This is a genomic window from Nostoc sp. DedQUE02, assembly GCF_034531035.1.
In the GTDB taxonomy this organism is placed as follows: domain Bacteria; phylum Cyanobacteriota; class Cyanobacteriia; order Cyanobacteriales; family Nostocaceae; genus Nostoc.
On sequence record NZ_JAVRBY020000047.1, the window covers coordinates 1 to 57,671 of the forward strand.

Below are 57,671 nucleotides of genomic sequence, written 5' to 3' on the forward strand. Positions count from 1 at the left end.
TATGGGTCAGCCACTTTATATAGTACATAAATACTATAAAATAGCGATCACGCTGTGCCAGTTGCGTAAGTCCTGTTGTTGTCTCAAGGTTTTGAGCGATCGCTGCTACTCCTTGACTCATTAATCGCATAAATGTCTGTAATAATTTACAAAAAAATCTCAATTACCTATTTATCTACCCTAGTTCTCCCCGATTAATTTCTAATCTTAAAAACATCAAATCAACGCCGCCAAAGGCGGCAAAGCAGGAGGCAGGAGGCTCATTTGGCAGAAGGGAAATCTCTGCCATAAAGGGAAGAAGTTTGGACAAGGATGCATCTTTTCTTGTGCGACGCATCTTGCAAAGAATGTTTTTAATTTTTTGCTCACATGGGGCAAGGTTTGTACCTTTTTCTTCCTTTTACCCTCTGCCTCCTGCCTTTCTTGTATCAAATTTGTAGATAACACCTACCAAATTACACAATACGGAATAACTTGTATGCAAATTTCAACCATGCGTAGACCAATAATTCTTGCACCAGGAGAAGGTAATCAATTCTCAATTATGGGTGGACAATTTACAACCAAAGCAACTGGTGAAGATACAAATCAAGCTTGGAAAATTTATGAAATTACAGATACACAAGAAAATGGCCCACCACTGCACACTCACCCTTGGGAAGAGGCATTTTATATTCTAGAAGGGGAATTAGACATCCAAATTTGTACAGAAACAATTTTGGCATCATCTGGCTTTTTTGTTAATATTCCTCATAATGCACCACACGCCTTCAAGATTCGTTCTGCTACTGCTAAATTTCTGGTTTTAATTGCACCTCAAGGCGCGAAAAACTTTTATGAAGAAATGGGTCAAGTCGCAGATAACCCATCGCCAAACATGGACAAAATACAGCCTCTTTTGAACAAATATGGATTGCAATTTCTGGTGTGAATCTTTCGTTTGGATGTAAGGCGTACCTAGCTAGTATGCCTTACGGAGAAAAGCTATACATAAACACGCAGAATTTGCATTTGTTGATAAATAAATCTATTTCTAGAAAGCAATATGTACTCAATAACAAAACCAAAAGCTGCTCACCTTTTAACTACTAGTGCGCTGAGTTTGGGACTCATCGCTAGCCTTGTTTTTTACCCAAGCGCGAGTCAAGCAGGTAAAAATGATGCTGGTGGAGTACCAGCCGAACTTCAGGGCGAGTGGCGGTACGGTCGAATCTCGTCTATCCAATACCAAGATAGTTACACAGGTCGACCAGCAGCCCCAAATGGTTCAAGCGATCAATTTCAACTCGCATCTAACGGTAACTACCAGCGAAATCGTCTGCTTCAAATCACCACTTATAACTGTGAATCTAATCTCTTCATACAGGAAAAAGGCAAAGTTAAGATTGAAGGTCAACGCCTGACTTTCCAACCTAGCGACAGCACATCCAAAGGGCAAATCTGCAATAGCGGGCGTACTTACTCCAGTCGCAATTCGGCAAAGGCTGAGACTTACGAGTGGTCGATTGAGACGAATGAATCCGGGCAGCAAGTTCTACTGCTTGCGACCCCCGATGGCAAGGGTCTAGCTCACTATGGGCGACCTCAATAGATGTGCGTTCATAGCTAAAATAAACATAGCAACCTCAGAACGTCTCAGAGTTAAGGCTGGAGAATATTATCAGGCGATGGCACCGAAACTAATCGCACGCTCTATACCTTCTAGGCGATCACACCACCTCCCCATCTGTCCATCGCCCACCAGTCTAATGCTGATATTTTCTAATCAACTTCAAAGCTTGTTGATACCACTCTGTATTTCCAAGTCGCCGAAATAGTTCACCTACTTTTTGTCAGTCTACAATCGTTCCTTGGTTGTTTTCTAAAACGGAGCGGGCTAATCCTCGGTTGATGCTCGATGACTGATGACCTCGCCGTATGCCTGTCAGCGCTTGCCGAATTCTTTCATGCCGTACCCTGTTAACCCAAGACATCCGTGTACGGTTTTGACAGTTGTAAAAAGGTAAAAGGAAGAAAGCGGCAGACTCTAGTTAATAGTTTAGGACTATTGTTGAAAGTTGTTGTTAGTGAAGCAAATGCCCCAGAACGAATACTTGCTGCCTACGCATTAATGGAACTGTTAGAAGAGCGCCCGGAATTACTGGAAAAAGTTCAAGTCATGTGGGTTGATTCCGGTTACGACGGAGATAAATTTGCTCTTTCAGTTTGGCTGATGATTCAAGCTCACGTTGAAGTCATACGGCGTACCGAGCAAAAATTTCAAGTGCTTCCCAAACGTTGGGTAGTAGAAAGAACATTTGGGTGGTTTAATCAGTACCATCGTCTTAGTAAAGATTATGAACGTCTGCCTGAAATGAGCGAAGCCGCTATATATGCTGTTATGACTAGAATTATGCTACGTCGTCTTGTCTCCTAAAGATTTACTTTATAAATAGTCTCTGAGGATTTTTACTCTTAATGTCACAGTAGTCTTTATCGTGTTTGCTTGCTCGTTTCAAAGAAAGTATTCCATGAACGAGTAAGCTTTTTCTACCGACAAAATTTTTGGGCAACCCTACATCATCTCTCCTTTAGCGATCGCAGTCTTCTATGCCATTACTCTACTCTCTGGCATTAAAACCTGTAATCTTTATCCCGCACACCTTAGAGTTTATCTTAGTGCCATTCGGCACAGGTGCAATGTCGCTCACATTGTCATGCCTCAAAGATTGGAGGAATTGAATTATGAACAAGATTGTTTTAAATGACAATAACGCCAGCAGTCCATTTGACCAAATCAAACAGGTTGATACTGATGGGTTTGAGTACTGGTTAGCCCGTGAGTTAATGCCAATATTGGGATATCAGCAGTGGCGACAGTTTGAAGATGCTGTAAATAGAGCGATCGCAGCTTGCGAAAACATGGGGCATGACCAAGAAAAACACTTTTTGCAAATTTATCGTCCTTCGCCATATAGAGCAAGGTATGGAGTTTCAGCCCCCGTGAGGGGATTTGGTTAGTGGAAACTGCTCCATCTGAAATTGTTACAGAGCAGACTTCCTGCGAGGGTTTTTGACAGATCGAAAATTTTGGTCATTTTCAGCCGCTCTTATTGCAAGTATTTGCAACTTCCCTTAGCACTGAAACTGTGAAACTATTATATCGCTAAAAGCGAACGCCCCGCTACCCTAACGCAATTCGCAGTTAAAACAATTGCGAATTGGGAACTGCGAATTGTTTGGTGTCAGTCACGAATAATATAGTGTTACCTACACCCGTCATTGACACGATATTCCTTCACATTCCCCAAACATTAAATTAGGCAGAAAGTGCTGCTGTCCTTGCCTGGAAGGGGCTAACCTTGAAACTGCGCTAAGGTAGTCCAAAATTAGCATAGACACCCCCACCTCTAAAAAGGTGGGGTGAGCTTCATCTATATTTATACAAGAGAGCATGTTGGTCAACTTTAGTATCCTTAAGGGAAATTATCTCAACTGTGCGGAATCCAAGCACCGCCAAGAGATTATTTTCGCTTAACTTGATAGGAGCAGGTTGATCACCGTGACCTGGAGCGGGGAGAGGATAGGCAGTCGCCGCAGCAGTGTGGAAGCGAATATTGCCTTCGCTGTGTTCAATCACTTGATGGATATGTCCAGTTAACACTGTTACCGATGCAAAGCGAGATAGCAGAGAAAGCAACTTAGCCGAATCAGCAGTTGCCCATCCCCATTTAGGATAAAGGTCATATAGGGGAATATGGCTAAAAACAACTATAGGCGTATCCTGTTTCTGCGCTGCTAAATCTTTGGAGAGTAAATCCAATTGCGCCTGACCCAGTTTGCCCGTACCAGTTGCCCCAAAGTCCAGCACATTGGTCAAAGAGACAAAGTGGATTCCCGCCTGATCCCAAACTTGTAAGCCTTCTTTAACATCTTTGCGGTTAAAGGCTTCCTCATAAGCTTTGCCGCGATCGCCAATCGTATCGTGTTCCCCTGGTAGAGTAAACAGTGGGACTTTCAATTGAGAAAGCAGTTGTTTGGCTTGATCAAATTCTTCTGGTTTAGACAAATGGGAGATGTCTCCGGTGTGAATGACAAAGGCGGGTGGAGTGGGTAAAGCATTGATCGCATCGATCGCTTTCTGAAGTGTATCAGTCACATGTTCATTTGCAGGTTTTTTGAAACCGATGTGCGTATCGCTAATTTGAACAAAGGAAAACGGTAAAGCCGTGGATGATTTTTGAGCATTTGGTTCTCCCACCTGACAGGCAGTTAATAAGCCATTTCCACCAACAGCCCAGACAATGCCGAGTCCTGTCCAGCCTACGTGTTCAATAAATTTTCTGCGTTCCATTGGTATTCCTCTGGTTAGTTTTTCTTATTTGTTACCGTCAGCGTCCCTTTCATAAAGGGATGAATTGAGCAAATATAGGGATAAGTACCCGGTTTAGTGGCGGTGTAGTTCCAGGTTTCATTGGTATCCAGTGCTTTAGAGTTGAAAGTACCATCCGTAGCCGTAGCCGTGTGGGGTTCTTCATCGACATTGAGAAATTGAACAGTTTTACCAACAGCAAGTGCTAAATTCGCTGGCTCAAATTTGAAATTACGAATTTTGACAGTAACATCGGCAGGTTGTTGGTTAGTTTTGGGTTGCTCCTTGAGTTGTTTCATCACCATTGGTTGCATAGTCGTTGTCTTAGGGTTCGGACTACAGGATGACAACGACAACAGGATGACCAGAAAGGCACTGGCGATCGCGATCAAAAAATAAGAAATGTATTTCATGAGCGTTCTTTTATCCGCTTTGGTTGATGGCGTTTAGCAAATAGTCCGGTCATGCTCACCCCGGTAGCCACTAAGCCAATCAGGCCTAGCCCATTCAAAACTGGCAGAATGGCATCGAGTTTGAAGATTTGCAAGGTGTGAACAGTGATTAAAAATGCAGCAAGCTCTTCTTGATGCAACCATGTGTCGGCGATGGCAATGCTAATACCAGTAACAGCAGTAAAGAGTAATGGCAAACAAAAGAGTGTAGCAATTAGCCGATGATACTTGCGAAATGTGTTTTTCATCATCTTAATTTTTAGCCTTGTGTAAATCCTTGCAGTTGATCTTCAAGGTTATGGCGATAGCCTTGATCTAAGAGTGTTTGCTCAGGTAGTCGATTTGCTTTAACAGCAGCTTGAATAATGTTTTGAGCCGTGATTGTTCCAGAAGCGATCGCTGACATCAATGCACCATTGCTGGGAATGCCTTGGTTTTTTAAGTAGCCTTGATACGCAAGAGTTGCCAGATTAAACGAGTTAAGCTGGTTTGTAGAAGGTTGCTTTGCCACGTAGGGATTGAAGCTGGTTGGTGCAGTTTGGGTCTGCGCCGCAGCAGGCAAAATGGCGGCAAACAGCAACAGTGTTGTTAACAGCACAGAAATAGAGCGTCGCATAGAATTACCTCTTTGATTGATTGTTTGGCTAAAGCGGTTTTACTGACCTTCAATGCTGGAAGACAGCACAAATTTTCAGACAAATTGGTCGAATCCAAATTGCCAAAGAAGGGCGCTGCTCCGTTGACGATATAAATTTCGTCGGGACATTGCAGTGCAATGGCCAGTGTTAAAAGCTGTAGGAGTAAGTAGGTAAGCAATTAGCATGATTTCAGGAATTTAGTTGCAACTTCTACCTGGAAAGAATGCTAACTGGGTTACTTACTTGTCTCTACCTTTAAGACGACTGAGAAGTAATTTTGGATTTAAACTTTTCAAAGTTTTTACTAAACTGCTGTTGGCGGTTCGTTCGGTTTGACGTGCGAGTTAATTAGAACGAAATAACCGACTTCTAAAAAATTTTGACGGTAGTAGTTCGCCAAGTTTCCTTGGCGGGGTAAAGGGTAAGGGGTAAAGGGACTCATGTTTTAATTCCTTCCCCTTTCCCCTTTCCCCTTTTCCCAGTCCAAACATAGCAATTTTGGGTTGGCAGACTACTAGACTCATCTAATTAGCTTCATCAATCGTTTTAGAGATGAGAGTTAATTTGCTCTATACTCAAAAGTTATGAAATCAGGATTGGCACTTACACTGCAAGATGCATTGGGCATTTTTGCAGAGAAATTAGCCCCAGTCTATTCACCTGAATCTATGGATCTAAGTTCTCCCGGCCGCCATCCATCAGAACCCTTATCGAAGAGTGATGCGGTACTCTTGGATGATCTGGAGGCACATCTTCCAGCAGCGCTAGGGTATCTCTACGATCGCTATGGCAGTGTGGTGTATGGAGTCGCGCTGAAAGTTTTGCAAAGCCAGCCGGAAGCCGAAGACCTGACCCAAGAAATTTTTCTGTCGCTATGGCAGCGTCCGGTTGACTCTGCTAAACATGGCCATTTGATGCGCTACCTGATTACCATGACTCGATCGCGGGCGATCGACAAATTGCGATCGCGCAGTCGCACCCTTAATTTAGTGCAACGTTGGGGGCAGAGCGTCACTGCTGCACCATCCGCGTATACTCCGGTTGAGCAGGCTATTTTGAATGAGCGATCGCAGCAAGTACGGCAGGCATTAACCCAGCTTAGTGATCAGCAACGACAGGTGATCGAACTTGCGTATGATGCTGGACTGAGCCAATCAGAAATTGCTCAACAACTGCATAAACCCTTGGGAAGCGTGAAAAGCTGGACTCGCCAGGGACTTTTGAAACTAAAACAACTTTTACAACACTCCATTGACTAAGGTTATGACTGAACCTCTTACTCCTCAAGCAATCGAAACCTTGGCAGCAGGCTATGTCGTGGGCGACCTTGATCGCGCCGAAGCAGAAGTTTTCGAGCAACTGTTGGCAGAAAATCCAGCATTAGTAGCAGAAGTGAAGCGGCTTCAGGCAACCTTAGACCAGGTTGTTTACAGCCTAAATAGTGTGGAACCGCCTCCCCATCTCCAAGGAGCCATCCTAGCTGCCGCTACCACGACTTTTCAACCTTCCCAGCACAAACCGTCTCGGCTTCTCTGGCGCACCGTCATGGGTAGTGTGGCAGCACTCCTGATTCTGTATTTAGGAGTAGATAACTATCGCTTGCGACAGGATTTGGGCATAGCTAGTGACATCAATACTTTACTGCAACAGTCCCAGACGCAACTTTTCTCTCTCAAGGCTGTGAAGGCATCGGATACTGCTACGGGTAGCTTTGTTGTGAATCTAGGACAACGGCAAGGAATTCTAGCCGTGCAAAATCTGGTGGCTCCACCCACAGGTAAGGTTTATCGACTTTGGGCGATCGCTGATGGCGAAAAAATTCCCTGTGGCACTGTGAAAATTAATCCCCAGGGAAAGGTGTTAGATAAATTCTGGATGCCTGCCGACTTTTATGACACAGGTATCTCTGGATTATTCGTAACGTTGGAATCATCTGAAACTAGCCGTTATCCTACTGGAACTATAGTGATACAGAGTAACTCATCTATCAATATCTAACCTTAGCTCGACTTTATCCATTTTTACAAAACCCAAAACCTGCCCCTGAAACCCTTGTAGAAATCTAGTTTTAGTTTTTGGACTTGAGCGATAATCTGTGATATTAAAAAAATATTTGCCATAAAAACCAGGGTTTTTGCCGGATAATTACTTAGTACGCTAACGAGTGATGAGCGTTGTGGCGTAATGCTGGAGTTTGAGGATCTTGAGCTGACAAGTTTGCTCAATTGGTGACAGATGTGCCCTAGTGGACTGAATGGATGGCGTGAGAAAGTTGGGTTTATTTCACATTATCCAGGTTAGACAACAAAATCCCTAACAATTTGATACTACGATTCTCCAAGTCAATCGACTCAAATAGGTTTTGTCTTGCGGTAACTTTATCCTTTAAGCTACATATATTGAGGCTGTGGCAAGATTACCCTTGTGGAGGTCTAGATGACGATAGTCAAGCGTCGTATCGGTCTGGAGCAAGAATTTTTTCTGGTAGACGAAGCTGGTAACTTGAGCGATCGCGCCGATGAGTTTTTAAAGAGTTGTCAATTCATTGCTCAAGCACAAGGTTTAAACCCAAATTACTTTGTGGCAGAGTTCGTCAAAAGTATGGTAGAAATAAACACACCTCCTGCCGACACTGCCAAGGAACTAGCGAGAGTTTACCTCAAGAATCTCAAATTGGCGATCTCTGTAGCGCAACAGATAGGTTTACGCCTTTACCCTCTGTCTAGCTATCCTTTGCCTACTATGCCAGTTATGCGAGATCACCCTAATTACCATATCCAGGCGCGGACTGTCGGCATTTCAAAATTTTTGCACGCTGGAAAATGTACAGGTACACACCTGCATTTGGAAGTCCCGCCTGGAGTAATTGACCCTCGTGTTGCAGTATCTTACAACTCAACATCAATTGAGCGAGAAGAATTATTAAATATCTATAATTTAGCTACAGCTTGCGACTCGGCACTTATTTCTCTGACGCGGGCGTGTCCCTTTTATGAAGGACAGGCGTTAGGACTAGCCGCACACACAATTCGTTATCGAGGTAGCGAAACCTTCGGTTGGGAGGGAGTTTATACTAATTTACAACCTGTCGGTGGACTCATGCCTTATGCCGAAAGTGTTGAGGGTTTAGTTGAGCAGCAGTTCGCTCGTTATTATGCTTGGCTGCAAGCGATGGAAAAAGCCGAAATTCAACCGAACCTGTTATTAGAAGGGGGAGTTAGCTTACTCAAGTCAGCTTGGAATCCAGTTCGACTCAACAAACTCGGCACAGTAGAAATCAGATGTATAGATAGCAACTTTCCTTCTGTAATTTTACTTGTAATTACATTGCTGGAAAAATTGGCTGATCGAGTTAGGCACGAGAAGTTAACAGTAAGACCATCTAAAGGAATGCAGATATTTGAACTAGTTGGCAATCGCTTGTATGTACCAGATTTTGAATATCTATTAGGGGAATTGCTCTATGCCTCAGCTACAGAAGGAATTAAAAACCCCAAAGTTAGAGCTTACGTCGATTCCATTTTGCAGTTTGCCAGTGCTGTTGATGGTGAAGGAACAAATTTTTTGGCAAAACTCAGCAGAAACCTCGATCGGTATCAGACGACAGAAGCCAGCATCTTGCAAGAGTTTACCCCAACAACTACTCAACTTTCATTAGATGCCGGTTTGCGTTTAGTGCGCTCAAGTTGTGACAAGCTAGAAGCTATTGTTTCATCGATAGATATAGAAAATCCCCTCGCAGCTTTGGATGCTGATGAAGGATTGTTGCTACAGCAGCATTAAAGAAGTCGCAAGTACACTTTTATAACGGGGATTAAATAGTCAAATAGCAACTGTTGGATGGGCATCTCTTGCCAGATGTTTCAGGATTTGTAATTCTACATCCATTGCCCTACTTACCTGAGAGGATTTTTTCTTCTAATACTTTTATTCAGAATACCCGGAAAGTGACAGAAGAGGGGTAATAGTTCTCGTAATGCCTGGGTGATTGAATAGACCGCAGCTTTTGAGGCACAGTAAGTCGCAGAGTCAGGGAAACCCTTGAGCGAAGCAACAGAATTGATTTGGACAAAGACACCACCTCCATTGGCTTTGAGTACCGGGGCAAACGCCTGATATCGTGTCCGGTTAAAGACTTCTCATTTAGATCGCAGGGGGCAGGTGGTCACTGAATCTCGACTTCGCTCGATTTCCGCGTAGCCGAAGTGGGGCAGGGAGCAGGGGGAAAGAGGCTTTTGCGCTTTTTGCACAGATGCGGGAATTATAACTAATTAGGCGGACATGATATGAGCCATGTGAATCAATCCATATACATTGATCTTCATCTGAAATTCGAGAGTGGCGATCGCATTCTCAGCTAGGGGAGTTCCAGCTTGAAAGACTCCTGCATTATTGACAACTATTTGCACATCTGGGGCAGTTTGAATAGCAGCAACAATAGATTGGGGATCACTTAAATCAAGCTCAATTGGTACTACCCGTAAGCCGTATTGTTCAACCAATGAGGAGACACTGTTGAGCTAACGAACAGCCGCATAGACTTTGGTGGCTCCGTGTTCAACTTCTGCTTTCTCTAGTTATGCCACAATAGTTTAAAACCTATTGCTGCTTATGTTTCATTCAATCTTGCATTATCCTGTCTTACCCTGTTCAAAATTCTAAGCTGTTGAGTTGGATCTTTGTCAGTCCCTCCCATTTTGCCATGATGCCAACCCATGTTACGGGTGTAACTACCCAGCAAGTTTTGGGTAATTAACTGTTCTGTATCAACCTGATCATCCAGTTCGGCATAAGGCGACACATAAAGCGCATCAACAGGGCAATACAACTCGCACAAAAAACAAGTCTGACAATCTGATTTACGAGCAATTACAGCTATTCCATCGTCTCCAGAATCAAAGACATCGCGCGGACAAACTTTTACGCAGATATCACAGCCGATACAGCGATCGCTATCAACAATTTCAATCATTACGCTACCTCTTGCAACTGATTTTCTGCGGCGACAACCACAACATCATCGATACCACTGGTAAATATTCTTCTTGTTTGTTGCACGTCAGTTTTTGTAAAATCTGTGCGTCGGTGCATTCCTCTACTTTCTTTACGTGCATCCGCACTCGCCCAGATCCAGCGAGCTGTGGCTGCCATCGCCGCAGCTTCCCGTGCGCGTAGAGCATTGCGACCTTCACCTACTAGATAATCACGAATATCTGCCCATACTGCATCCAAACGTTGACGTGATAGCGCTATCCTGGCTCCAGAACGAAAGAAATTAACATCAAGCGGCAAGGTTTCAGCCTGAACAGCACTAATCGCTTCCGATATTAGCTCATCCTCTAGCGGCTGTTTTCGGGGACGCAAACCTGCTTGACCTAAACCACGAACCAAGCGTGTCCCGGCTTTGTCGCCTAAAGAGGCAGCAAAAAGTGCTGCGGCGCGGCCACTCCAAGTCCCACTAGCAATTGCCCAGGATGCATTAGGGCTTCCCCCTCCTGAAACTGCCCCTGTCAGATTTTCCCGCGAGGCTGCATCACCCGCGGCATAAAGTCCCGGCACTTTTGTAGCGCAATCATTGTTGATGATTTCCAGTCCACCTACGCCGCGAACAGTTCCTTCGGAGCGTAGCGTCACTGGGAAGGGTTGCTGGAATGGATCTAAACCAATCCTCTCAAATGGTAGAAAGCAGTTAGGTTGACCCTGGCGTAACCATTCATGTTCGATAGGGTTGCCGCGATTCATCAGGGCATACACTTTTTCACCTGCAATCAACTGGCGTGCAATACGTACAGCTCGGTCTTCCCCAGTTTCCGGTAAGGGAGAGCCATCCTCCAGATAAAAACTGGCGAAAGTAAAGGTCAATCCCTTGGTTACAGAAGTATGAGCAGGTGACAAACCATATTGCGAGGAAAATTCCATTCCAGATAGCCTGACTCCTGCCTCTGCTGCCATGAGATAACCATCACCTGTATTACCATCGCAACCTAGTGCATGAGACAGAAAAGCGCATCCGCCAGTCGCCAGCACAACGGCAGCAGCCCTGACTTCCCAACGATTTCCAGTGCGTGGATGAATACCTGCTGCACCTGCGATCGCACCATCGGCCGAAAGTAGTTCGAGTGCGGGATGATGGTCAAGAATGCGTACACCAGCTGCTCCCGCTCTTTGGCGCATGAAGCGCATATAATCTGGCCCGCGCAAGTTAGCACGGTAGGGATTGCCCTGCTGATCAAAAGGAAAAGGATAACCGTTATCCCCTAAATCATCTAAACCTATTTGTGCCTGCTCAATCACACGCTGCAACCAACGGCGATCGGCAAGTCCTGATGAGCGAGACAGCCGACGCTCAATTTCTGCATCACGTTCTGCGCCTTTGGGAAGATACCATGCGCCAGTATTGGATGGAGCTGTTGCCCCTGATGTACCGCAATACCCCTTATCCGCCAGGACGACACGCGCACCTTGCTTTGCTGCTGAAAGTGCTGCCCAAGTACCAGCCGGCCCGCCACCCAAAACTAAGACATCAGTGGTAATTACACTCTGTGTTGCCGAGACTTGAAAAGTTTTTGTACCCATATTATCGCTGTATAAATTTGTTTAGGAACTTCCAAGAAATAAATTATCCAATTTCACCGCATCAAAAAAAACGATTTTTTCTCCCCCTGCTCCCTGCTCCCTGCTCCCTGCTCCCTGCTCCCTGCCTTCAAAGCGATGGGATATTTTTTTATTTGGAAGTCCCTTAGTATCCTGCTTTCTTATTGACTACATTTCGTAAAGGCTTATTGCCTCGGTAACGCTCTAAGTTATCAAGGAACAAGTCTGTAATGCGTCCTTTCAATGCTGGAGAAATTGCGGAAGTATGGGGTGTAATAAAGAGGTTAGGCAACGACCAGAGAGGACTTTCTGGCGGTAAGGGTTCAATAGAAACTGTGTCTAATCCTGCACCTGCAATCCAGCCTTCAGTGAGAGCCTTAGTTAATGCTGATTCATCTACAACTGCACCGCGACCGACATTAATTAAATAAGCATGACTGGGTAACAATCGCAGTACAGTTTCATCAATTAAAGCTTTGGTTTCTGGTGTTAGAGGTGTCGCCACAATTATATAGTCAACTTCTGGCAACAATGCGTGCCATTCATTTGTGCCGACGATTTTATCAAAATTTGGTAGAGGTTCAGGACGACGACGACCACCCCAAACTCTCGCCCCAAATGGTTTAATACGAGCTGCTATCGCTTGACCTATATTCCCAGTCCCAAGAATTAGTACAGTTGAATTTGCTAACTCTGGTAGTACTAACCAGCTTTTTTCCCATTTGCGTTGATCGTGATCTGCTTGCAGTTCCCGTAACTGTTTGGCGTGATACAGGATCAAACTTAAGACAAATTCCGAAATCGGAATCGCATGAACTCCCGCGCCATTAGTCAGAATAATATCGTGTTCGAGAAAAATCGGTGTCAAAATGTGATTCACACCAGCACTAGGAGTCTGTTGCCAACGTATTCCAGGAGCAGCCGCCAGCACCTTATGTAGAGTGGTTGGCTTCAATTCAAACCCATTGAGATAAACTTCAGCATCACTGGGATCGCTATCAAAATTACCATCACTATCTACCCGCACAAATTTTGTATCCGATGGTAGATGTGGCTCAATCTCGGCAGTAAGTTCTATGGGTAAAATTAGTTTGACCACGGGTTAATCCTTGACGCTAAATAGTCAATGGGTATGGAGAAGTGCAAGCAATATATCAAAGGAAGCGATCGCCACTGAAAGTATAATACTATAAAACGATAGATTTACCGTATTATATAATTAATCAACAAAGTTGTTTCTCTCCTACAATGCTGGATTGCTCATGCTGGCTCACTATTTACATCTAAAAATCAATGAAAGCCTAGATTGTTAGCTTTGCTAAGTTTTTAAAAAAAGGCTAAAAATTTGTGTTTCTTAATCCTAGTTATCTTCATTTGGCAACTTACTGAGTATCGATAAGGAAATTTATTAAAATGACGCAGAAACTTGCCCAAACGCAATATCCTGTTCTTGACTTGATCCAGAGTCGTTGGAGTCCTAGAGCTTTTGGCGATCGCTCAGTTGAGCAGGATAAACTACTCTCATTGCTAGAAGCGGCTCGTTGGGCACCTTCTTCTTACAATCATCAGCCTTGGAGCTTTATTGTTGCCACCAAAGATGACTCAACGGAATACAATCGTCTACTTAGTACCTTGGTTGAGTTTAATCAAGGATGGGCGAAAAATGCTCCGGTACTGATACTTGCAGTTGCTAAAATCCTTACTGACGACGGGAAAACAAACAGACACGCATTTCATGATGTCGGACTGGCTTTAGAAAACCTGATCCTTCAGGCGACTTCTCTAGGCTTATTTGCCCATCAAATAGCGGGATTTAATGCAGATACCGCGAGAGAAATATACCAAATTCCAGAAGACTATGAGCCTGCAACTGTAGTAACAGTTGGTTATCCTGGCGATCCCCAAAGCCTTGCTGATGGACTACGCGATCGCGAACTGGCTCCCCGTGTCCGCAAGCCGTTGAAAGAATTTGTCTTTACTGGACAGTGGGGACATACCTCAGCCTTATTGAAAGACTAAAGATCGATGCTGAAGTATGTAGATAGGTTCGACATACTCCAAAGCAGAACGCGAAGGAAATTTACAAAAAAGAATTACTATATGACCCAAGAAAATTGGGCTGCGGTTGATCGCTATATCACCGACTTGTTTGTTCAGCCAGACCTCGCCCTGGATACAGCGCTGCAAACTGCTGCTGATGCAGGGCTACCACCGCACAATGTGTCACCCAATCAGGGCAAACTGCTGTTGCTATTAGCGCAAATCCAGAAGGCGGACACCATTTTAGAGATTGGTACATTGGGTGGTTACAGCACGATTTGGCTAGCGCGATCGCTACCTGCTGACGGTCGCTTGATCTCGCTGGAGGCTAACCCAAAGCACGCCGAAATCGCCCGTAGTAACATTGCACACGCTGGTCTGTCGAACCTCGTAGATATACGCCTCGGGCGGGCGCTGGATACATTGCCACAGATCGCCACCGAAGGACACGATCCATTTGACCTAATTTTTATTGATGCTGACAAGCCAAGCAATCCCGATTACTTGGCTTGGGCGCTGAAGCTTTCCCGTCGTGGTAGTTTGATTATTGCCGATAATGTTGTCCGTAATGGGGCGGTGGTCGATGCTGCTAGTAGTGATAGTAGTGTGCAGGGGATACGCCGCTTCAACGAGCTACTTGCAGCAGAACCGCGTGTGAGTGCTACAGAGATCCAAACCGTGGGTAGTAAAGGTTACGACGGCTTTGCGATCGCGATCGTGACTAGCGACTCTTGAGTAGCAGAAGCGATCGCCCGTTACATCGGCTGTTTTTCCCATACCTAAAGACTTGTATTCACTAATAACCCATTTAAGATGAGCAAATCGAAGCAATTAAAACTGGGTGCATTCATGCGCCCGGTAAGCATACATACAGGCGCTTGGCGCTATCCTGGGGCTTTGCCTGACGCTAATTTTAACTTCCCAGCGTTGAAAAGATTCATCCAGAAACTAGAGCAAGGTAAGTTTGATGCATTCTTCATGGCTGACCACTTAGCGGTGCTGAATATGCCAATCAACGCATTGAAGCGCAGCCATACTGTCACATCCTTTGAACCTTTCACCCTACTTTCTGCCCTTGCCAGCGTCACCGAACACATCGGACTAGTAGCTACCGCTTCCACAACCTACGACCAGCCTTACCACATCGCTCGCCGCTTCGCGTCTCTCGACCATATCAGTGGCGGTCGTGCTGGCTGGAACATCGTCACCACAGCCAATCCAGACGCAGCGCTCAACTTTGGTTTAGAAGAAGAGGTAGAGCATGATGAACGCTATCGGCGGGCTAGAGAATTTTATGATGTTGTCACGGGTCTTTGGGATTCCTTTGCTGACGATGCATTTATTCGGGACGTGGAAGCAGGGATTTATTTTGACCCCGAAAAGCTTCACGTTCTGAATCATCAGGGAAAATATCTCTCGGTGCGAGGGCCATTGAACATCGCCAGACCTGTCCAAGGCTGGCCGGTAATCGTTCAGGCAGGCGCATCGGAAGCCGGACGGCAGTTAGCTGCCGAAACCGCCGAGGCTGTGTTTGCACCTGCTAGCAATCTGGAAGCTGGCAAAGCTTTATTTGCAGACATTAAGGGACGGGCGCGAGCGATCGGACGCGACCCAGACAGCATAAAAATCCTTCCAGGTGCTTTAGTCATCGTGGGAGAAACCGTCGCCGAGGCACATGCCAAGCGTCTTTATTTAGATAGCCTAGTACATTATGACAGTGGAATTGCTAGCCTAAATAGTGCGCTTGGCTACGACGTTTCGGGTTTTGATCCCGATGGCCCCTTGCCAGAAATCCCACCGAATAACGCTGGTCACTCTTCACGAGAAAGAGTAATAACCTTAGCGCAACGTGAGAACTTGACTATTCGACAACTGGCGCAACGCATTGGCAGTTACGGCGGACTGGCCTTTGTCGGCACACCCCAAAGCATCGCCGATGAGATGGAGCAATGGCTGATCGAGGAAGGGTCTGACGGTTTCAACATCATGTTCCCTTTTCTTCCTGAAGGGCTGAATGATTTCGTAGACAAGGTTGTGCCAGAACTCCAACGACGTGGGATTTTCCGCCAGGAGTACGAAGGCAAGACGCTGCGCGAAAATCTGGGACTTGCTCGCCCTACTAACCGCTTCTTCCAGCCCACAACCGCATCTGTCAGCAAAATGTAGCTATTCGCAAAAATATTCACAGAGAAAAACCATAACCCACATTGAAGAAAAAGCTTTAGATTCCACCTTTGAATTTTCTGCTCCTGCGACAGCCAACTCTCCCGAACTGCAAACCCTGTTGGATTTTATCGCGCTCGGTTGCCCCCAGCGCGATCGCATCCTACCTTTTAATGTCATCGACCTAATTAGGCGAAGGGACTTAAATTCTTAAAAGGGTTTAAGCTACTTATTAAGAGTGCAGGATAACAAAAACTTAGAAGAGTCCCCAAGTGCTCTACTGAAGCACTTGGAAGAGTTGAAGCGACCGTATTTGACGGCTGTTGAGGAGAAGTTGTTAGGTTTGATAGAGGAAGAATATGGAATTGATGATAGATTTAGCTTTGTGTTAAATAATGGTTATGACCGTTACTACCTATAAATGGACAATTAAACGTTATCACCAAGCAATAGAGGCAGGTATCTTTGATGACCAGTCCATTGAACTATTGCGTGGCGACCTGATTGTTATGCCCCCAGAACGGGAACCTCACGCCTACTACAACACAGAAGCAGCTGATTATCTTCGCACACTGCTTGGTGAACAGGTAAAAATCCGTGATGCCAAACCGATTACCTTACCCAACGATTCAGAACCTGCTCCCGATGTTGCGATTGTTAAACCTTTGGGTGAGGTCTACTTAGAACACCATCCTTACCCAGAAGATATCTTCTGGGTTATTGAATTTTCCAAAGCTACCCTGAGCAAAGATTTAGGTGACAAAAAAGACATTTATGCTGAGGCTGGTATTGTTGAATACTGGGTTGTGAACCTGAAGACTCCGCAGTTAAAAGTATTTCGTGACCTGAAAAATGGGAAATACAAAACCGAGTTGACATTAAGCACAGGTACTATTTCACCCCTAGCCTTTCCTGATGTATTTGTCCAAGTTAAGCGCCTTATAAGTAAGATGTAGTGCGGTGAATAATTAAAAGGACGAAAGTAGTACCAAACACCTACCAAATTGGCGAAGTCTGCTAAATCCTCCAAGGGCTTTTTTAGGCCGTTAGAGAGATAAAAATTAACAGCAAACATATTATTAATAAATAAACAGTAGCAAGACTGACATTTTACTATTTTGGTGAGTATGAATACAATAGTGGGACTGTGCAGCAGGCAGGGTTGGACAGCACAGCTGGTCATGGCTCAAAAATTTACAGCTTCAGAAGATGCTGCGCTTTTCTTCTCAGGTACTCAAGGTTTTTTAGTCTTGATAGCTGGACTGTTGCTGACCTTCGCCTTTCAACTGCTGCTAGCTAACTTCTTCATTGCCTTGGGAATTTCATACTCAACTCCAGAGCATGAATTAGATCCTAATAACGAAGGATCGATAGACGATAAGATTAATCAAGTTGGGATAATAGTTGGGTTGCGAACGTTAGTAACTGTTAGCATTACATTATTTCTTGCTTGTTTTCTAGCGGTGAAACTTTGCCCATTATATGACCCGCTATTGGCAGCAGTTATTGGTTTGGTGATTTGGGCAGCCTACTTCTTTTTACTGGTATGGGTCAGTGCTACTACGGTAGGCTCGGTACTTAGTTCCGTTTTGGACCGGGCAACTTCTGGCTTGCAAGGCATTATTGGCACAGCAACTATAGCCTTTAGTGCGAAGACGATCAGCGATCGCGTTGTTTCCACAGCAGATGCAGCAGCAGCCGCAGTTCGTAACGAACTGGGTTCAGCGGCGGATCGAATCAGTATCCGCAAGGCAATAGACAATTATTTAAACCAGCTACAACTATCTCAACAAGAGCGACTAGAAATTGAAGATGAGTTTGAAAAATTAGTCGCCCAACCAGAAATGCAATCTCTCACTAAGGAGAATTACTTACGCAATATTGGTCGTAAAACCTTTGTGGATATAGTCGATAGTCGCACAGATTTGTCAAAACAAGACATTAGTTGGTTTGTAGACTCTTTTGAAGGCTTTTGGCAGCAAATTTGGGGTCAGCAACCCCAGAGAGTTCAAACTAATGGATTCCCCATCGCTCTAAAGTCCGACGAACCAGAAGAGCTAAAGCCTGAACGACTGAGTGCCAAGCTAGAGCAATTCATTAACCAAATTAGCCGACAGCAAGCTAAACAGCAAGCGGAAGCTACCCAAAAGGTGGCAGAAACTGCTGCTTGGTGGCTGTTTGGCACAGCTTTTTTCTCTGCTGCTGCTGCTGCGAGTGCTGCTGCAATTAGTGTAAGTGTTTAATTTTCTTCAACCAAGCTAATTAAGAAGAATGTAACTACAATCTGCTGTATTAAGTAAGTCGGTGTGAATATTTATCGTTGGGCTGAGGTAAAAGACAGGAAGCCAAAAGCAGGAGGGAAGAGGGTTTGAGGATACCAACCGTCATCATCTTTCTCCACCAACTCAGGGGTCAATACGGTTCGGATAAGCATTTTTCATTTTTCTTGTGGTCTGGGGAAAGGGTAAGGGGTAAAGGGTAAAGGATGTATTCAAAACCTTTCCCCTTTAACCGAACCGTATTGACTCAGGGGTCACATCAATTTCGTAGCGACGGGATAATTTGGCTTTGCGCTGCTGGTGTCGTTCGGTTTTCGTTTTCGCCCTTGTGTCTTGCAGCTTCTTGAGTTCAGTCTGTGAGAGTTCAACAGAGTTAGGGATGCCGTTCGCGGAGCGTCTCGTAGAGAAGGCGGGCTACGCCTACGCTTCACACTCAGCAGCATACAATTCCTCACTTGCGGCGTTACATTAGCTTGTCTAATGTAATGGGCAGATCGCGAATCCGTTTGCCTGTAGCGTGATAGACCGCGTTGGCGATCGCAGCTGCGGCTCCAACTGTGCCAATTTCGCCAATACCCTTAGTGCCAATCGGGTTGAGATGCAAAGCTTCTTCCTCGACAAAAAAGGCATCAATGGGGGGAATATCAGCATTCACCGGAATTAAGTACTCAGCGAGATTCGAGTTCACAACTCGTCCCGAATGCGGATCGACAATGCTCTGCTCCATCAATGCCATGCCGATGCCCCAAATAATTCCGCCAATTAGTTGGCTGTGGGCAGTTTTGGGGTTAACGATCCTTCCGGCAGCAAATGCGCCGACATAACGAGTGATTCGCAGTTCGCTTAATCCTGGATGGAATTGTACCTCGGCAAAATGTGCGCCGAAGGAGTAGTGAGTAAATTTCTTGGTTTCTTCATCAGGCTGAACCTGTTCCTGTGCTGAAATTGATTCCATTTGGTGCTGCTGTAAACTCTCTACATAGGTCTGTGCCTGAGTCGGATTATCCTTGAGGTAGCAACGCCCATTATCCACCGTTACCTCAGCTGCGGTATGCCCGTAAAGAGGAGAGTTGGGATTGTTGAATGCCAGATTGAGCAGTTTGTGCTGTAGGGATGTGGTAGCAGCATATACCGCAGACCCAACGCTAGCAGTTGTCTTAGACCCGGCTGCAACAGGAGCTTCGGGCATCTGAGTATCGCCTAGCTCAAAGCGAATCGATGCCACCGATAGCCCTAAGGTATCTGCTGCAATTTGCTGCATGATTGTGTAAACGCCTGTGCCTGGGTCGCAGGTACTACTTTGCACGAGGACATTGCCATCAGCAAACAGTGTAGCCGAGGCAGTCGTAGGAGAAAAGCGGGCATCATAAGCCATCGTTGCCATTCCCCAACCTACGAGGCGATCGCCATTTCGCATGGAACCGGGTTGTGGGTTGCGCTGATGCCAGCCAAATCGCTCTGCGCCTTGCTGATAGCACTCCTTGAGCGACTTACTAGACCAAGGATCTCCCGTTTCGGGGTCAACGTCAGCGTAATTGCGTAAGCGGAGTTCGATTGGATCGATTTGTAAAGTGTATGCCAGTTCATCCATTGCCGACTCGATGGCAAACAACCCTGGTGTTTCTCCAGGGCCACGCATAGTATAGGGGCCGCTAAGATTGCTGGGAGCGAGACGGTAAGTAGTGGTAATGTTCGGGCAAGCGTATATTTTGCGACTGGTGCGCTCGACTGGTGCAACGACCCGATTATCAAAGGTTGAAGTCCGGGCGATCGCATGGTGCGTGAGTGCTGTCAGTTGCCCTGTGGCGGTTGCACCTAACTGAATGTGATGTTGAATGAGCGGACGGTAGCCAACACCTGCAAATTCCTGTCGGCGGGTGAGAACCAGCTTAACTGGACGATTAATCTGACGAGCGGCGATCGCGGCAAGTACTACGTGCGTCCAAGCAGGGCCTTTGTAGCCAAAGGAACCGCCAACAAACTGCTGAATCACGCGAATCTTTTCGCGCGGCATTAAAAGCCACTCAGCTACAGCATTCCGAATGCCGTAAACCCAGGTAGTCGGTTCGTATAACGTCAGGAAATCACCTGACCAAACTGCGATCGTGCCATGAGGTTCGATGGCGTTGTGGTGCTGCATAGCGGTGGTGTAAGTTTGGTCGATCCGAACAAAGGCATCTGCCAGTCCCTTTACTGCATCACCTTGGACGATATCTGGTGGTTTTCCCCAAACGTTATCCGGTGGAAAGGCACGCTCCCTCGCTTCTTGCATGGTTATCGTAGGTGGTTCTTCTTCATAACGAACCTTTACTAGTGATGCGGCATGATCAGCCTGCTCAAAGGTTTCTGCAACCACAACTCCAATGTGTTGCCCACTGTAATGAATTAGATCGTCTTGAAGCGGGATATACTGCTCTCCCGCACCTCCCCCTTGACTGGCACTATCTCCTTGACTGGCACTATCTAATGTAACTCTTGCAGGTGTAATTTGAGGCGCATTGCGGTGTGTAAGTATTGCTATTACACCGGGAGCGACTTCAGCTGCTTTTGTATCTATCGACACAATGCGTCCCTTGGCGATCGTGCTGTTAATTAAGACTGCGTGAACCAAGTTAGGAATCGGCATTTCGGCACAGTAATGTGCGCCTCCGGTCACTTTTAGCCGTCCGTCTACGCGATCAACTGCTTTTCCAATTACCGGATTCATTCTTCACCTCCTGTAACCTGAAAAAATGCTTGTACTAGCGTGCGCCGCAGCAGTTCTACTTTAAAGTGGTTGTATTGCTGCGGTTTAGCATCGTGGATTGTTGCAAGAGCGGCTGCTTCAAAAGTGGATGCATTCGCAGGTGAACCGATGAGAACTCGTTCTGCCTCGGTTGCTTTCCAGGGTTTTGTACCAACTCCACCCAAGGCAATCCGTGCATTGCTAATTTGACCATTTTGAACGTCCAAAGCCACAGCTACAGAAACCAGAGCGAAATCATAGGAGGCGCGATCGCGCACTTTCAAATAGTGCGATCTAGCCGCAAAGGGCAACGGCGGTAATTCAACGGCGGTAATCAGTTCTCCGGGTTGCAAGACGGTTTCGCAATCCGGAGTGTCTTCTGGTAACAGGTAAAAGTCAGCGATCGCAATCTGCCGAGTTCCCTTGGCGTTCTGCGTGTGAATAATGGCATCCAGAGCAACTAATGCCACAGCCATATCGGAAGGATGGGTGGCAATACAGCAGTCGCTGGTGCCGAAAATGGCGTGAATGCGATTGTAACCGGGAATGGCGGCACAGCCTGAACCGGGGATACGTTTGTTACAAGATGAAAATCCAGTATCGGTGAAGTAATAACAGCGAGTTCGTTGTAATAAGTTTCCCCCAACGGTTGCCATGTTTCGCAGTTGAGGAGATGCTCCAGATAAAAGTGCTTCAGACAACACTGGATACTGTCGCTGAATATTCTCGTCGTATGCAACATCACTATTTCGCGCCAGTGCGCCGATACGAATTCCGCCGTTGGGTAAGCGTTCAATTTGCGATCGCGGCAAATCATTAATGTCGATCAACTGTTGCGGAGTTTCCACACCCTCCTTCATCAGATCCAGCAGATTTGTGCCACCCGCAATAAACTTTGCCTGATGGTCTTGGTTCGCAGTTCTCACCGCGATCGCTGCGTCTGATGCACGTAGATAGTTAAATGGTTGCATTCCCTGCTCTCACGCTTGCTGCTACAGACTGAATTGCTGCCACAATATTGGGATATGCCCCACAGCGACAGAGATTGCCACTCATCAGTTCTTGAATGTCTGCATCCGAGTCTGCTTTGTCTTCACTCAACAACCCGATTGCCGAACAAATCTGCCCAGACGTACAATAGCCACACTGAAAAGCATCGTTTTGGATAAATGCTGCCTGCATTGGATGGAGTTCATCTCCTTGTGCCAATCCTTCGATCGTGGTGATGGTTTTCCCTACCTGCATCACCGCTAGCGTTAAACAGGAATTCACCCGTCGCCCATCAATCAGCACCGTACAAGCACCGCACTGACCATGATCGCAGCCTTTCTTACTTCCTGTCAGTTCTAACCGTTCTCGCAATAAATCGAGTAACGTCACACGCGGTTCAATTTCGACCGTGTAAGGGCGATCGTTAATTTGGAGAGTAACTCTCATCTCTTTCATGCTTGCACCCTCCTTGGATTTCTAGAATTATGTCAAGATTCATAGACTCCAACCAACCGCGCTTGCTCAATCACATGGTCAGCGATCGCATTAAGTAATTCCTCACGGTTGATATTTGGCTTCAAGTCAAGCTCTGCATCTAGGGCATACAACCAGAAATAATAATGGTGAGGCCCGTGCCCCGGTGGTGGAGCTGGTCCCGTATACCCTGGCTGATTGGTACTGTTTATACCTTCAGTAAATTTGCTACCACTTCCCTCGGCAATCTGGTTAACCGTTGGCGGAATCCCATAGATTAACCAGTGAGTAAATCCCTGTGGCAAGGGCGCATCTGGATCGTGGCAGATGAGTGCTAATTGCTGGGTTCCGGCTGGCAGTCCACTCCATTCCAAGGGAGGTGAGATGTTTTCACCGTCGCTGGTATACTGTTTCGGGATACGCTCAAGAGAAGTAAATGCAGGGCTGTGAATCCGTAAATCTTTGATATTCAACGCCATTATGTATTTCCTTTAGCAACAATCAGTTGCATTGATTGAAGAAGAATTCAGAAGTCAGTATTCAGGAGTCAGAATAAATCAATCGGGGATTCAGACCTGCGACTGATTGAAGACTGATTATTCATCCGCCAGTCATACAGAATTCATTCTGAATTCTGACTCCTGACTCCTGAATTCTGTTCGATAATTTATCGCAACAGCACAGGTTGAGCATTAATGCGAATGCGGAAGAGGCTATAAGGCTTCTGACGGAGATCGCGTCCCTTTTGGTAGTTTGGTTGACGATGCAATTGATTAGCAGTGACGTAAAGATAACCATCTGTTGCTACTGAAAGAGTATCAGGCCAAAGGAGGCGAGGATCGTGTACTACCGTTTCCCAGGCTCCATCAGGATGACGACGCAGAATTGCATTGTGTTCATAGTTCGTCGCGTAAATATATCCGGCTGCATCTGATTCGAGTCCATCTGCACCGCCGCCTTTATCTCCCTCATCAATTACTGTTGCGGCAACAGCACGATCCTCGATCGCTCGATCTACAAGAGCATCAATAGCAACACTGTAGAGACGACGACTAGCAAGGGGACAGTAATACAAACGCGATCCATCTGCATTAATCGCAATTCCGTCTGACCCCATTTTCACGGGTTTGGTCGATCCATCTGCTTGACGTTCCATGAATGGGCGACCCTCAACCACAGGTAGAAAGCTCGATAGTTCTTCAGCTTTTGTGGAAGGATGATCGTGCAGTCTGCGCCAGCTTTCCCCCGATGCCAAATCGACTACAATAATTCCGTTCGCGCCTTGATCTGATGAATCGGTAATGAACGCTGTACCCTCAGCACCGCGCCGCAAGTCAAACCGGACATCATTAAGATAGGTTGTTGGCAATGCTACATCTGGGGGAAAGAGAATCGTTTTGATGACTTGATCGCTTGTTAAATCAACGCAAACCAGCTTGGGGCCGCCGTACTGTGTCAGTTGGAACATCGGGCTACCAGTATCGAGAATCCACAGGCGATCGCGGGGATCAACCACAACACTTTGCACAGATACAAGGGTTTGTGCAAGATTATCTGAGTTTGTGCGATTAATTGCCTCATTGGGATAAGCCACCGGACGACCATCTCGGATTTCTGCCACGGTGAATGCAACTTCATCACCCCACTTCGGAAAATTGACAAAGATTCGTCCTTGATGAGATACTGTAACACCTGTAGGCATAGCACCATCAAATTGGACAACAGGTTCCAGTGTGCCTAATGTTTCATCTGTCGGTAACTTCTGCAATTGACTTACCATAGGATTTTTTCCTGATTACGATTAATTATTAGCCGCTCCTGGCTCAGTGAACTTGCCACCGACCCCAACTCCGGCATTAATGGCGATCGCTTCCACTGGTCTTCCTATGGCTTGAATTCGGCTCTGATTCATAATGTTCAAAACTCCTAAACTGCTTTACTTGCAATAGCTGACTGCAATGGGAGCAATGCGATTACAAGCAATCGACTTTTTCCATCCTACGGAAGCAGTTGTGCGATCGCGTCTTCCTAGTGAAAGATAACAACTGTATATTTAAGAGTCATTAATAGAATATTTATCTACCTCTAAAGCTCAAAGTTTATTCCTTCAATGGCTTTTGGACAGATGATGAGTTGATTGGCGATGCTATTAAGCTAAAGTTTGTATTGAAGTAATAACTTTAGATCACTCAAACAGCTTCACAGTAACGGTTTTGATGGAACAGTGAACTACTCATATCATGTCCGCCTAATTAGTTATAATTCCCGCATCTGTGCAAAAAGCGCAAAAGCCCCTTTCCCCCTGCTCCCTGCGGCCTAAATGATAAGTCTTTAACCGGACACGATATCATCTGGTAGGGGGTTGCACAAGTAAGTGTCAATAAAAAACCCCCTAGATGACCGTCGGGGGCTTTTATGTACGCTATCAGCCACAAGAGAAAGGTGTAAACTTCATTTGGTAATCATCCCTGAGCTTTTTCAGAGGAAACTGGACAAACTTCGCCTCGCCTGTTGCTTCCCAATTAAACTTTTGTAGCAAATGAGAGGCGAACACTTTTGTAATTGCGATCGCCATCTGCGCTCCCAGGCAAGCATGGACACCGCCACCAAAGGGAATAAATTGATACATCTTGTCTTCGCTACGTGACGGCAGAAAACGCTCTGGTGCAAATACTTCTGGTTCGGGAAAGTACTCTGGTGTAATGTGTGCGATTCGTGGTTCTGCAATAATTACACAGCCTTTCTTATAGAGTACGCCATCAAGTACCACAGACTTAGTGAGTAGACGACTGGCTGTAGAACTGGGTGGTAGAGTACGTAGTGTCTCCTTAATTGTTGCCTCTAAATATACCATTTGCTTTAACTGTTCGGGTGAGAACATAGTGACTTGACTGTTTCCACCTATAAGAGTGGCTTGCTCAAGTCGCAGTCGTGAAATAACTTGCGGATGGCGGGCAATTTGGTACATGAGCGAAGATATCAGCCCGGATACCTCATAATCCGATGCCCATAATTGCAGTAGACACTGATTCTCTATTAACTGCTCACTAAATACTCCATCGGGATGTTCTTGTTGGCTGTCTAGCATCATTGAGAGGAAATCAGCCGTGGGCTTGATGACTTTACCCTCACCTCGCCGCCTTTGCACCACAGCACGCATAAATTCTAAGAGTTTGGTACGTGCCAAAAATCCACGCCCGTATTTTGTCAAGGGAGACTTCCATTGAGACAAACCATAAAAACCATCAAAGTATGTCTTGTACAAAGCTTTTAACTCGGCTTTGGACGTAATTGGTAGTCTCTTGAAAGTTTCAGGATCAGAGTCATCTAAACTGATTCCCAATAGCACAGGGGTGAGTACATCAAAGCAAATCTTCTCCACTGCCGGGTATACTGCTATGGTACTGGGAGTAGTCCAGCTATTCATCCCACGCACAATTACGTCATTGATTAGCGGTGTATAGCCATCAAGTACACGGCCAGTCAGTCCGGGGGCGAGTGCATTTTTACGCTGACGATGCAAATCGGGTCTTTGAAACAGACTGTACTCACCGAACATATCCATTGTGGTTGCTGGCAGTGCAATCTCTGTATATTTCAAATCTCCGTTAAATGCCATTTGAATAGCTTTAGCAGAGCCTACAAAGATGGTAGTGCGACCAAAGACTCCTGTGTTAAAAATAGGGCCATACTCTTGCAAATTTTGGCGACAGAATCGATCCGGATTCGCAATGTAGCTAAATGTGTCATACCACTTTGGCTTTCTTGGTGGAGTGGTAGTGCCAGTAGGTGGCGCTTGTCCATTCTCAATTACTTTTACTTCTTCAGCATTGGCAATGTTGTGCATAGTATCCTCGGTGGAATAAATTGAACTTTCCCTTCGATACCCCACGACTAATAGTGTTGGTATTGCTCCACACTTTCATCCCTAGTAATTGTAGCGGTTGATATGGCTCAAGTACTGCATAAGCGACTATGAGACAATCCGCTCACGCTATTGCAAAGCGTCTGCTGGTGTCTAAGACATTCATTAAAGTAAGCTCTCTTAATAGCTAGTTCAATCAATTCTACATCAGCACTTTTGAGCATATAAGAATCAGCCCCATGACGAAAAGCCAAGTTAATAAAGTCTGAATGAGTCTGATTAGTAAAAATCACCACTTTTCAGTCCACTGCGGCGCATAAATTTTTTCTCCGACTTACTTCCCTGGATTTGAGATGCACTTGATATTAAACTAACCTCTTTGAAAACCTTTCATTGGTTGTTTTTGTCCTTTACCTTTGGGTTTAGATTTATTCACTTCTGTAAGTGCTTCTTGAAATAAATTATGTAGATGTAAAGGAACACTAGCAATTTCTGGTAATTCTGGCTCGATAGGTTTACCATACTCTTGCAAAATTTTGTCTAAATCATTGTTCAGGCTAAACTCAGCACGTTGCAAGAAATCTTGCAAGATTTTTTCTAGTTGAGTGGGATATTTTTGTGCTAATCGATGCCATGTATAAGCATTAATATTTTTACCTTCTAAATAGTGACGAATTAGTTTTACTGCACCTTCAATACTTTGCCAATCATCAGCTAATAATATAGTTGTGAATTTAGTATATGTAGATAAAAACATCAATCCCCAACGTGGGTGAGAAATGGCAGTGACTTGTTCTGCTCTGATGAGTTCAGTAGGTAAACCTACTTTAGGTGCAACCATTTTTTGCGTGCTGTTTTTCCCATCGAATATTTGAGAAACAACGTTAGTATCGATCCCAAATTCTTTAGCAGTGACGATAATTTCTTCTGCACTAATACCAGTTTTTGCTACTATTTCATTCAAATATTTGGAACTATCAAATCCGACAGCTTTGAGATATTTATCGGTGATAATTTCTCGAAATTCAGTTATCTTTTTATTGAGTTGGTATCCTGGTAATGTCACTTCATCAGCCCCAAAAAACTCAACAAACTGCTGATGATATTGCTCTACTGACTGCCATGCTTGTTCTAGCAAGTCTGGAGCATCGCTGTAAAGATGACTTTTATAATTATCTTTAAAATTTCCAATGGCGACGGCAAGTTTTGGCTTACCGAGTTTACCCATAAATGTGTGAGAGCCAGAAAATATCCACTCATTATCAGTAAGAGGAAAAATGCGTGTTAGTAAAATATCTCCTGGCTTGAAACGAGATGTGGCTGGTTGTTTTTCAGGACTGTTAGACTTGACAATGTAATTTTTAGCTGTCAGAACTATGTAACGTTTAGCTGTCAACCAGTTCATGAGTTCTAAGCCATCAGGTAAAATCTGGGTGATAGTAAATAAACCAATAAAACTACGATGCCAGCTATTGAGTAAATTGCGATCATTCTCTGACAAATCTGCATGACTGGCGATAAATAACTCTATAGGTGAACGATCGCCAATTTTTCCTTCTGTAATAAACCTGTCAATGATTACTTGTTGTTGGGTGCGATCGCCATTACCGCTAGGCATCTGTGCAGCTGCATAAATTTCGAGTGCTTGTGCTAGTTCGCCGTCAGCATAAGCGACAAAATCAACCAAGGCTTGTTTGAGTGTGTGCGATCTTTCTACTATGGCATCCACAAGCGAATCTTTATACTCAACAATTGTACCCTATAGCGTTTTTGAGGATTATCGCATCTAGCAATAGCTAGATTTTTTTAGCCATAGCATTTTCTATTCTTGTCAGTCCAGTATGCTAATTTAGCAGCTGCATCTGTGATAGCAGGAGTCGGTGAAATAGATTTTGCGATGCCTACGGTGGTCACTGAGCTTTGCCGTACCACTTCGTGGAAGCAAGCTACGCGCAGCGTCTCATAGAGAAGTGCGTGCTACGCCTACGCATTTGTTATTTTTGAAGCTTTTTGCGTCAATTTTCTCCAACCACAACCAAACCGACAAAAAGTAACAGTTTTGATCAAACAGTGAACTACTTTGACCTACACCGCCACCAACCCCCTGGTAATAGCTGCCATTTATAGGACTTACGCATCGTACATAAGTACTAAACACAATTTGGGTATTTTAGCCATGTTTTGCATCCAGCGATCGCAAATGTCGGAATAAATCAGGGTTATCTAAAACCTCTGAAAAGACTAAATAACGTAATACACGTTTTGGTTGATTTGTATAGTGCGTAAGTCCTAAATACATTCGAGGCGAGGGACGGGCATTGTTTTACCTGCGATCCTAATTTGATTCTGCTGCCACTCCAGTTTCAAGCAGTGTTGGTAGAGTTCATTGGCTTGTTCAAGACTTAAGAAATCGGGGTAATAAGAAGTGATGGGTAAAACTGGGGTTGATTCAGCGAAAAGTGTGAGTTGTTGCATAATATTGTTCTCAAAGTTTTTTGAGTTGTGTAACCGATAAATAGTATGCTTATAACAAGCAACTAACCTTGTATTGGGTTGATATAGTCAAGCGAATGCTCATTTTCCCAGCATTCGCTTTTAACTTTTGACTAACACCCGTGGCTTCTTGCTAGCAAAAGCCCCTGCAATTCTTAGTGCAGTAGTCGGGTTTGGATGAGCGAAAAACTCTTCAATAGACTTCTTGGCATAAGTCGGGAAAAGGGCAAGGGGGAAGGTGGGGTCCCCTCTGGGGATAAGGGGCGGGGGAAAAAGTTCTGTATTGTCCCCTTCCCCTTTAACCTTTACCCTTTTCCCCCTCTTGCAAAAAGCACTTTTGCCAAGAGGTCTAATTGCTTTGGTCAATCTAGATGCAACAATTGGGTCATGGCAGGCGTAAACGTAAACAGCAATCATTGATGTTCTTGCTGTTGAAGTACCTGAATTGACCGAGCAGGAGATTCGCGATAAGCCTGACGGCATGGCTACGCTTACCGCCTACTCCTGGAGAAGAAAGTGGAACGAACGGGCGTTTTTTGAGGCGGGGAAAGCAAAGCGCTGACGGAATTGAGGGACAGACGGCTTTATCGCTCCACGCATAAAACATTTGAAGATTATTAGAGAGTCTACAAAAAGTATTAAATTGGCTATATCTACTCAGGTAAAAAGTAAATTCTACGAGTATGTTATTTAGAACCAAAGCCAGTCAAATTACTAAAGGCTTTAAAAATCACCAAAGAGCTAAACAAACTTTCACCGTAGTGCCAATAGGAGCTAGCCATTGCTATGTATTCGTGGCATTGATACTCAGCTTGATAAATTTTGGTTGTACTAACACCTCAAAATCTGACCAATCCTCTGTTGTCGAGTCCTCTTCTGAAAGTAAAGTCTTGAAAGTATGGTGGGATAAAGGCTTTACTGTAGAAGAAGATGAAGCGCTACAACAAATCGTTACTAACTGGGAAAAACAAACTGGCAAAAAAATCAAGCTTTCTTTTTTTACCAACGATGAGCTACCAAAGAAAACGAAAAGGGCAATAAAAGCTGGCAATCTGCCTGATATCTTGGTTGGTTACAATGCAAAAACAGAGTTGAATCCACGACTTGCCTGGACAGACCAATTAGTAGATGTCTCTGATGTAATTGAACCAGTCAAAAGTTCTTATCCTGAGACAACACTAGAAGATGTTCACTATTACAATAATGTCGCTAAAAAACGGAGTTACTATGCAGTCCCTCTTCATCAAGGGACAATTCACATTTTCTACTGGCGAGACTTATTAAAGCAAGTAGGTCGGAGTGAAAGCGATATCCCCAAAGATTGGGATAAATTTTGGGAATTTTGGAAGCAAGTGCAAAATGACCTGCAAACAAAGCAAAAACAACTGCAACAGAATATTTACGGGTTGGGTTTTACTTACTCCATTGGAGCTTCTGACACTTACTATATGTTTGAGGAAATTTTAGAAGCATACGATGTCCAGCTTCTAGACTCCAAAGGTCAACTCCTCATTGATGACCCTAAAGTGCGTCAAGGTATTATTAAAGGCTTAGAGTGGTATGCAAAATTTTATCAACAGGGGTACGTACCCCCAGATGCGCTAAATTGGTTAAATCCAGACAATAATCGCAACTTGCTAAACCGTGCTGTGGTTATGACACCCAATACCACCCTAGCGATTCCTATTGCTGTGCGTCAAGATCGCGATACCTACCTTAACAAACTTGGGACTCTAGAATTTCCTAATAAACCCAATGGCAAACCTATGCGCTACTTAGTCCTTTATAAAGAAGCAGTTCTGTTTGCTGAGTCTAAAAACCAGAAAATAGCCAAGAGTTTTCTAAGTTATTTAATCCAACCAGAGGTAATGGGAAGTTACCTTAAAGCTACTGGAGGTCGTAATTTCCCAGTACTTAAGTCTGTTTGGAAAGATCCTTTTTGGACAGACCCAAGCGACCCGCACATTTCGGTTGTGGCAAAGACATTAATCACGCGCCAAACGCGCTCATATTACAGTGCCCAAAACCCTGCCTACTGCATAGTTTTAGAGGAAAATGTTTGGGGCAAAGCTCTCCAACGAATACTTGTAGATCATATCACCCCAGAGCAATCAGCAGATGAGGCAATTAACCGAATCAAGCAAATTTTTGCTCAATGGAATTAAGTCAGAGAAAAGGTAAGTTGAATTATATAAACTTATTTGTTGCTAACATCAAGAATATATTTCTTGCATAAATGGTAGATAAAAAGGTAATAAGTTTTATATCAACATTAGCAGCGCTAACTTTTGCTAAATGTCTGTTGAATTTCAAACCTGAAAACTTCTGGTATTTTTTCTCGGTTATTTTTCTTCGAGTCGCAAAGTGACCATAACTTATGAAGTTCTGGAATCAGCACCTGACCACTAAAGTTGCCAGTTCATTCTTGCTTTTGTCGCTGGTAAGCGTTGCTGTGGTTGGAGGAGTTGCCTTTATCAAAGCGAGGGAGGCTTTAAAGCAAGCTGCCTTTGATCGACTCAATGTAACTGCAACACTTAAGGAGGAAGAAATAACTCGGTGGTTTGAAGACCAACAGCGAGATTTTCTACTTGCAACTCAATCTACAGACGTACAAGCGCATCTTAAGATACTCCTAACTAGTGAAAAAAGTAACGCAAATTATCAGGCTGCTTACACTGTTGTCTCTAAATATTTAATTAGAGTCGTCAGACTTAAACCTAATCTCAAAGAAATTTTCATTCTCGATCGCAGCAATCGAATCATTCTATCCACTGACAAAAAGCGTGAAGGTCAGTATGAAATTTTAGGTAACATTACTTATATTGAGCAGGTTGAACCAGGAGATACTTTTAACCCAAATTTCTACGTTTCACCGTTGACTGGTAAACCATCAGTTACCTTGGCAACATCTTTGCGTAACACCGCAGGGGTAAGACAAGGTGTGATTTTAGCTCATCTGAACCTAGACCGAATTGATAATATCGTCCGGGAACGCACAGGTTTGGGTAAAAGCGGCGAAACTTATTTAGTTGGCTCCTTAATAACTAAAAACACCTTTATTTCTAAACCGCAAGTCAACACGCAAGACTTTCCTGAAGGAATTAGCAGTCAAGGCATTGATGAGGCAATGAGTGGAGTTAGAGGCTTTGGGCTTTATCGCAACTATGCTGGAGTGCCAGTTATTGGAATGTATCGCTGGCTCAATGATCAAGATTTGTCTTTACTGGTAGAAATGCATCAAGAAGAAGCCTTTGCCCCTGCTCGTCAACTGGCAGCGACTATTGTATTAGTAGGGTTGGTGTCTGTAGGAGGACTATTGATCGGAGTTTCTTGGCTGACGCGACAGTTGAAAATCTCTCGTGAACAGTTAGAAAATTACAGCTACCAATTGGAGATGAAAGCCCAAGAAGCCGAAACTGCCAACCGTACCAAAAGCGAATTTCTGGCAAACATGAGCCACGAACTTCGCACTCCCCTCAATAGCATCCTTGGCTTCACCCAACTCATAACGCGCGATCGCTCTATCAATCCTTCCCATTTGGAACATCTAGAAATTATAAGTCGCAGTGGCGAGCATTTGCTGACCTTGATCAATGATGTGTTGTCAATGTCCAAAATTGAGGCAGGTCGAACAACACTGAATGAAAATAGTTTTGATTTGTATTCTTTGCTTGACTCGCTCCAAGAGATGCTGCAAATAAAAGCAGAATCTAAGGGATTACAACTGATATTTGAGCGTAGTCCCAAAGTTCCCCAATTTGTGCATACAGACGAAAGCAAATTGCGTCAAGTCTTAATTAACCTTCTTGGTAACGCCATCAAATTTACTCAATTCGGTGGTGTTAGTTTGCGCGTGAGAGAGAAGACTGAAAATTTGGAAACTTCTAATCCTCAATTATCAATCCTCAGTCACCTTCATTTTGAAATAGAAGATACTGGTCTTGGCATTGCACCAGTTGAGCTAGACAATTTATTTAAACCATTTGTCCAAACAGAAGCCGGTCGCATATCTCAACAAGGGACAGGTCTGGGTTTAACTATTAGCCAACAATTTGTGCGCCTCATGGGTGGTAACATTACTGTTAGGAGTACTTTAGGTCAAGGAACAATTTTTGCTTTTGAAATCAAAATTAGCCCAGCAGAAATAACTGAAGTTCAAACTCGACAGTTATATCAGCGAGTAATTGGTCTAGAGGCTAATCAACCGAAATACCGAATTTTAGTAGTAGAGGATAAATGGGAGAATCGCCAACTCCTAGTCAAGATGCTTGTATCGCTTGGCTTCGAGGTGCGTGAAGCTGAAAATGGTAAACAAGGAGTAAGCATCTGGGAAACCTGGGAACCGCATTTAATTTGGATGGATATGCGGATGCCAGTGATGGATGGGTATGAAGCCACCAAACAGATCAAGGCTCATTTAAAAGGTCAGGCTACCGTGATCATTGCTCTGACTGCTAGTGCCTTTGATGAAGAACGAACTGTGATTTTATCTACAGGCTGTAACGATTTTGTGCGTAAGCCCTTCCGAGAAGAAGTAATTTTGAAAAAAATGGCGAAATATTTAGGGGTACGTTATGTCTATGAGCAAGAAGCACCTAAACAAGTCCAATTAGCAGAAAGTTCTGACCTTGAGCTTTTCTCATTAGAAAAAGAGTTGGCTAAAATGCCCTCTGAGTGGATAGCGCAGTTACACCAAGCGGCACTACGTACAGATGAAAAGTTGATTTTCAGCCTGATTGAGCAAATTCCTGAAGAATCTGCATCTCTGGCTAATGCCCTAACTGATTGGGTCAATAACTTTCGCATTGATAAAGTCATTGATTTAACACAACCAGAACAAAATGGATAAAAATCAGGTTCAGCCACCCAAAGCAAATATTCTACTTGTTGATGATACTCCAGACAATCTGCGACTTTTATCTGCCATGCTAACTCAGTTGGGGTATGAAATTCGCAGAGTAATTAACGGGCAAACAGCTTTAAAAACAGCGCAAGCTGCCCCACCCGATTTAATTTTGCTCGACATCATGATGCCAGACATGAATGGCTATGAAGTCTGTCAACATCTGAAAGCTTCAGAGAAAACCCGCGACATCCCGGTGATTTTTATCAGTGCTTTGGATGAAGTACTCGACAAAGTTAAAGCCTTTGCCGTTGGAGGAGTGGATTACATCACCAAACCCTTTAGTGAAGAAGAGGTTTTTGCCCGTGTTGAGAATAACCTGACTATCCGCAGGCTGCAAACGCAACTCACGGAGCAAAATGTACGTCTGCAACATCAAATCAGCCTTAGCGAAGCTTCCCAAAAAGCTCGCCAAAAAGCAGAGTCAGCACTGCGACTAAGCCAGTTTTATTTAGACAAGTTTAAATATCCTATCTATTTTGTGAATTCTGATGCCCAATTGGTATATGTGAATGAAGCAGCTTATCGTACTCTGGGCTATACCCGCGAACAGATGCTAAGTATGACTGTTCATGATATTGATCCAAATTTTCCAGCAGTTACTTGGCAGTCAAAATGGCAAGAATTTAGACATAAAAACTCTTTCACTTTTGAATCTATTCACCTTACTCAAGATGGTCGAGAAATAAGCGTGGAAATAACCATCAATTACCTAGAGTTCGACGGTCAAGAATATCATTGTGTGAGTGTCCGCAATATTTAAACTTGCTAACAGGGTTAAGATTGCCAAAGCTGAGTGATTGGGTTTTAGGAATTTAGATTGAATAGGCGATCGCACAATATGGTTCAGATAAACTTTTTTCTCCTCCCCTGCTTCCCCTGCTTCCTCTGCTCCCCCTGCCTGTCTCAACGAATAAATTTCCTAACTAAACCGTATTGGGCGATCGCAACTTTAGTCTACGAGAAATAGGCGTTTTCAGGCATTCAGGAACAAAAACGCAAAATTGGGGCGATACGAAAGGATGAAATCAATCATCTTGCCGAAAAGGTTAATATGACCTTTTCAGACGTTTACTGACCTATTTTACATAAATTTAACTACACTTTTTTGAAAAATCCCTTACTACCTAAGACTTTTTCATGCTTAGAAAACTGGGTGATTATCTTAAATTAAATACAGAGTTACATCAACCCCAAACAAAATTTAAATAAGAATAGAAATCATATCTTTATGATATGAACTACAAAAAAAAAGATTTTTTTAATAGTTGATGAAAAAAATAACTCTTTAAAGAGTTGCTTTTGCAACTGCAAATCTACAGTAAGGATTTACAAGAAATATGAATCTAACCAAGAATGAAATGGAATATAACAATGCAGTTTTGGACGATCAAGACGTTCAAGAGGGTTTAAAAAGTATTAACGCTAAATTTGGTGATTTTTGCACCCGCGTAGCAGGTGAAGCGTGGGGTCTGCCTTTAATCGACCAAAAAACAAAAGCTCTAATTACAATCGCAGTAGATGTTGTGAATCAAAATCAAGTAGGCCCAGGTAGTCCGTTCGGGGCACATGTACACATGGCTCTCAAGCAAGGAGCCACTGTTGCAGAGATAGAAGAACTTCTTTTATTTATGTGCGTTTATGGGGGTTTCAATAAAGTTGCTGGTTGCTTTGGTAGCCTCAATGAGATTCTTAGTTCCCAAACTTAATATTTCGCCTCAATTAAGACAGAAAATGTGGACAAAGGAGAGCAGCAATGATGTTAACAACTAGAAAAGCCGATTATGCAATCCGCGATCAAAAAGGTAAAGTAGCCTTTTATGTTCTTTTGTGGAAACGGAGAGGAATTTCCCTAGAACTTTTCGATGATTACTGGAGAGATGTTCATGGCCCAGTCTGCGCGCGATTACCAAGTCAGCACCAATACTGGCAGTTCCATCTGTCTCAAAATGAAGGTGGTTTATGGCCAACTATTAAAGGTATTGAGTATGTTTGTCCAGAAGAAGATCAGTTTAATGGCATTGCTGAATTAACCTTTGAGTCAGAAGCAGAACGTAATATCTGGTTTAAATCTGCTGCCATTCTCATGGATGACGAACATAATATATTTAGCAAAGCGATCGGTTATAACTCTAGCCCTGACAATTCTAAAACCTATATTGATAGCATTCCCTCAGGAGATCCCAACGGCAAACTGAATCTGATTAAGTTCCACGTTATGGTGAAGAAATCTGACGCTGTGAGTGTGGAAGCTTTTCGCAGATATATGACAGATAGCTTTGCACCAGCTGTTATCCAAAGTGATTCTGTCCTCAAGTTCCGGCTGCATTTGTTTGAGGAAGTAGATAATTCCCGCCCAGATGCGGCTGGGGTATCCCATTATGAAGCCCCAGACAAGCAGTATCAAGCTGCCTTTGAAATTGCCTTTGCCAATCCTCTGGAAATGGAAACATTCTTTGCCTCTAAAGAATATGCTACTGCTGTTCAAGACCAGATTCAGTACGTTCAGCGTATTTTACCATTTCCAGAACGAACTGCTTACACTTTTGTTTACGACGGCAAGATGACGCTGGCAGGTCAGCGGAGTTCTACAGTTGCAGAACTGATCGCAAATATCGGCGCAACCAATCAACTAAAGGAGGACGTAGTTTGTCTTATGCTCGAACAAAAACTTATATCTAACTCGAATGGTTTCAGCAATGGTTCCCAAAATGCTGCAAACACATTCATTAATAAACGTACTAATTACTATAAAGATTTATCAGCAGATTATTCTCGTCCGGGGCTTGTAACTGCTTATGTAGCGAAAAAACTGATTGAAGATGCCGAAAAGTTTGTCGGAATGAAAGAAAGGATATTACCACAGATCAGTCCTAGTTATACTGTTGAGCAGATTGAACAAGAGAACAAAGAATGGTGGCCAACCCATTGTGAGGCATTAAGGCAGGGACGAGGCGACATTTTAACTGGTGAATATCGTGAAGATTTGGTTTATTTTTGCCAGGATGGGCCCTATCAAGGGTTAGCACAACAAAAAGAGCGTGAACAACATTGGTGGGCATTAATTGCTCAACCAGGTGTAACAATGTGTTGGCCAATCGTCATGTTTCATGGTGAAGTTACCTTCTTTGAATGGAAGTGTGTAGATGATGAAACCAACGAAACACTTGCTAAGGGAAATGTTACTTGGATTCGCCGTGGTCATAGAGGCGGATGCTACCTCAAAACTGAACAATTGACTTTCTACCGCGATGTTTTTGCTCCTAGTGGATTATTGAAACTGATCGCTACAGCTTAGGATGACAGACAAGCGGGTATACAAAAATTTGCAAGAGTTGGAACTGCAAATTGAAAAAGTATTAACCCGAATGGTTACTTTGTTACTCGTGTAGATGGTGAAATATGCAGTCTGCCATTAATTGACCAAAAGACTAAAGCGGTGATTGCGATCGCAGTTGATATTGTCAACCAAAATCATCAAGCTTCCGATAATCCTTTTACAAAACATATAAACATAGCTCTCAAACAGGGAGCTACTCACCAAAAGATTGCAGACATTCTTTTGTTCATGTGCGTTTACGCAGGATTCAATAAAGTCGCAGGCTGCTTCGGCATCCTCAATAAAATTTTTGAAACAAGGAAAAAGGTAATGACAACAGCAATGAGAAGAGTTGATTACTCAATCCGCGACCAAAAAGGCAAGTTAGCCCTCTATCTTTTGTTATGGAAACGCAAAGGCATTTCCCAAGAACTTTTCGATGACTACTGGAGAAACGTACATGGCCCCCTCTGTGCCCGCCTTCCCGGACAGCATCAATACTGGCAGTTTCACCTGGCTAAAAATGAAGGTGGCATTTGGCCGGAAGTTGCTGAGGTAGATTACACCTGTACTGAAGAAGAGCAGTTTACTGCAATTGCCGAATTAACTTTTGAGACAGAAGCTGAACGCGATATATGGTTCAAATCTGCCGCCATTCTCATGGATGACGAGCACAACATATTCAGCAAAGCAGTTGGTTACATAACTAATTCTGGCAATTCTAAAACCTATATTGATAGCATCCCCTCAGGAGATCCCAACGGAGAACTAGGTGTAATTAAGTTCCATGTTATGGTGAAGAAATCTGATGCTGTGAGCGTGGAAGCTTTTCGCAGATATATGACAGACAGCTTTGCACCAGCTGTTATCCAAAGTGATTCTGTCTTAAAATTCCGACTGCATTTGTTGGAGGAAGTAGATACTTCTCGCCCAGATGCACCTGGAGTATCTCATTATGAAGCCCCAGAGAAGCAGTATCAAGCTGCCTTTGAAATTGCTTTTGCCAATCCTCTAGAAATGGAAACATTCTTTGCTTCTAAAGAATATATTGCTGCTGTTAAAGACCAAGCTAATTACATACAAAGGCTTTTACCATTTCCAGAGCGAACTGCTTACACCTTTGTTTATGACAGCAAAATGACTCTAGCAGGTCAATGTAGTTCTAATGTTGCGGATTTGATTATGAAAGTAGGCGCGACAAATCAACTTAAGGAGGACGTAGTTTCTCTAATGAACGGCAAGCAGAATAAACAGAATGGTAAGTCTGGATTAGGTCATTACCTGCAAGGTGTACAACATTTTGGCATCACAGTTTATGACATGCCAAAATCTTTAGAATTTTACCTTGAAGTATTGGGAGGTAAAGTCGCTATTGGTGGAAATGGATTTTACGGCGAAGCATTACACAATTTGATGTTTCAAAAAGAGGAGGTTGAAGCCATTGAAAAAGGGATCAATCCAAAGTCTCTAGGAGTTGCCAACATTAGAGATGGTTCAGACATGTCTTTAGATGTCAGATTCATTTCTTTTGGCAATACAGTAGTTGAAATCATTCATTTCCGAGATGCTAAGTTAACACTTGCTGCACCAAATGCTTTTGAAAAAATACCTTCCTCTGTTGGTTACACTAATGCACCGCACCTTTCTTTCTATGTGAAAGATGATGTAGATATTGATGCCTTTGCGAAAGAATTAGAAGAGGAATGTCAAAGACGAGGGCTGACTGAGGTAGTTGTTAACCGTATTATTCGGGCTAACTCGGCAGAAGAAATGAAGAAACTTGCTCCCCAATTTGCCAAGACAGACTTTACTGGCGATTTTGAAGGATGGGCACTATTCTATTGCAAAGGGCCAAATGGGGAACAGTTAGAATTCAACCAAGTTACTCGTAAAGCCAAAGAAAACTTTACTAGAGCAGAGGCAGAATATAACCAAGCTAATGGGACAAATTACTGGTTTTTAAATTCTCAGAAACCAAAATCAAATGCTCAGGGGCTTTACGCTACACACAGTGTTTCCGTTGATGCTCCTTTAGAAACTGTTTGGGATGTTTTGATGGACAAAATACAAAACCCCCAACCATATATTCCCCATGTAGTTGAAGAACTGAAGATTTTAGAAACATATAACAATGGCATTCTCCGCGAAATTAGAACACCGGGAATGCACATGAAAGAAAGAGTCATCGTAGACAAGCAAGCTGGAAAAGTAACATTTACTGTGGTGGATCATCCACTTTTCACTGGTGAATTGAGTAACCAAGTGACGCTACCTTCCAATGGTAATTCTGGGTCTTTGCCAATTCTAACTTACACAATAAATTTGCAGCCTACTAGTGACAAATCCCTCGCACAAGTAGAAGCCCAATGGTTTATTAAAGCTGCTCAACCAGAAGCGATCGCTCAAGCTACTCAACATCTAAAACATATTATTGAAAATAAAAATAATCAGGAGCAAAAAACAATGGTAGTCGCACATTCACAGGTATTTGTTGGTACGAAATCTGAAATTGTCCGCCGGATGTTTCAAGCTGGTGAATCGATGAATGTAGAAAACTTCGTTAAGTTCTACACCGAAGATGCCCACTATCAATTCAGCAACTTCCCTGTTGCTTATGGGCCACAAGGTATTAGAGACTCTTCTGTTAGTTTCCTAGAAACGGTTGCCAAAGTTTACCACCATATTAAAAATATGTGGGAAGTAGGAAACACAGTTGTTTGTGAAATGGATGTCACCTACATTCGCCATGATGGTAAAGTGTTTACACTTCCTTGCTGCGACACAATTGTTTTCAAAGGCGATAAAGTCCAAGAACTGCGGATTTATATGAATATTGATCCGGTATTCGTCTTTGATAACAATGAAGCACAGCCAAAAGCTGCTACATCTGGTGGTTCATTGACGAAAACGCTGGAAAAAATGTATGAGGCTTTACACGCCGAAAATTGGGATCAATTTATGTCATTCTTTACCCCCAATTTACTTTATAAAATCGGTGCAAATGACCCTGTAATCGGGCCAGAAGCCTGTCGAGATTTATTAAGTCATATCTATAAAACTCTCAAACTAACAACCCACAATACACGAGGAATTTGGGAGATTGGCAACACCATTATTTTAGAAATGGATGCTAACTATATCCATAAACAAGACAAGCGATTCGTTCAAGTTCCTTGCGTCGATATCTATCGTTTTGATGGCGATAAGATTTACGAATGGCGAGTTTATCCAGATGCATCTGCAACAGGTGTGCGGATTTAAAAGCTATCTAATGTAGCAGTCCTAAATTATTTGTGAATCTTTTCTTTGTTTTACTCTTACAAAATACTTTTCACAACTCAAATAGGATTGCTACATAGCAATAGCGAGTATACCCACATTCCTTTCCCCTTCAACCGAAAATTGTCCGGTGTATCTCGATAATCAAACAGCCAAAAATTCAACTACAAATTCTTGAATACAAGATTAACTAAAAGCAATAAACTTATATGACACATCCAATCGGTTCTATACCAATCCATTCCCCCAACGAACCAAATCATTCAGACGAGCCAGATCACACTCACTCGCCCAATCATAAAACTTCAAATGGTATTCAATCCCTCAATACACTTGGATTTGTCGATGACTACTTATTTGTTCCCCAAGATGCTCCATTAAATGAACGTCCAGCACTTTATACTTCTGGTGATTTATACACGCTTTTAGCAACATCACAAGAAACTAATTTTGCTTTCAATGCATTTGATTTCTTTGTTCCGCCAGGAGGTGGGCCACCACCACACATCCATAATTACGAACACGAGGCTTTTTTTGTCGAAGAAGGAAGTGTTAATTTCTTTTTAGGTGATGAAGCTGGGGTTCCAGGAAGCGACAAATTCTTTGTTTTGGATGCAGTACCTGCTGGAACCTTGATATTTGGCCCAAGATTGAGACCTCATGGATTTTCCAACCCTGACTCTACAGAGGCTAAATCAGGAACAAATAAAGGAGCGAGAATTCTTTCACTCACAACTCCTGGTGGGCTAGATTTCTTATTTGGATTTGCGGGTGAGCCAGTCAAAGATAGAAATGACCCAATTCCCGCTCCACCTCCTGGAATTAACCCTGCATTTATCGAATTTGGGCAGCGAACTGGTTATCGTGGCGAATCCTTTCCTAAAGGTATAGCGTTTCCTGGGTATACACCGCGTGAAGGCACTCCCAAGTATGTTTTGGTGCTTCCAGATGACGCGCCTGCGGGGCTGGAGGAAAAGCTAAAAGCTCAAGTGGCTGGTATTGATGGGTTTAGTATTTGGACTGCAAGCGAGCGACCAAAAATTTCTGGGCCCTTTGGAGTTGAGTACACTTCTTTGACTAGTTTTGCAGAATCAGCAGACTATTTAGGTAATCACCCTTCATATAACCAATTTTCCCTTGCACCCAAAACAACTAATACCTTTGCTAGCTCCTATTTAAATAGTAATCAGGTGGTAGAGCCTACAAAATCGCTAGCAACTGGCACTGCTAATGTCCAATTAAATCAGGCAGGAGAGCTTGAATATAAATTGACAGTTACAGGTTTGGATTTTGGGGAATTAGTAGCAGATAAAACTCCCCAAACTCTTGGTAGTGAGCTAGATGATGTCATTGGGATTCATATTTATTCAGGTAAACGCGGCAGCAATGGTTCAGACGTATTTAGTATTTTAGACCCGGTTCATCAAGATGAAACGGAGTTAAGTATCACTTTGAATCCTGATAAATCTGCCACCATTAGTGGTGTCTGGAATCTCACAGAGAAGGAAATTCCCACTACCCTGAGTGATTTCGTCAAAAATAGTGGTTTGCCAGGACAAGAGAGCGAATTCTATTTCGAGATAGATACTGAAGGAAATAAAAAAGGTGATATTCGGGGTCAAATTGCTCGTTCCACCAATGATTTTCCTACACCTATTAAAAGCGAGAACTCTGAGGTATTTTATGTTAGAGAGGGAGAATTATCTTTCAAAATCAATAATGAAGTTAGGTTGGCACAGCCAGATACTTTTGTCTATGTGGCACCAGGAAATGAGTACTCCTTCGGGAACTTTGGTACTGGAAAAGTCGAGTCGTTGGCAGTCTCAATTACACCAGCAGAACTTGAACCAGTACCTGTAGTGTCGCCTTTAAAACCTCAAACTAATATCTCGCCTAAACAGCTTGTCTTCTTAAGTGATGGAGATGATTTTTATCGACCAAATAAGAGTGATCTCCAGAACACACAGACAACTTACAATTTTCACGCCGACTACGAGACGAAAAATAACTTTAAAGGCATCGCCTCAAACCTTGTACAGGTAACACCGTCATGGCAAAGTACTAACGCTCCTTATGGTTTGGACAAACTCACTGGATTGGTCTACGGACAGACTGACTTTGCTACTGGCAAATTCAACTTCAACACAGACCCAACAAAATTTGGCTTACAGGGTTTACCGACTGGCTCGATAGTGCTGCAAGGAAGCAACGACGATAAGTTGTTTGCCACTGATAACGCTAACGGTATGGTCGATTTTGAGAAACTCACATCCACATCTTCTGGTACTTACACTCTCACTGGCGGAGAGGGCAAATTTAAAGGTGCTACTGGCACGCTGAACTTCTCCGAAACTGGCAAACTCAGTACAAATCCAAGCGATCCCCTTAAAGGTGAGGCTTCAATAACTGGCTCTTTTCAAGTTCCAGGGCCGAAACCCGGTTTTCGGATTTATGCAGGTGAGGGCAATGATGAACTCTATGCGACTGAGGAAGACCGCGTATTTGGCGAGGAAGGAAATGACTTGCTTGATGCCTCTAGTGGTAAAGGTTATAACCTTCTTGATGGTGGCGAAGGAAATGATATTCTCATCGCTGGCAGCAACGATCAACTCGTTGGTGGTGACGGAGACGATACCCTGATTATCTCTAAAGGTGGTGGCAATCTCCTCTACGGTGATGCTGGAGCCGATCAGTTCTGGATTGCTAATGGTAGATTACCTGATGCAGTTCCTGACACTAGGCAACAAACTGATTTTGGTCTACTACCGTTAAGCGATACCAAAAATACGATCGCAGATTTTGAACAAGGTATTGACAAGATTTACATTCAGGGAATTAGCGGTGTTTCCTCGTTTAATGACTTGAAACTACTGCCTGTCTTTGGCGATATTCGCAGTACAAGTATTATTGCTCAACCTAGCGGGATTGATGGTGAGATATCCCTGGCAAACGTGACTGGCGTTTTGTTCAACCAACTTTCAGCTGCGGACTTTGTTTTCAGTTAGAGGGAATGGCTTTTTCCCAGTTCTCGAATTAAGACACAACGAAATAACGCACCTTTTTACTCAGTTTAGGATTTACGCAAGAATTCTGTGAAACGAATAGTCCTATTAGTATTAACTCGGAATTAAGAGCAAAAATGACTACCATCAGCGAAGAAACTAATCTACTTACCGTGATCAACGTTTTCACAGTTGAAAATCCTCAAGAGCAGCAGTTTTTAGTAGATCACCTAGTAAGTAACATCGAAAAAGCTAAAAAGCAAGAGGGTTTGATATCTGTGAATATCCACAAAAGCTTGGATGGTACACGAGTGATAAATTACGCCCAGTGGAGCAGCAAGGAAGCACTAGAAACGGCTCTGAAAAGCCAAGAATTTATGGCTCCTGTAGAGAAAGCTGTAGAATTCCCTCACGATTTTCACTTGTACGAAGTTGTCTTTACAACACAACCATAGCGATCGCATTTTTTCAAAGGTGTAAGGGTACAGGGATGTACGAGAAACACTTGCTCATAATCTTTGTTTCCTTACCCAGTACTCCCCTAACTCCCAATACTGCTCGTTTTGTGCATTTTTAACTCGGAATAGGGTTTGGGTAAAGGTTAAAGGGTAAAGGTTAAAGGTTTTTTCTTTCCCCTTCCCCCTTCCCCCTTCCCCTTTTCCCCTTAACCGACAAGTATTGCCCTAACTCTTCACTAATGATACAAGAAATTTTATGGTCACTAAGACTGCAACAAATTCCCGGCGTTGGCTGGCGCTGATCCTGCTGTGTGCGACACAGTTTATGTTCGTACTTGATGTATCAATTATTAATGTTGCTCTGCCCTCAATGCAGTCAGCGTTCGATTTTTCACAACAGAACCTCCAATGGGTGATTAATGCCTACACACTTGCCTTTGGCGGCTTTCTCCTACTAGGTGGTCGTGCAGGAGACTTACTCGGTCATCGTCGCGTTTTCATTGTTGGACTGACTCTATTTTCTTTAGCCTCACTGATGGGCGGTCTTGCGACTTCTGGAGCTATGCTGATTACAGCACGTAGTCTTCAAGGTTTAGGCGCTGCCCTTAGCTCTCCGACGGCGTTATCGATTCTTACCATGACCTTCACTGAAGGTTCGGAACGCAACCATGCTTTAGGAGTTTGGGGGGCTACGGGTGCATCAGGTGGCGCAGCTGGTGTACTTTTGGGTGGAATACTGACTGGGATGCTGGGTTGGGAATGGGTGCTATTTGTCAACGTACCGATCGCTGGTGCAGCAGCTCTGTTAGCTCCAACATTTTTGAATGAGACTGTCACGAAAAAAGATTCTCGGCAATTCGATTTAGCAGGTGCTTTCTGTAGTACAACAGGGTTAATTCTGCTTGTCTTCACAATCGTGAACGCTGAAGGGCACTTGGCGCGGACACTCGGATTACTCTGGCTGTGTGTGTTACTTTTCGCCGGCTTCATTATTATTGAGCTGCGATCGCCTGCGCCACTAGTGCCGTTACGAATCTTCCGTCTACGTAATCTCACCGGAGCTAACCTTGTCACTTTGGTTCATGGCACTGGGCCGTTATGTACCTTGTTCTTTATCTCACTCTACCTTCAGCAGGTATTAGGCTTGTCGGCACTCGACTCAGGACTCGCCTTCTTACCTTTTGCATTAGCTGGTGGTGCTTCCTCTGGTTTTGCCTCGGTGCTGGTGAATCGGTTCGGTGTCAAACCTGTTTTGACAGCCGGGATGCTTTTAATGTCCCTTGGTCTGGTACTCTTCGCCCAAGTTGCTGTCGGTGGCAGTTATTTAATCCATGTGCTACCTGCTTCGCTCATTGTCGGTGCTAGCGCTGGTCTCTCCTTTGTGCCGTTAACTATTGCTGCTTTCATGTCGGTCAAACATGAAGATGCCGGGCTAGCCTCCGGGTTGCTGGCTACTAGTCAGCAGGTAGGTGCTGCGATAGTTCTGGCGTTGCTAGTGGCAGTTGCCAGCGCTCACACTAAAGGAATTATTGCAGCGCAAGGTGAATCACCAGCAGTATTGGCAAGCGCGTTGACTCAAGGCTTTCAGTCTGCTTTCTACCTCGGTGCTGGTTTAGTGGCACTGGGTGCGATCGTCGCGTTTTTAGTTATCCAACAACGAACCAAACACTCCCGTCTTAATTAGCGCCTCTTCATATTTCGCTGACAAGAAACAGAACAAATTTCCAGTCTGCATTTATCAACAAATTGGCATTCAATACATACAAATAATTAAAGAGTGAACTAGCCATGACAACTGATTTAAAAGGAAAAATTGGTGTACTTATTGAAGAACATTTCGACCAAACTGAATTTCGCAAATTCAATGATTACTTTCCTCAACAAGGCTATGAAGTAGAATACATTTCTCATTTGTGGGGCAATCCACAATTAACATTCGGTTCAAATCCCGATAACGGTGAAGTTGAAGATCATGTAGTTGTAACCACAGAAGTTAACGATATAGATCCATCTGACTACAAAGGAATTATTTGTATCGGTGCTTATGCTATGGATCGACTGAGATATCAAGTTTCTGTCAAAAAAGGTCAGAAAAATCAAGCTCCGGCGGTAGTTTTTCTTAGAAAAGCAATGAGTACAGATGGTGTAAAAATTGGTACAATTTGTCATTCTTTGTGGCTTTTATGTGCTGATAAAGATTTGATTCAAGGTCGCCAAGTTACCTGCGCTCACAATATTATTTGTGATGTAGAAAATGCAGGTGGTGAAGTTATTTATGAAGGTGATGCCACCGCCGATTTAGTCATTGATGGCAATTTGATAACAGGAAAACATCCAGGAGTTGTAGACCAATTTATGGAAGTTTTTCTACAAGAAATTGAAAAGCAGCAACAAAAGGTCAAAGTCGGAGCAAATGCATGAGGGAAATGAGGGAGAAGAACTGATGATTAATGCCCCATGCCCCATGGCCAATGACAAATGACAAATAACCAATTTTGGAGATAACCCTATGGATCACATGAGTTTTTCATTTTCAGACACGATCGCTGGTTATGTCACCCACTTTAACCGCAGCGAAAAATCATTTGGTATTAAAACATCAGACGGACGAGAATACCAAGCATATCTTACCCCTAGCGCCTATGGTCGGATTAGCCAAAACTTAGACGAACCTTATCTCGACTGTACTGCTCGGTTTGGTGAAATGCTCACTCCCGGTCAGCATGTGTTTGCTTATGGTGTTTTCTATCCTTATGGACAAGATTATAAATTTGACGTTAAATATCTTGTTTTTCCAGGAGATGCACCCAGTAAATATCGCCATGAAGAACCAGATTGGTGGGTCAAACAAATACGTTCAATTGCTGATTCTTATCTAAAATGGCAGTTTGGCTACCCGGAACAGCCGATTGATTATAAGGAATATCGTACTTATCTCAACTTGGCTGGTAGTAAAAAGCGTGATGATTTCTTACAAGAAACTGATACAATTTCTCGCTTAGTTTATGGTTTCGCCTCAGCTTACCTATTAACTGGAGAAGACCGATTTCTAGAAGGTGCGGAAAAAGGTACTGAGTATCTGCGCCAGCACATGAGATTTTACGATCCAGATGAAGATTTAATTTACTGGTATCACGGTATTCAAGTTACAGGCAACCGAGAGCAAAAACTACTAACGTCTGAATTTGGCGATGATTATGATGCCATCCCAGCCTATGAACAAATTTATGCTCTAGCTGGCCCTATCCAAACTTATCGCATAACTGGCGATCGCCGCATTCTTAAAGATGCAGAGATGACTATCGATTTGTTTGATCGCTTTTTCTTAGATAAAGATGGCGTTGGTTATTTCTCTCACATTGACCCCTTAACTTTAGACCCGCGTGCAGAATCCCTTGGTGCAAATCGCGCCCGCAAAAACTGGAACTCAGTAGGAGATCACGCACCAGCTTATCTAATCAATTTGTGGCTAGCAACTGGCGAACAAAAATACGCCGATATGCTGGAATACACTTTTGACACGATCGCTAAATACTTCCCAGATTACGAAAATAGCCCATTTGTCCAAGAAAGGTTCTACGAAGATTGGAGCCACGATACCACATACGGATGGCAGCAAAACCGCGCTGTAGTAGGTCACAACCTCAAAATAGCCTGGAATCTGATGCGTATGCAAAGCCTCAAACCCAAAGCTGAATATGCAGATTTAGCAAAAAAAATTGCTGCACTGATGCCAAATGCGGGTAGCGATCGCCAGCGCGGAGGCTGGTATGATGTGGTAGAGCGAACGCTGGGCGAAGGCGATGAACAATACCGCTTCGTTTGGCACGATCGGAAAGCTTGGTGGCAACAAGAGCAAGCAATTTTAGCCTACTTGATTCTGCACGGCATAACCCAAGAGCCGGAATACTTACGTCACGCCCGCGAAGCGTCAGCATTCTATAATGCTTTCTTCCTCGATCATGATGACGGCGGTGTTTACTTCAACGTTTTGGCTAACGGTTTGCCCTATTTGATGGGTAATGAGCGATTTAAAGGTAGCCACTCAATGAGCGGTTATCACTCAACCGAATTGAGCTATTTATCGGTAGTTTACACCAACCTACTAATTACTAAGCAACCAATCGACCTTTACTTTAAGCCACAGCCGGGAGCATTTAAAGACAACATCCTGCGGGTACAACCAGATATTTTGCCACCTGGAAGCGTGCGGATTGGTCAAGTATGGGCAAATGAGCAAGAGTATAGTGATTTTGATGCAAATGCATTAACAGTAAAACTCCCTGATACTCAAGAACAAATAAAAATTAAAGTCCGAATTGTCCCGAATTAAGGAAATCAAAAGAACTCAACAGGCGATCGCATAAATAAGAGTCCAAGAGTGCGATCGCTACTTTAAAAGTTAAGATGCCCCGCAGGTATCAGATTTTAGTTGGTGGACACTGCACAAAACTATTGTGTTTCTTGAAATTTGAGATTAATACGCTATGACAATTAACATCGAATTGCTGCCAGTAACATTGTTAAACACGGCTGTCGATCGAGACCAGGCTGCTCCGAATACACTCGCACCAATAACAGTGGTAGAAATAGTCGGCGATATAGATACCAATACAGCTCCCCTAGCTCAAGAGCGAATTTTACCACTAGCTCAACCTGAAACCAGAATGATCTTAGAAATGACGAATGTGCCTTATATGTCCAGTGCTGGCTTAAGGATGCTGCTGTCGCTGTACCGGCAATTATCTGCTAAAGGCGGACAGATCATTTTGGTAGGGCTTTCCGAAGAAATTCAGGACACAATGTCCATGACTGGATTTCTCGACTTTTTTCAGACTCGCAACACCCTTGATGAAGCCTTAGAAACTTTCAATATCAAAGTTCAGGTCAAAGACACCTAATAGCTTGTGAGAAATCCGGGTTTAGCCCTTCCTCAAGCACTAAGGTGATTACTACGAACTCCCTTTGAAGAAGAATTCAGAAGTCAGAATTAATCAGTCGGGGATTCAGACCCGCGACTGATTGAAGACCTCCAAATCGGAGATTTGGAGGGGGTTTTAGACCCGTTTATTCATCCGCTTTTTCGTTCAGAATTCATACTGAATTCTGGCTCCTGACTTCTGAATTCTGTTTGATAAAATTACAGTACAAATAAATAACTCATCACAAAACTCCAAAAGACTTACAGTGCTGGTTTATTTATTTCATACTGCATACTTCAGCTTTTTTGTACTAGCCCAATAGGAGCTATAAATGCAGAGAATTGATATCCATCCCACCCATAGTTACGAAAACTTTAAGCTACGTCCCGGTAGTCCGATTCCTTTTGGAGCAACCTTAGTACCAGGAGGCGTTAACTTTTCTATCTTTTCCCGTCATGCCAAATCCTGTACCTTAGTACTGTTCAAAAAGCACGCCCTTGAACCAATGGCGGAAATTCCGTTTCCAGAAGAGTTTCGCATTGGTAATGTCTTCAGCATGACCGTATTTGATTTGGATTACGAAAACCTCGAATACGGCTACCGCATGGACGGGCCTTTCGACCCCAAACAAGGACACTGGTTTGACACCAGCAAAATTCTTCTAGACCCATACGCCAAAATCATCGGTGGCAGAGATATTTGGGGAGAAAAACCCGACTGGGATAATATGTATCAGCATCGATCGCGTTTAGCATTTGATGACTTTGACTGGGAAGGTGAGCGTCCATTACAAATTCCTACTGAGGATTTGATCATCTATGAGATGCACGTTCGCAGTTTTACTCAGCATCCCTCTGCTGGAGTGAAGCATCCAGGGACATTTGCTGCCATCCGTGATAAAATCCCCTATCTTAAGGAGCTAGGTGTCAACTGTATTGAGCTGATGCCCATCTATGAATTTGATGAATTTGAAAACAGCCGCCCTAACCCTCAAACAGGGGAACTACTACTAAATTACTGGGGTTACAGTACTGTCGGCTTTTTTGCGCCGAAAGCTGGTTATGCAGCTACAGGCAAATATGGGATGCAAGTTGATGAACTCAAAACGTTGATTAAAACTCTGCATCAAAATGACATTGAAGTAATTCTAGATGTTGTTTTCAACCATACAGCAGAAGGTAACGAGTATGGGCCGACGATTTCCTTTCGCGGAATCGACAACAAAACCTACTATATGCTGACCCCAGAGGGTTACTACTTTAACTTTAGTGGCACTGGTAACACCCTCAACTGTAATAATCCAATTGTTCGCAATATGGTACTCGACTGTCTGCGTTATTGGGCTGCTGAGTATCACATTGATGGCTTCCGCTTCGATTTGGCGGCGATTCTGGGACGTGACCCTTGGGGGGCACCACTCTCTAACCCACCACTGTTAGAAAGTCTTGCGTTTGACCCAATTCTCGCTAACTGCAAACTAATTGCTGAAGCTTGGGATGCAGGTGGTCTCTACCAAGTCGGGTCTTTTCCAGCTTTTGGGCGTTGGTTAGAGTGGAATGGTAAGTACCGTGACACTATTCGTAAATTCCTTAAAGGTGAACCAGGGGTGGCGGGAGACATGGCACAGCGACTACAAGGTTCACCGGATCTCTATGCTTGGGCTGACCGTGGCCCGACAGCTTCGATTAATTTCATTACCTGCCATGATGGTTTTACACTGATGGATTTGGTTTCATACAATGGGAAACACAATGAAGCCAATGGTGAAAATAACAACGATGGTACTAATGATAACGAAAGCTGGAATTGTGGCTGGGAAGGTCAGACTGACAATCCAGATATCAACGCCTTACGCCGACGACAGATAAAAAATGCTGTGGCTATGTTGATGGTTAGCCAAGGAGTGCCAATGATCCTCATGGGAGATGAGGTAGGACGCACACAATACGGAAATAATAATACTTATTGCCACGATAACGAACTCAACTGGCTGGATTGGAGATTATTGGAATCTCATGCAGATTTGTTTAAGTTTTTTAAAGACTGTATTGCTTTTCGTAATGCCCATCCTGTGCTGAGAAATAAATACCACTTTCGCAATGTGGATTATGTCGGCAGTGGTTATAGCGATATTACTTGGCATGGAACTCAAGCATGGAACGCTGACTGGTCTGACGAAAGTCGCATCGTGGCTTTTATGCTTTGTGGCCAACACGCTAAAGAGGGTACAGTAACTGACAATTACATATATGTGGCGATGAATATGCATTGGGAAAGTCATTGGTTTGAGATACCAGAACTTCCTCAGCAAATGCAGTGGCATGTTTGTGTTAACACTAGTGCCACTCCTCCAGAGGAAAGTTGGGCACCAGGGACGGAACCATTACTGCAAAACCAGCACGGATTGTTTATAGGAGGTAGATCGGTGGTCATATTAGTAGGTAAATAATACAATATCATGTCCGCCTAATTAGTTATAATTCCCGCATCTATGCAAAAACTAGGAAAACTTCTTTCCCCCTGCTCCCCTGCGGTTTTAATGATAAGTCTTTCACCGAACACGATATCATGCCTAAAATTATATCTGTCCACTCATTTCGGGGGGGCACTGGTAAATCAAATATAACTGCTAATCTGGCTGCTACTGTTGCCCGTTATGGGCATCGGGTTGGTATCGTTGATACTGACATTCAATCTCCAGGGATTCATGTCCTTTTCGGTTTCGATGAGGAAATGATGGAGCTTTCCCTTAATGATTATTTATGGGGGCGCTGTGATGTTGAGGATACAGCCTATGATGTTACTTTCGCGTTGAAAGAGATAGCTAAAAAAAACAGCGCTATTTACCTTATCCCTTCCTCTCTCAATCTGGGTGAAATTACCAGAATTCTACGTGAGGGATATGACGTAGGCTTACTACATGACGGCTTTCAAGAACTGATCGAGAGACTAAATTTAGAATATCTATTTATTGATACTCACCCTGGACTCAATGAAGAGACTTTACTCTCGATTACCATTTCCGATGCTTTGATTATCATTTTGCGCCCAGATCATCAAGATTTCCAGGGTACGGCTGTAACTGTGGATGTCGCCCGTCAATTAGAAGTGCCCCAGATGCTAATGGTTGTGAATAAAGCACTGCCAAATTTAGATTTCGATACTTTACGGCGACAGGTAGAAATAAATTACAATGCTTCAGTAGCAGGCATTTTGCCTCTATCAGAAGAAATAGTTCACCTAGCTAGTAGGGATATCTTCTGCTTACGCTACCCCAATCATCCCTTCAGTCAGATTGTGGAAGCGATCGCTAAACAAATTATCACATGAAATACTAATAGACATTAACCCGGTGTCAATAGTCGTGAATAAAATTAAGTTTTTAGCCATAATATTTCTAATTACAAAAATAATTAATCCTATCTCAGTTAAAGCTGAGACTATTACCTTCTCTCAAGTAATTAATAATAGACTTATTGCAGAAGTAAGGGAAAAGGTTAGGAAAAAAGCTCTCTTACGAGAGTGCAAAAAAGAGTTGTGCAAGAGGTCTCATCTAAGTTTACAAAATTCAACTACTCAAGTACCACTACCAAGAGATTCCGTAGCTGAACAAGAAAAAATCTGGAAAAAACTTTATGAAAATTATTTAGGTGCAAATTTTTCTAATCAATTAATGACTTCTAACGCTATTAAAAACAAACTTCAAGTAATTGAAAATCAAACTGGAAATAAATCTGCTGTTGTTTATCTAATACCAACAGATAAACAGCTAGAAATACTTTTAGTAACGGCGAAACATAACCCGATTAATAAGAGTATATCAGCAGCTGATAAAAATACTTTGCTCAAAATAATTAAACAGTTTCAAGTTGAACTTAGTAATCCTAGAGAAGTTGATACTACGAGCTACTTAGCTTCTGCACAACAACTTTATCAGTGGTTAATTGCTCCAATTGAAAAAGACCTGAAAGCTCAAAATATAGATACTTTAGTTTTTTGCGTTGGTACTGGCTTGCGCTCTGTACCTTTGTCAGCATTGCATGATGGTCAGAAATTTTTGGTAGAAAACTATAATATCAGTTTAATTCCTGCCTTCAGTCTGGTAGACACTCGTTACACTGACATCCGTAAATCTTCAGTTTTGGCAATGGGAGCTTCCCAATTCAAAGACTTCGATCCTTTGCCTGCTGTACCTATAGAGTTATCTACAATTGTGGAGAATCGAGGAGGGGAACGCTTCCTAAACGATAAATTTACTTTAAATAACTTGCGATCGCAACGAAAACGGCAACCTTACAAAATTGTTCACTTGGCAACTCACGGAGCCTTCCAACCAGGAATAGCTAGTAACTCCTATATTCAATTTTGGAATAAGAAGCTGTACTTAAACCAGTTGCGACAGTTGCAATTGAATGTTCCTACTGTAGATTTGTTAGTATTGAGTGCGTGTAGAACTGCCTTAGGAGATCAGCAAGCAGAGCTAGGCTTTTCAGGGTTAGCTTTGCAAGCGGGAGTCAAGTCGGCAATGGGTAGTTTGTGGTATGTTAGCGATGCTGGAACTTTAGCGTTGATGACAGAATTTTACACGCACTTGAAAACAGCACCGATTAAAGCTGAAGCCCTGAGACAAGCGCAAATAAGAATGCTTAAAGGGCAAGTTCAGTTTAAGCAAGGACAACTACGCTCCTCTGGATTAAGGGCAGAAATGCCTTTACCACCAGAACTATCAGAACTGGGAGATTTGAATTTCTCCCATCCGTATTATTGGGCAGCCTTTACAATGATTGGCAGTCCTTGGTAGATAATACCAAGGACTGCAATACTGCTCGGGTTTTGGATTTTTAACTCGGAGTTGGGTTTGGGGAAAAGGTTAAAGGGTAAAGGTTAAAGGTTTTTTCTTTCCCCTTTCCCCTTCCCCCTTCCCCTTTTCCCCAAAACCCGACAAGTATTGCCAAGGACTGCATCTGTGGAAAAAAATACGGAATTGCTAGAACTAAAGTTAAATCGCCGATTTGGCTTTATAGTTGATTGAAGTTTGAACTAACGGCTCTTCGGCAATACTATTAAGCCCAACTGACTCTAATAACTCTTTCCAATCAGCTACTAAAGTTAAATCTTGAGGATTAGAATAACGCAGTTGGGCTAATGTTGTCAGAGTTTCGTACCAAATGCCAGCTTCTGCATATAAAGAGGGGCGATCGCGTGATGTTGCTTTCTCTAACTGACTAACCAGAGTAGAACTTGGTTCGATTCTTTGTACCCAACCTTCTACAAAAATGTCCTCAGAACGATCTTGAGAATCACAAATGATGGAAAATGACCATTTATAATTTTTGCCAATTTCTAGAGGTTGTAAGGTTTTGTTAGTAGGGAGGCTGAAGCTAACAATACCAGAACTTGCGGGAAGTGTAAATCTCGTTTTATAAACTACGGTACTATTGTTTTTCTCCCGTAACTCGAATTCTGCTAATTGCCTAGAAACTGAAGGAATATATACAAAGAAAGTTGGATATTTTTCTACAGTTAAGCCAAGGGTACTTCCTGGTAGTAATGCCTTTAGTGTCTTTTGATTTTGGCTACACATCATAGTACCACGACGCGATGCCCCTCCTTTGCGATTGTCAGGCGCTCCAACTTTCGGAGGCTTGAAATTGATTTTTCTCTCAAATATTTCTTTGTTACCAGCCAAGTTTTGACTAAGTAAAGGGGCTGATGACTGAGCCGTTAAGGTCTGAGGAAAAGCAGCAATAACAAATATTTCTAGCAATGTAGCTAAAGAAAGTGGTGCAAATTTTAGAGAAAAATTAGTTTTCATATTCACTCTAATTTAATGTTAGATTTTTAGTTTGACAAAGCCTGAGTATAATAGGATTTACGCGCAGATAATGGAAAAATTAACCATAAAAGACATAGATAAATAAGAGTTTTATCAGAGATGTTGGTATTGTTGTGTAGAAATTATTTATAAAACTAAAATATATAAATTAATAGCTTATATATATCCACAAATTAACATTAGTAAAAATATCGTACCCGTCGTATAAACCTTTGGCTCGGAAGTTTGATATGTTATATTTAATTTTCCAGGCATGATATTATAGATTATTCGTCTGTTTTATTTGCCCGGCTTTTCAATTTTTTTACCTTATCATGCATCTGTTGCAAATATTCTGTATCGGAAGTTCCAGTTTGAGGGCTTTTCTTAGTCTCATTAACCATTTTTTTACTCCTAAGTTCCTTTGCCTTTTTTCGTAAGTCTTGAAAATATTCCGTCTGTGTAATTTGGGCTACTTGACGTTCTTTCTTTGACTGGTCAATCTCGATGTTTAGCTTGAAAGGATTTTTAAGGCGATCGTAAATTGCCTTTGTGTATCCTGACTTATTAAATCGGTCTACAATAACCACACTTCCAGCAGTTGTTATAAATGTAAATAGAGGTGGTATTAGGGGTATCCAAGCTCCTTGGCAAAAGAAACCGAAGGATATCACACATAAGCCGGCTAATGCACCTACAATAGCCAGTCCAAAGCGTATGGGGTGGCGAATGTGCCAAGCCACTATTCCTCCGAAAAGCGACCATATCCCTATCCATAGAGTCTCACCCCAGTCTGACCAGTACCAAAATAAAGGACGATGATCTAAGACAGCACTCAGAATTTGACTTACTGCCTGTGCGTGAATCACAATCCCTAACATTTCTTGGTCTTTTTGCTGTCCTGCACTGTAGGGTGTGTAGAAACTGTCCTTGATACTCTCTGCGGTAGTGCCGATGAGGACGATACGGTTCTTAATCCAGTTAGGATTAACTTTGCCTGTTAATACTTCTGTGAGGGTTACTTGTTGAGCGACATGGCGAGGGGAACGATAGTTAAGCATAACTTGATACCCCCCTATATTAATATTTTGGTAGCTGCCAGAATTGGGTTTGAGGCGTTTAAATATTGTTGAACCTAGCTTTAACTCGTTGGATGAAGTAAGCTTCGGTTCGATTTTTTCTACCTTTAAATAATTTAGCGTTAACTGGAGACTGAAAGAAAAGAGATCGGCGGTGGAATCTTGGCATAGGTGCGGATTTCCACTAGATTTATTGACTGGAGGTGGATTCATAAATAGTAGATTGCGACGCAAGATCCCACCGGAATCTACTAGCAAATCTGAAAATCCAATCCGGTTTTTTGGGACGTTAGGAGGAGGTGCAATTCCTGGATTATTGGAAGAATCATTAACTTTGCAAACAGTAATAATCCGATCGCTCTGCTTAAAACGTTTAGTTAACTCTTTATTGCCAGGTAATATGGGAAAATCTCGATAAATATCTAAACCGATAACTCGCGGTTGCTGTTGCTCTAGTTTATCTAAGACCTGTTCTAACGTGCGATCGCTTAATGGCCATTTCTTTTCCAGTTGGATATCTTCTTCAGTTACTGCAACTATCAGCAGACGGCGATCAACACCTTCATCAGGACGCAATCTAACCAACTGGTCGAAAGCCCAGAGTTCCTGTGCTTGCAACAAACCAAGTTGCCGCATTCCAATTACCAAAGTTGTGGCGATCGCACCACTAAAAATCACCCTGGCACTTGGGATTAATAATTTTGTGTACACCCCTTGCAAACGAGGCAACACAGAATTAATTCTCTGAGAAAACTTAGAAATCACACATTTTTTATCCTTGCGAAGGCATCGCTAGACTCGAAATTAAACACGATGCAGAGCTAGCATGGTAATATCATCAAACTGATCTGCATCACCAATGTGAGCATACACACTTGCTTCGATCCGATCAAGTGCAGCAGTAGCTGAGAACGCAGGCTGCTGAAGTAAAGATAGTAGTTTTTCTTCGCCGAAAAACTCACGTTTTGGGTTGCGGGCATCAGTAACACCGTCAGAGTAAGCTACTAAGATGTCATCAGGTTCTAACTGAATTTGCTCAATACCAAACTCCCTATTGGGCATCATGCCAACAGCCGGGCCAGTAGCCTTAAGCCTAGCCTTAATGCCATTTGCTCCGAAAATGATTGGAGGTTCGTGTCCACCATTAACATAGTGCAATAAACCTGTGCCTGGGTTCAACACGCCAAAGAAAAGCGTGGCAAACATATTTATCCGACTGTGATTATTGGCAATGTAATTATTTGTCAGACTAACTGCATTTTTGAGGACTGTTGTGCCGATTCTAGGAGCTTGTGCCCGTTGTCGTCCCTCTTTAATTGATTTACTGCCCTTATCGGTAAGAGCATCCAACCAGCTTAGAGTATAATTCTGTTGGGCAAAAGCCCGGATCAAACTTCTGAAAAGAGACATAAACAACGCAGCACCCACCCCTTTATCGCAAACATCCGCAATCACAATCCCAATTCGGTGATTAGCAAGGGGAAAAGCATCATAGAAGTCTCCACCTACGACGCGGGCTGGATGAAAGCAGGCAGCTATTTCCCACCCTGGTATCTGTGGCAGAGCTTCTGGCAAGAAGTCGGCTTGAATCATGCGAGCGATTTGTAAGTCTCGCTCGTAAAAAAGCAGAAGCTCATGCTCTGTTTTCATTTATAGATAAGCCTCCCTGGTACAATTGTTGAGCAATTTTACTGTGCCGATGGAATGCGATACATAATGAAGATATTGCGATTTTTGCCGTTGATACGTTCATAGATAAACTTATCGACCTCATGAAGTGCAAGATATATCCCTAGACCACCGATTGAACGCTCCTCTAAGGGCATATTT

At 43.3% G+C, this 57,671-nt stretch carries 50 protein-coding genes and 4 pseudogenes (1 of these 54 running past the window's edge); 30 read left to right on the forward strand and 24 right to left on the reverse strand.

Annotated features, from left to right (window positions below; genetic code table 11):
• Nucleotides 1-175: 175 nt before the first annotated feature.
• Nucleotides 176-337, reverse strand: a complete 162-nt coding sequence (locus RMX98_RS26595; protein WP_322678377.1) for a hypothetical protein — start codon at nucleotides 335-337, stop codon at nucleotides 176-178.
• A 141-nt stretch (nucleotides 338-478) separates the two neighbouring features.
• Between RMX98_RS26595 and RMX98_RS26600 the strand changes: the two genes are divergently transcribed.
• Together RMX98_RS26600 and RMX98_RS26605 are read left to right on the forward strand one after the other, a co-directional pair.
• Complete coding sequence (locus RMX98_RS26600) at nucleotides 479-931, forward strand: cupin domain-containing protein (protein ID WP_322678376.1); 453 nt, start codon at nucleotides 479-481, stop codon at nucleotides 929-931.
• A gap of 114 nt (nucleotides 932-1,045) precedes the next feature.
• Nucleotides 1,046-1,591, forward strand: coding sequence for a hypothetical protein (locus RMX98_RS26605; protein WP_322678375.1), 546 nt, complete (start codon nucleotides 1,046-1,048; stop codon nucleotides 1,589-1,591).
• Between the two features lie 241 nt (nucleotides 1,592-1,832).
• On the opposite strand, the gene RMX98_RS26610 is transcribed toward RMX98_RS26605, so the two are convergent.
• Nucleotides 1,833-1,973, reverse strand: coding sequence for a hypothetical protein (locus RMX98_RS26610; protein ID WP_322678374.1), 141 nt, complete (start codon nucleotides 1,971-1,973; stop codon nucleotides 1,833-1,835).
• Between RMX98_RS26610 and RMX98_RS26615 the strand changes: the two are divergent.
• Nucleotides 1,967-2,416: pseudogene (locus tag RMX98_RS26615) on the forward strand (transposase); the annotation flags it as partial. The gene RMX98_RS26610 and the pseudogene RMX98_RS26615 sit on opposite strands and share 7 nt — an antisense overlap.
• A 308-nt stretch (nucleotides 2,417-2,724) precedes the next feature.
• Nucleotides 2,725-3,000, forward strand: coding sequence for a hypothetical protein (locus RMX98_RS26620; protein WP_322678373.1), 276 nt, complete (start codon nucleotides 2,725-2,727; stop codon nucleotides 2,998-3,000).
• Nucleotides 3,001-3,409: 409 nt separating this feature from the next.
• On the opposite strand, the gene RMX98_RS26625 is transcribed toward RMX98_RS26620, so the two are convergent.
• The 5 genes from RMX98_RS26625 to RMX98_RS26645 form a co-directional block, all read right to left on the reverse strand.
• Nucleotides 3,410-4,333, reverse strand: coding sequence for a metallophosphoesterase family protein (locus RMX98_RS26625; RefSeq protein WP_322678372.1), 924 nt, complete (start codon nucleotides 4,331-4,333; stop codon nucleotides 3,410-3,412).
• A gap of 14 nt (nucleotides 4,334-4,347) precedes the next feature.
• Entirely contained in the window at nucleotides 4,348-4,764 is a 417-nt protein-coding gene (locus RMX98_RS26630; RefSeq protein WP_322678371.1) for a cupredoxin family copper-binding protein, read from the reverse strand.
• Nucleotides 4,761-5,054, reverse strand: coding sequence for a peptidase (locus RMX98_RS26635; protein WP_322678370.1), 294 nt, complete (start codon nucleotides 5,052-5,054; stop codon nucleotides 4,761-4,763). The genes RMX98_RS26630 and RMX98_RS26635 overlap by 4 nt, the downstream gene beginning before the upstream one ends.
• An 8-nt stretch (nucleotides 5,055-5,062) precedes the next feature.
• The gene (locus RMX98_RS26640; protein ID WP_322678369.1) at nucleotides 5,063-5,419 is read right to left on the reverse strand and encodes a hypothetical protein; all 357 of its coding nucleotides are present in this window, start codon (nucleotides 5,417-5,419) and stop codon (nucleotides 5,063-5,065) included.
• Between the two features lie 326 nt (nucleotides 5,420-5,745).
• A complete protein-coding gene (locus tag RMX98_RS26645; RefSeq protein WP_322678368.1) occupies nucleotides 5,746-5,883 on the reverse strand; it encodes a hypothetical protein in 138 nt (45 codons plus the stop codon).
• A 142-nt stretch (nucleotides 5,884-6,025) separates the two neighbouring features.
• On the opposite strand from RMX98_RS26645, the gene RMX98_RS26650 reads away from it, so the two are divergent.
• The 3 genes from RMX98_RS26650 (at nucleotide 6,026) to RMX98_RS26660 (ending at nucleotide 9,224) form a co-directional block, all read left to right on the forward strand.
• The gene (locus RMX98_RS26650) at nucleotides 6,026-6,700 is read left to right on the forward strand and encodes a sigma-70 family RNA polymerase sigma factor (protein WP_322678367.1); all 675 of its coding nucleotides are present in this window, start codon (nucleotides 6,026-6,028) and stop codon (nucleotides 6,698-6,700) included.
• 4 nt (nucleotides 6,701-6,704) lie between these two features.
• The gene (locus RMX98_RS26655; protein WP_322678366.1) at nucleotides 6,705-7,439 is read left to right on the forward strand and encodes an anti-sigma factor; all 735 of its coding nucleotides are present in this window, start codon (nucleotides 6,705-6,707) and stop codon (nucleotides 7,437-7,439) included.
• 438 nt (nucleotides 7,440-7,877) lie between these two features.
• Nucleotides 7,878-9,224, forward strand: coding sequence for a glutamate-cysteine ligase family protein (locus RMX98_RS26660; RefSeq protein WP_322678365.1), 1,347 nt, complete (start codon nucleotides 7,878-7,880; stop codon nucleotides 9,222-9,224).
• Between the two features lie 113 nt (nucleotides 9,225-9,337).
• On the opposite strand, the pseudogene RMX98_RS26665 reads toward RMX98_RS26660, so the two are convergent.
• The 5 genes and pseudogenes from RMX98_RS26665 to RMX98_RS26685 form a co-directional block, all read right to left on the reverse strand.
• A pseudogene (locus RMX98_RS26665) lies at nucleotides 9,338-9,544 on the reverse strand (SDR family NAD(P)-dependent oxidoreductase); the annotation flags it as partial.
• Between the two features lie 168 nt (nucleotides 9,545-9,712).
• On the reverse strand, nucleotides 9,713-9,943 hold the full coding sequence (locus tag RMX98_RS26670; protein WP_322678364.1) for an SDR family NAD(P)-dependent oxidoreductase: 231 nt from the start codon (nucleotides 9,941-9,943) through the stop codon (nucleotides 9,713-9,715).
• Nucleotides 9,944-10,050: 107 nt separating this feature from the next.
• Nucleotides 10,051-10,413 (reverse strand): ferredoxin family protein, encoded by a 363-nt coding sequence (locus RMX98_RS26675; protein WP_322678363.1) that lies wholly within the window; start codon nucleotides 10,411-10,413, stop codon nucleotides 10,051-10,053.
• A complete protein-coding gene (locus tag RMX98_RS26680) occupies nucleotides 10,413-12,017 on the reverse strand; it encodes an FAD-binding protein (protein ID WP_322678362.1) in 1,605 nt (534 codons plus the stop codon). The genes RMX98_RS26675 and RMX98_RS26680 overlap by 1 nt, the downstream gene beginning before the upstream one ends.
• 163 nt (nucleotides 12,018-12,180) lie before the next feature.
• Nucleotides 12,181-13,134 (reverse strand): D-2-hydroxyacid dehydrogenase, encoded by a 954-nt coding sequence (locus RMX98_RS26685; RefSeq protein ID WP_322678361.1) that lies wholly within the window; start codon nucleotides 13,132-13,134, stop codon nucleotides 12,181-12,183.
• Nucleotides 13,135-13,448: 314 nt separating this feature from the next.
• Between RMX98_RS26685 and RMX98_RS26690 the strand changes: the two genes are divergently transcribed.
• The 6 genes from RMX98_RS26690 to RMX98_RS26715 all read left to right on the forward strand — a co-directional run bounded on the left by RMX98_RS26690 (nucleotide 13,449) and on the right by RMX98_RS26715 (nucleotide 18,481).
• Nucleotides 13,449-14,054 carry a nitroreductase family protein gene (locus RMX98_RS26690; protein ID WP_322678360.1) on the forward strand — a complete coding sequence of 202 codons (606 nt, stop codon included), beginning with the start codon at nucleotides 13,449-13,451 and terminating at the stop codon, nucleotides 14,052-14,054.
• Nucleotides 14,055-14,135: 81 nt separating this feature from the next.
• Nucleotides 14,136-14,810: an O-methyltransferase gene (locus tag RMX98_RS26695; protein ID WP_322678359.1), complete on the forward strand. Its 675-nt coding sequence runs from the start codon at nucleotides 14,136-14,138 to the stop codon at nucleotides 14,808-14,810.
• Nucleotides 14,811-14,888: 78 nt separating this feature from the next.
• The gene (locus RMX98_RS26700) at nucleotides 14,889-16,241 is read left to right on the forward strand and encodes an LLM class flavin-dependent oxidoreductase (RefSeq protein WP_322678358.1); all 1,353 of its coding nucleotides are present in this window, start codon (nucleotides 14,889-14,891) and stop codon (nucleotides 16,239-16,241) included.
• Nucleotides 16,242-16,536: 295 nt separating this feature from the next.
• Nucleotides 16,537-16,659 (forward strand): hypothetical protein, encoded by a 123-nt coding sequence (locus RMX98_RS26705; protein WP_322678357.1) that lies wholly within the window; start codon nucleotides 16,537-16,539, stop codon nucleotides 16,657-16,659.
• The gene (locus tag RMX98_RS26710; RefSeq protein WP_322678356.1) at nucleotides 16,640-17,194 is read left to right on the forward strand and encodes a Uma2 family endonuclease; all 555 of its coding nucleotides are present in this window, start codon (nucleotides 16,640-16,642) and stop codon (nucleotides 17,192-17,194) included. The genes RMX98_RS26705 and RMX98_RS26710 overlap by 20 nt, the downstream gene beginning before the upstream one ends.
• 171 nt (nucleotides 17,195-17,365) lie before the next feature.
• Nucleotides 17,366-18,481 (forward strand): hypothetical protein, encoded by a 1,116-nt coding sequence (locus RMX98_RS26715; protein ID WP_322678355.1) that lies wholly within the window; start codon nucleotides 17,366-17,368, stop codon nucleotides 18,479-18,481.
• 499 nt (nucleotides 18,482-18,980) lie between these two features.
• Here RMX98_RS26715 and RMX98_RS26720 read toward each other — a convergent pair whose 3' ends face one another.
• From RMX98_RS26720 to RMX98_RS26755, 8 genes are all read right to left on the reverse strand, one after another.
• Nucleotides 18,981-21,224, reverse strand: coding sequence for a xanthine dehydrogenase family protein molybdopterin-binding subunit (locus tag RMX98_RS26720; protein ID WP_322678354.1), 2,244 nt, complete (start codon nucleotides 21,222-21,224; stop codon nucleotides 18,981-18,983).
• Nucleotides 21,221-22,213, reverse strand: a complete 993-nt coding sequence (locus RMX98_RS26725) for a xanthine dehydrogenase family protein subunit M (protein WP_322678353.1) — start codon at nucleotides 22,211-22,213, stop codon at nucleotides 21,221-21,223. Before RMX98_RS26725 ends, RMX98_RS26720 begins: the two co-directional genes overlap by 4 nt.
• Nucleotides 22,200-22,688, reverse strand: a complete 489-nt coding sequence (locus RMX98_RS26730) for a (2Fe-2S)-binding protein (RefSeq protein WP_322678352.1) — start codon at nucleotides 22,686-22,688, stop codon at nucleotides 22,200-22,202. The genes RMX98_RS26725 and RMX98_RS26730 overlap by 14 nt, the downstream gene beginning before the upstream one ends.
• A 32-nt stretch (nucleotides 22,689-22,720) precedes the next feature.
• Nucleotides 22,721-23,185: a YbhB/YbcL family Raf kinase inhibitor-like protein gene (locus RMX98_RS26735; protein WP_322678351.1), complete on the reverse strand. Its 465-nt coding sequence runs from the start codon at nucleotides 23,183-23,185 to the stop codon at nucleotides 22,721-22,723.
• Nucleotides 23,186-23,373: 188 nt separating this feature from the next.
• The gene (locus RMX98_RS26740) at nucleotides 23,374-24,486 is read right to left on the reverse strand and encodes an L-dopachrome tautomerase-related protein (RefSeq protein WP_322678350.1); all 1,113 of its coding nucleotides are present in this window, start codon (nucleotides 24,484-24,486) and stop codon (nucleotides 23,374-23,376) included.
• Nucleotides 24,487-25,131: 645 nt separating this feature from the next.
• Nucleotides 25,132-26,553: a cytochrome P450 gene (locus tag RMX98_RS26745; protein WP_322678349.1), complete on the reverse strand. Its 1,422-nt coding sequence runs from the start codon at nucleotides 26,551-26,553 to the stop codon at nucleotides 25,132-25,134.
• A gap of 388 nt (nucleotides 26,554-26,941) precedes the next feature.
• Complete coding sequence (locus RMX98_RS26750) at nucleotides 26,942-28,300, reverse strand: hypothetical protein (RefSeq protein WP_322678348.1); 1,359 nt, start codon at nucleotides 28,298-28,300, stop codon at nucleotides 26,942-26,944.
• 560 nt (nucleotides 28,301-28,860) lie between these two features.
• Entirely contained in the window at nucleotides 28,861-29,046 is a 186-nt protein-coding gene (locus tag RMX98_RS26755) for a hypothetical protein (protein ID WP_322678347.1), read from the reverse strand.
• Nucleotides 29,047-29,470: 424 nt separating this feature from the next.
• Here RMX98_RS26755 and RMX98_RS26760 point away from each other — a divergent pair.
• From RMX98_RS26760 to RMX98_RS26840, 17 genes and pseudogenes are all read left to right on the forward strand, one after another.
• Nucleotides 29,471-29,682, forward strand: a pseudogene (locus RMX98_RS26760) (hypothetical protein); the annotation flags it as partial.
• A 65-nt stretch (nucleotides 29,683-29,747) separates the two neighbouring features.
• Nucleotides 29,748-31,229: an ABC transporter substrate-binding protein gene (locus RMX98_RS26765; protein ID WP_322678346.1), complete on the forward strand. Its 1,482-nt coding sequence runs from the start codon at nucleotides 29,748-29,750 to the stop codon at nucleotides 31,227-31,229.
• 212 nt (nucleotides 31,230-31,441) lie between these two features.
• Nucleotides 31,442-33,913 (forward strand): hybrid sensor histidine kinase/response regulator, encoded by a 2,472-nt coding sequence (locus RMX98_RS26770; protein ID WP_322678345.1) that lies wholly within the window; start codon nucleotides 31,442-31,444, stop codon nucleotides 33,911-33,913.
• A complete protein-coding gene (locus tag RMX98_RS26775) occupies nucleotides 33,906-34,730 on the forward strand; it encodes a response regulator (RefSeq protein ID WP_409881361.1) in 825 nt (274 codons plus the stop codon). Before RMX98_RS26770 ends, RMX98_RS26775 begins: the two co-directional genes overlap by 8 nt.
• 577 nt (nucleotides 34,731-35,307) lie before the next feature.
• Entirely contained in the window at nucleotides 35,308-35,676 is a 369-nt protein-coding gene (locus RMX98_RS26780; RefSeq protein WP_322678344.1) for a carboxymuconolactone decarboxylase family protein, read from the forward strand.
• A 47-nt stretch (nucleotides 35,677-35,723) separates the two neighbouring features.
• Nucleotides 35,724-37,265 carry an EthD domain-containing protein gene (locus RMX98_RS26785; protein ID WP_322678343.1) on the forward strand — a complete coding sequence of 514 codons (1,542 nt, stop codon included), beginning with the start codon at nucleotides 35,724-35,726 and terminating at the stop codon, nucleotides 37,263-37,265.
• A 141-nt stretch (nucleotides 37,266-37,406) separates the two neighbouring features.
• Nucleotides 37,407-37,526 (forward strand): annotated as a pseudogene (locus RMX98_RS26790) (carboxymuconolactone decarboxylase family protein); the annotation flags it as partial.
• Between the two features lie 90 nt (nucleotides 37,527-37,616).
• On the forward strand, nucleotides 37,617-40,547 hold the full coding sequence (locus tag RMX98_RS26795; RefSeq protein WP_322678379.1) for an AtaL-like protein: 2,931 nt from the start codon (nucleotides 37,617-37,619) through the stop codon (nucleotides 40,545-40,547).
• Between the two features lie 227 nt (nucleotides 40,548-40,774).
• The gene (locus RMX98_RS26800) at nucleotides 40,775-43,570 is read left to right on the forward strand and encodes a CHRD domain-containing protein (protein ID WP_322678342.1); all 2,796 of its coding nucleotides are present in this window, start codon (nucleotides 40,775-40,777) and stop codon (nucleotides 43,568-43,570) included.
• Nucleotides 43,571-43,704: 134 nt separating this feature from the next.
• A complete protein-coding gene (locus tag RMX98_RS26805; RefSeq protein WP_322652424.1) occupies nucleotides 43,705-44,022 on the forward strand; it encodes an antibiotic biosynthesis monooxygenase family protein in 318 nt (105 codons plus the stop codon).
• A 259-nt stretch (nucleotides 44,023-44,281) separates the two neighbouring features.
• Nucleotides 44,282-45,709: an MFS transporter gene (locus tag RMX98_RS26810; protein WP_322678341.1), complete on the forward strand. Its 1,428-nt coding sequence runs from the start codon at nucleotides 44,282-44,284 to the stop codon at nucleotides 45,707-45,709.
• A gap of 104 nt (nucleotides 45,710-45,813) precedes the next feature.
• Nucleotides 45,814-46,446 (forward strand): DJ-1/PfpI family protein, encoded by a 633-nt coding sequence (locus RMX98_RS26815; RefSeq protein WP_322678340.1) that lies wholly within the window; start codon nucleotides 45,814-45,816, stop codon nucleotides 46,444-46,446.
• 88 nt (nucleotides 46,447-46,534) lie between these two features.
• Complete coding sequence (locus RMX98_RS26820) at nucleotides 46,535-48,358, forward strand: AGE family epimerase/isomerase (RefSeq protein WP_409881362.1); 1,824 nt, start codon at nucleotides 46,535-46,537, stop codon at nucleotides 48,356-48,358.
• Nucleotides 48,359-48,512: 154 nt separating this feature from the next.
• Nucleotides 48,513-48,926 carry an STAS domain-containing protein gene (locus RMX98_RS26825; RefSeq protein WP_322678338.1) on the forward strand — a complete coding sequence of 138 codons (414 nt, stop codon included), beginning with the start codon at nucleotides 48,513-48,515 and terminating at the stop codon, nucleotides 48,924-48,926.
• A gap of 352 nt (nucleotides 48,927-49,278) precedes the next feature.
• Nucleotides 49,279-51,396, forward strand: a complete 2,118-nt coding sequence (gene glgX, locus RMX98_RS26830; protein WP_322678337.1) for a glycogen debranching protein GlgX — start codon at nucleotides 49,279-49,281, stop codon at nucleotides 51,394-51,396.
• A gap of 119 nt (nucleotides 51,397-51,515) precedes the next feature.
• Complete coding sequence (locus tag RMX98_RS26835) at nucleotides 51,516-52,277, forward strand: MinD/ParA family protein (RefSeq protein ID WP_322678336.1); 762 nt, start codon at nucleotides 51,516-51,518, stop codon at nucleotides 52,275-52,277.
• A 205-nt stretch (nucleotides 52,278-52,482) separates the two neighbouring features.
• Complete coding sequence (locus RMX98_RS26840; protein ID WP_322678335.1) at nucleotides 52,483-53,748, forward strand: CHAT domain-containing protein; 1,266 nt, start codon at nucleotides 52,483-52,485, stop codon at nucleotides 53,746-53,748.
• 198 nt (nucleotides 53,749-53,946) lie between these two features.
• On the opposite strand, the gene RMX98_RS26845 is transcribed toward RMX98_RS26840, so the two are convergent.
• From RMX98_RS26845 to RMX98_RS26860, 4 genes are all read right to left on the reverse strand, one after another.
• Entirely contained in the window at nucleotides 53,947-54,762 is an 816-nt protein-coding gene (locus RMX98_RS26845; RefSeq protein ID WP_322678334.1) for a DUF928 domain-containing protein, read from the reverse strand.
• A 287-nt stretch (nucleotides 54,763-55,049) separates the two neighbouring features.
• Entirely contained in the window at nucleotides 55,050-56,606 is a 1,557-nt protein-coding gene (locus tag RMX98_RS26850) for a CHASE2 domain-containing protein (protein WP_322678333.1), read from the reverse strand.
• A 39-nt stretch (nucleotides 56,607-56,645) separates the two neighbouring features.
• Nucleotides 56,646-57,491, reverse strand: a complete 846-nt coding sequence (locus RMX98_RS26855; RefSeq protein ID WP_322678332.1) for a PP2C family protein-serine/threonine phosphatase — start codon at nucleotides 57,489-57,491, stop codon at nucleotides 56,646-56,648.
• Between the two features lie 38 nt (nucleotides 57,492-57,529).
• Nucleotides 57,530-57,671, reverse strand: partial view of an ATP-binding protein gene (locus tag RMX98_RS26860; RefSeq protein ID WP_322678331.1) — the final stretch only. 293 nt of this gene lie beyond the right edge of the window; the window shows 142 of its 435 coding nt (coding positions 294-435); the start codon falls outside the window, past its right edge; the stop codon is at nucleotides 57,530-57,532.

Excerpts from the sequence above, each read along its gene's own strand:
- RMX98_RS26595 (WP_322678377.1), bottom strand. The coding sequence starts at position 337 with ATGCGTCGCACAAGAAAAGATGCATCCTTGTCCAAACTTCTTCCCTTT.
- RMX98_RS26600 (WP_322678376.1), top strand. The coding sequence starts at position 479 with ATGCAAATTTCAACCATGCGTAGACCAATAATTCTTGCACCAGGAGAA.
- RMX98_RS26605 (WP_322678375.1), top strand. The coding sequence starts at position 1,046 with ATGTACTCAATAACAAAACCAAAAGCTGCTCACCTTTTAACTACTAGT.
- RMX98_RS26610 (WP_322678374.1), bottom strand. The coding sequence starts at position 1,973 with ATGTCTTGGGTTAACAGGGTACGGCATGAAAGAATTCGGCAAGCGCTG.
- RMX98_RS26620 (WP_322678373.1), top strand. The coding sequence starts at position 2,725 with ATGAACAAGATTGTTTTAAATGACAATAACGCCAGCAGTCCATTTGAC.
- RMX98_RS26625 (WP_322678372.1), bottom strand. The coding sequence starts at position 4,333 with ATGGAACGCAGAAAATTTATTGAACACGTAGGCTGGACAGGACTCGGC.
- RMX98_RS26630 (WP_322678371.1), bottom strand. The coding sequence starts at position 4,764 with ATGAAATACATTTCTTATTTTTTGATCGCGATCGCCAGTGCCTTTCTG.
- RMX98_RS26635 (WP_322678370.1), bottom strand. The coding sequence starts at position 5,054 with ATGATGAAAAACACATTTCGCAAGTATCATCGGCTAATTGCTACACTC.
- RMX98_RS26640 (WP_322678369.1), bottom strand. The coding sequence starts at position 5,419 with ATGCGACGCTCTATTTCTGTGCTGTTAACAACACTGTTGCTGTTTGCC.
- RMX98_RS26645 (WP_322678368.1), bottom strand. The coding sequence starts at position 5,883 with ATGAGTCCCTTTACCCCTTACCCTTTACCCCGCCAAGGAAACTTGGCG.
- RMX98_RS26650 (WP_322678367.1), top strand. The coding sequence starts at position 6,026 with ATGAAATCAGGATTGGCACTTACACTGCAAGATGCATTGGGCATTTTT.
- RMX98_RS26655 (WP_322678366.1), top strand. The coding sequence starts at position 6,705 with ATGACTGAACCTCTTACTCCTCAAGCAATCGAAACCTTGGCAGCAGGC.
- RMX98_RS26660 (WP_322678365.1), top strand. The coding sequence starts at position 7,878 with ATGACGATAGTCAAGCGTCGTATCGGTCTGGAGCAAGAATTTTTTCTG.
- RMX98_RS26675 (WP_322678363.1), bottom strand. The coding sequence starts at position 10,413 with ATGATTGAAATTGTTGATAGCGATCGCTGTATCGGCTGTGATATCTGC.
- RMX98_RS26680 (WP_322678362.1), bottom strand. The coding sequence starts at position 12,017 with ATGGGTACAAAAACTTTTCAAGTCTCGGCAACACAGAGTGTAATTACC.
- RMX98_RS26690 (WP_322678360.1), top strand. The coding sequence starts at position 13,449 with ATGACGCAGAAACTTGCCCAAACGCAATATCCTGTTCTTGACTTGATC.
- RMX98_RS26695 (WP_322678359.1), top strand. The coding sequence starts at position 14,136 with ATGACCCAAGAAAATTGGGCTGCGGTTGATCGCTATATCACCGACTTG.
- RMX98_RS26700 (WP_322678358.1), top strand. The coding sequence starts at position 14,889 with ATGAGCAAATCGAAGCAATTAAAACTGGGTGCATTCATGCGCCCGGTA.
- RMX98_RS26710 (WP_322678356.1), top strand. The coding sequence starts at position 16,640 with ATGACCGTTACTACCTATAAATGGACAATTAAACGTTATCACCAAGCA.
- RMX98_RS26715 (WP_322678355.1), top strand. The coding sequence starts at position 17,366 with ATGAATACAATAGTGGGACTGTGCAGCAGGCAGGGTTGGACAGCACAG.
- RMX98_RS26720 (WP_322678354.1), bottom strand. The coding sequence starts at position 21,224 with ATGAATCCGGTAATTGGAAAAGCAGTTGATCGCGTAGACGGACGGCTA.
- RMX98_RS26725 (WP_322678353.1), bottom strand. The coding sequence starts at position 22,213 with ATGCAACCATTTAACTATCTACGTGCATCAGACGCAGCGATCGCGGTG.
- RMX98_RS26730 (WP_322678352.1), bottom strand. The coding sequence starts at position 22,688 with ATGAAAGAGATGAGAGTTACTCTCCAAATTAACGATCGCCCTTACACG.
- RMX98_RS26735 (WP_322678351.1), bottom strand. The coding sequence starts at position 23,185 with ATGGCGTTGAATATCAAAGATTTACGGATTCACAGCCCTGCATTTACT.
- RMX98_RS26740 (WP_322678350.1), bottom strand. The coding sequence starts at position 24,486 with ATGGTAAGTCAATTGCAGAAGTTACCGACAGATGAAACATTAGGCACA.
- RMX98_RS26745 (WP_322678349.1), bottom strand. The coding sequence starts at position 26,553 with ATGCACAACATTGCCAATGCTGAAGAAGTAAAAGTAATTGAGAATGGA.
- RMX98_RS26755 (WP_322678347.1), bottom strand. The coding sequence starts at position 29,046 with ATGCAACAACTCACACTTTTCGCTGAATCAACCCCAGTTTTACCCATC.
- RMX98_RS26765 (WP_322678346.1), top strand. The coding sequence starts at position 29,748 with ATGTTATTTAGAACCAAAGCCAGTCAAATTACTAAAGGCTTTAAAAAT.
- RMX98_RS26770 (WP_322678345.1), top strand. The coding sequence starts at position 31,442 with ATGAAGTTCTGGAATCAGCACCTGACCACTAAAGTTGCCAGTTCATTC.
- RMX98_RS26775 (WP_409881361.1), top strand. The coding sequence starts at position 33,906 with ATGGATAAAAATCAGGTTCAGCCACCCAAAGCAAATATTCTACTTGTT.
- RMX98_RS26780 (WP_322678344.1), top strand. The coding sequence starts at position 35,308 with ATGAATCTAACCAAGAATGAAATGGAATATAACAATGCAGTTTTGGAC.
- RMX98_RS26785 (WP_322678343.1), top strand. The coding sequence starts at position 35,724 with ATGATGTTAACAACTAGAAAAGCCGATTATGCAATCCGCGATCAAAAA.
- RMX98_RS26795 (WP_322678379.1), top strand. The coding sequence starts at position 37,617 with ATGACAACAGCAATGAGAAGAGTTGATTACTCAATCCGCGACCAAAAA.
- RMX98_RS26800 (WP_322678342.1), top strand. The coding sequence starts at position 40,775 with ATGACACATCCAATCGGTTCTATACCAATCCATTCCCCCAACGAACCA.
- RMX98_RS26805 (WP_322652424.1), top strand. The coding sequence starts at position 43,705 with ATGACTACCATCAGCGAAGAAACTAATCTACTTACCGTGATCAACGTT.
- RMX98_RS26810 (WP_322678341.1), top strand. The coding sequence starts at position 44,282 with ATGGTCACTAAGACTGCAACAAATTCCCGGCGTTGGCTGGCGCTGATC.
- RMX98_RS26815 (WP_322678340.1), top strand. The coding sequence starts at position 45,814 with ATGACAACTGATTTAAAAGGAAAAATTGGTGTACTTATTGAAGAACAT.
- RMX98_RS26820 (WP_409881362.1), top strand. The coding sequence starts at position 46,535 with ATGGATCACATGAGTTTTTCATTTTCAGACACGATCGCTGGTTATGTC.
- RMX98_RS26825 (WP_322678338.1), top strand. The coding sequence starts at position 48,513 with ATGACAATTAACATCGAATTGCTGCCAGTAACATTGTTAAACACGGCT.
- glgX (WP_322678337.1), top strand. The coding sequence starts at position 49,279 with ATGCAGAGAATTGATATCCATCCCACCCATAGTTACGAAAACTTTAAG.
- RMX98_RS26835 (WP_322678336.1), top strand. The coding sequence starts at position 51,516 with ATGCCTAAAATTATATCTGTCCACTCATTTCGGGGGGGCACTGGTAAA.
- RMX98_RS26845 (WP_322678334.1), bottom strand. The coding sequence starts at position 54,762 with ATGAAAACTAATTTTTCTCTAAAATTTGCACCACTTTCTTTAGCTACA.
- RMX98_RS26855 (WP_322678332.1), bottom strand. The coding sequence starts at position 57,491 with ATGAAAACAGAGCATGAGCTTCTGCTTTTTTACGAGCGAGACTTACAA.